Here is a 53,356-nt window from a genome sequence, read left to right as displayed (position 1 = left end):
GCGGGGCGGCGCGGCCGGCGTAGGCCCTTCCTCGGCGTCCCTGACTTAGGCTCTGCCGGTTTCAAAGATTGCGCACAGTGTGTTGGACGACAATCATGAAGTCTGCAAAGTCCCGCAAGCCCTCACGGTCCCCGGCCCTGGGGGCTTTTCTTTGCCTGTGCGCCGCGGCCCTGCTGTCCGGCTGCACCGTGGTGGCCGTAACGGCCACGGCGGTCAGCGTCACGGCCTCGGCCGTGGGGCTGGCCGCGGATGCGGCCGTGGGCACGGTAAAAATCGTCGGCAAGGGAGTGGGCAAGGCCGTCGATGCGATGAGCGATGACGGGGCAGCCGCAGACAACAGCGGCATCACGGTCCGCTACCGCACGCCCGATGGGCAGCCTTTGACGCCCTGAGGCTACTGCCCGGCGTAGCGCCCGGGCCGGTGGCTCACGGCCAGGAACACGCCCATGATCACGGCCGCCAGCACCGACCAGGCCACGCGCTCGAAGGGCACGACCCACAGCGCCAGCAGCACCACGCAACAGTCGATGGCCATCTGCACCTTGCCGGCGCGGATGCCGTAGCGGTCCTGCAGGTAGAGCGAGGCAATGGTGGCGCCGCCCAGGCTGGAACGGTGGCGCGCCAGGAACAGCAGGCCCGAGCCCATGAGCAGGCCGCCCGCAATGGCGGCAAAGGCCGGGTGCAGGTAGTCGATGTGGATGAGGCGCGGCCCCATTTCGGTGATCAGCGACAACGCGCCCACGCAGATGAAGGTCTTGACCGTGAAGGTGCGGCCCACGCGCGTCCAGGCAAACCAGTAGAACGGGATGTTGATCGCGAAGAAGATGAGGCCGAACGGCCAGCCCGTGGCGTAGTGCAGCACGAAGGCCAGGCCCGCCGTGCTTCCCGTCAAAAGCCCCGCCTGGGCGAACATCATCATGGCGATGCCCACGAACAGGGTTCCGGTGAAGAGGGCCTGGACATCCTCGAAGAGGCCATGGCGCAGCGAAGCGGTGGCCGGGACAGGCGCAGCAGGCGCGGCAGCGGGTAGGGAAGGCGTGGACATTGTCGGGGTGATGACAGATCTATCGTCGCAAAGGCCCCGGTTCGGGGCCTTCACCGTACCCATGGGGTGTCATAGGTACAAACCCGGATTCTAGAGATTGTTGCCCCGGCGCGCTGTGGCGTGCAGGGTACAGCGCATCGCAGGATGCTTGCAGGAACTTGCAAGGGCCTGCTGTCAGGCGCCGCCGTGCAGTTTCTCGCGGCCCGCGCTGCGCAGCACGCGGCCGTCAGGCCCGAAGGTCACGGTGAACTCCATGTCGCGCGTGGGGGGATCGATGTAGTTCCAGTCCCAGTCGGTTTCCTGCTTGAGCTGGTAGGGCGTGATCTTGGCGGGCTTGCCCAGCATGCGGCGCACCTGCTCCTCGTCCATGCCGGGGCGGATCTTCTCGAAGTTGTGCGGCGCCAGCACCTGGCGCAGCGCGCTCATGCGGCCATCGGTGCCGATGGTGATCATGTAGTTGCGGCTGCCGGCGGGCTGGCGGTTGTACTCGAAGGTGCGCGAGCCGTCGGGCTCGGTCCAGATGCGTTCGGGCTCGCCAAAGCGGGCGCGGACGTCGGCCTCGGTGGACAGGCCTTCTTCGAGTTCCTTGATGTTTTGGGGATCGCAGCCGGGCAGCGAGAGCATGCCCATCACGGCCACGGCAACCCCCAGAAGACGGGAGACTAGGTTCATCGGCGGTGTCCCGGTAAAATCACGCGATTCAAGAGGTTATCAGACTATGTCATTCTTTCGCCGCCCCGACTATCGCTCCGACGCCACCAACTTCATCAACGACCTGAAGAAGCAAAAGCCCGAGCTGCCCAGCCAACAGCTGGCCGGCCGCTCGCTGCTGTGGGACAAGGACGTGAACCACGAAGTCTGGGAAGACCTGCGCGCCGGCCGCGTGGACCAGAAGCCCTACGTCTACCAGACGAACTCCTGATTGCCCATGCGATGAAAAATCAGCCTGTTCCCACCGTGCACCCTGCGCATGCGGCATTCGCCCAGGCAGCAAGGCATGGCCGAGGCTGAATCCGCGCTGGCGCCTGCGGGCGCCTCCGCCACATCCCCCCCTCCTGGCGACGGCACCCCGGTCGTGATCGACCAGGTGGCTTTGGCGCGCCTGTACGGCGAGCCGCTGTTCGCCCTGCCGCAGGACCTGTACATCCCGCCCGATGCGCTGGAGGTCTTCCTCGAAGCCTTCGAAGGGCCGCTGGACCTGTTGCTGTACCTGATCCGCAAGCAGAACTTCAACATCCTCGACATTCCCATGCTGGACGTGACGCGCCAGTACATGCGCTATGTCGACGAGATCCGCAGCCGCAACCTCGAGCTGGCGGCCGAGTACCTGCTGATGGCGGCCATGCTCATCGAGATCAAGTCGCGCATGCTGCTGCCGCCCAAGAAGCAGGAAGGCGGCGAAGAGGCCGAGGACCCGCGCGCCGAGCTGGTGCGCCGGCTGCTCGAGTACGAGCAGATCAAGCTCGCTGCCCACCAGCTCGGCCAGGTGCCGCACTACGGGCGTGACTTCCTCCGGGCCCAGATCCACATCGAGCAGAACCTGCAGCCGCGCTTTCCCGATGTGGATGTGGCCGAGCTGCAATCGGCCTGGCGCGACATTCTCAAGCGCGCCAAGCTCGTGCAAAGCCACAAGATCACGCGCGAGGAACTCTCGGTGCGCGAGTACATGAGCCAGGTGCTCAAGGCCCTGCAGGGCCGGCGCTTCGTCGAGTTCGAGACCCTGTTCCAGCCCGAGAAAGGCTCGACCGTGCTGGTCGTGACCTTCATCGCCCTGCTGGAGCTGGCCAAGGAAACGCTGATCGAGATCACCCAGGCCGAAGCCTTTGCGCCCATCTACGTGCGCCTGGCCTATACGCCCGTCTAGCGGGCACGGACACAGGCACGCGCACACCGACAGGCCGGCTCCACCGGCCTCCATGCACCATGACTTACAGCGTCAAAGAAATCTTCTACACCCTGCAGGGCGAGGGCGGCCAGGCCGGCACGCCGGCCATCTTCTGCCGCTTTGCGGGCTGCAACCTCTGGACCGGCCGCGAGCAGGACCGCGCCAGCGCCATCTGCCAGTTCTGCGACACCGACTTCGTGGGCACCGACGGCACGCTGGGCGGCAAGTTCGCCACGGCCGACGCCCTGGCCGAACGCATTCTGTCCCAATGGCCGGCCGGCGACAGCCAGCACCGCATGGTGGTGCTGACCGGGGGAGAGCCCCTGCTGCAGGTGGACGAGCCCCTGATCGCCGCCCTGCATGCGCGCGGCTTTCGCATTTCCGTGGAAAGCAATGGCACCGTGGCCGCGCCCGAGGGCATCGACTGGCTGTGCATCAGCCCCAAGGCGGGCGCCGACTGGGTGCAGCGCAGCGGCCAGGAGCTCAAGCTGGTCTGGCCGCAGCCCGGCTTCGATCTGCAGGCCATCGAGGCCGGCACCCGTTTCGACCGCTATTTCCTGCAGCCCATGGACAACGTCCTGCAGGCCGACAACACGGCCGCCTGCATAGCGCAATGCCTGCAGCGCCCGGCCTGGCGCCTGAGCCTGCAGACCCACAAGCTCACCGGCATCCGCTGATTTTTGCCATGCAGTTCACCGTACACCAGCGCTTTTTCTTCGATGCCGCCCACACGCTGGAGCGCGCCATCGAAACCGAGAGCAGCCGCCGCATCCACGGCCACACCTACTATGCCGAAGTCAGCGTCACCGGCCCGCGCAACCCGGACAACGGCATGGTGATCGACCTGGGCTACCTGCGCTCGCGCCTGAAGACCCTGGGCGACGCGCTGGACCACCGCTTTCTCGACGAAATCCCCGGCCTGGGCAAGCCCACGCTGGAAAACCTGTGCCTGTTCATTGCCGATTCCCTGGCCGACCTGCAGCCCGCTCCCAGCCGCATCCGCGTATGGCGCGACAGCATCGGCGATGGCTGCGTGCTCGACCTGAACTGAAGCCAGGCCCCACAGCGGCGCCGCTGCCGTTGAACAACTTCACGGCCTTCATGGGATTTCTCCTTCGCATATAGACTTGGTGGCTTTTTTTGCCAGCCCAGGCCCCATCAAGACCGCGCAAAGCGCCCCTCGAGAGACAAAACATGTTCCGCACCCTGCTCAAATCCAAGATCCACCGCGTCAAGACCACGCAATGCGAGCTGCACTATGAAGGCTCCTGCGCCATCGACGAGGATCTGCTGGACGCCGCCAACATCGTCGAGAACGAGCAGGTGCACATCTGGAACATCGACAACGGCGAGCGCTTCGTCACCTATGCCATCAAGGGCCAGCGCGGCAGCGGCATGATCTCGGTCAACGGCTCGGCCGCGCGCCGCGCTGCCGTGGGCGACCTGCTGATCATTGCGTCCTTCGCCCAGGTGCATGAGACCGACGTGGCCACGCACCAGCCGCAGCTGGTCTTCGTGGACGATGCCAACCGCCAGGTCGAACTGCGCCACCACGTTCCCACGCAGCAGCTGTGAGCTGCGCTGCGGTGTGACAATCGCGCGATGACTCAATCGCTTGCCGCCCGCAGCCTTGCGGCTGTGTGGCACCCCTGCACCCAGATGAAGCGGCACGAGGCCGCGCCCCCCATCGCCATCGCGCGCGCCCAGGGGCCCTGGCTCCACGACACCGAAGGACGCCGCTACCTGGATGGCGTCAGCTCCTGGTGGGTCAACCTCTTCGGCCACAGCCATCCGCACATCCAGGCCGCGCTCACCGACCAGCTCGCCCGACTTGACCATGTGATGCTGGCCGGCTTCACGCACGCGCCCGTGGTCGAGCTGTCCGAACGGCTGGCCACGCTCACCGGCCTGGGCCACGCCTTCTACGGCAGCGACGGCGCATCGGCCACCGAGATCGCCCTCAAGATGAGCGCCCATTACTGGCGCAACCTGGGCCGCCCCGCCAAGAGCCGCTTTGCCGGCCTGGCCGGCGGCTACCACGGCGAAACCGTGGGCGCGCTGGCCGTGACCGATATTCCCATCTTCCGCGAAGCCTATGCCCCCCTGGTGCGCCTGGCCGACACCGTGCCCAGCCCCGATGCACGCGGCGCGCAAGGCGGCGAAAGCCCGGCCGATGTGGCACGGCGCGCCGCCGAAGGCCTGCGCCAGTGGCTGGAGCAGCACCACGAGACCACGGCCGCCCTCATCGTCGAGCCGCTGGTGCAGTGCGCGGCCGGCATGGCCATGCACGACCCCGAATACCTGCGCCTGGCGCGCGCCCTGTGCGACCGCTACGAGGTGCACCTGGTGGTGGACGAGATCGCCGTGGGCTTCGGCCGCACGGGCAGCATGTTCGCTCACCAGCAGGCCGGCATACGGCCGGACTTCATCTGCCTGTCCAAGGGCCTGACGGGCGGCACGCTGGCCCTGTCGGCCGTGCTGACCACCGAGACCGTCTACGCCGCCTTCTACGACGATTCCGTGGCGCGCGGCTTTCTGCACTCGCACTCGTACACCGGCAACCCGCTGGCCTGCCGCGCGGCCCTGGCCACGCTGGAGCTGTTCGAGCAGACCGATGCCATCAACGCCAACCTCGCGCTGGCGCAAAGGCTTGACGGCGCCTTCACCCCTTTGAACCAGCACGCCCGCGTGCGCCACGCACGGCGCCAGGGAATGATCTGGGCCTGGGATGTGCAGACCTCCCTGCCCGATTTCTCGCGCCGCTACAGCGCAGCCGCACTGGAGCGCGGGCTGCTGCTGCGCCCTATCAGCAACACCCTCTACGCCATGCCTCCCTATTTGCTGGACGAAGAAGCCGTGCAGCACCTGGCGGCCAGCGCGCTGGCCGCCCTTGAAGACACCCTGGCCCAGGAGAACCATTCGTGAACGCCCACCGCACCATTGGCTGCTTTGTCACCGGCACCGACACGGGCGTGGGCAAGACCCTGGCCTCCTGCGGGCTGCTGCATGCGCTGGCCCGCCACCATGCCCGCGTGGTGGGCATGAAGGCCGTGGCCGCAGGCGCCGAGCCCGACGGCCACGGCGGCTGGGCCAATGAGGACACGCTGGCGTTGCGCGCCGCCTCCACCCTGGCCGTGCCGCCCGAACTGGACAACCCCGTGCTGCTGCCCGATCCCATGTCGCCGCACATCGCCGCGCAGCGCGCGGGCCGCTCCATAGAGATCGCACACATCGTGGACAGCTACCGGCGCCTGGCCGAACAGGCCGACGCCGTGGTGGTGGAAGGCGCGGGCGGCTTTCTCGTGCCGCTGTCCGACCAGCTCTCGGGCGCCGACCTGGCCTGCGCGCTGGACCTGCCCGTGGTCATGGTCGTGGGCCTGCGGCTGGGCTGCCTGAACCACGCTGCCCTCACGGCCGAGGCCATTCGCGCGCGCGGACTGCGCCTGGCCGGCTGGATTGCCAGCCGCGTGGACCCCGCCATGCTGGTGCCCGAGGAAAACATGGCCTGGCTGCGCCAGCACCTGGACCGGCAACTGCAGGCGCCGCTGCTGGCCGATATCCCCTTCCAGCAGCACCCCGACCCGCGCGCCACCACCTACACCCTGCCGGAGCAATGGCAATGAGCGGCTCCTGGCTGGACGACATCCCCGCGCGCATCGCCGAGCTCGACGCGGCCCACCTGCGCCGCCGCCGCCGCGCCACGGCGCCGCTGCAGGGCGCCGCCAGCGGCGCCCACATGGAGGTGGACGGCCACCCCATGCTGGCCTTTTGCAGCAACGACTACCTGGGCCTGGCCGGCCACCCCACCCTGGTGCGCGCCGCCTGCGCGGGCGCCCAGGCCTTTGGCGTGGGCTCGGGCGGCTCGCCCCTGGTCAGCGGCCACAGCACGGCCAACGCCGCGCTGGAGGAGCAGCTGGCGCACTTCGTGCAACTGCCGCGCGCGCTCTACTTCTATGCGGGCTACGCCACCAATGCCGGCATCGTGCCGGCCCTGGTGGGCGCGGGCGATGCCCTGTTCTCCGATGCGCTCAACCACGCCTGCCTGATCGACGGCGCCCGCCTGTCGCGCGCCCAGGTCCACCGCTATGCCCATGCCGACCTGGGCGATCTGGCCGCGCAACTGGCCGCCAGCACGGCCCGGCGCAAGCTGGTCATCAGCGATGCCGTGTTCAGCATGGACGGCAATGTGGCCGACATCCGCGGACTGCTGGCGCTGTGCGAGCAGTACGACGCACTGCTGCTGCTCGACGACGCGCATGGCTTCGGCGTGCTGGGCCCACAAGGCCGGGGCAGCCTGGCCGAGGCGGGACTGACGGGTGCAAACGCCTCGCCGCGCGTGCTCTACATGGCCACGCTGGGCAAGGCCGCTGGCGTGGCCGGTGCCTTTGTCGCGGGCAGCGACATGCTGGTCGAATGGCTGCTGCAAAAGACGCGCAGCTACATCTTCGCAACCGCCGCGCCGCCCATGCTGGCCAGCGCGCTGCAGGCCAGCGTGGCCCTGATCGAGGCCGAGGACGAGCGCCGCGAGGCCCTGGCCGAACGCATTGCCGAGCTGCGCGCCGGCCTCACGCCACTGCTGGCGCGCACGGGCTGGCAGCTGCTGCCTTCGCGCACCGCCGTGCAGGCCCTGGTCATAGGCTCCAACGCCACGGCCCTGGCCGTGATGGAAGGCCTGCGCGAGCGCGGCCTGTGGGTGCCCGCCATCCGCCCGCCCACCGTGCCCGAAGGCACGGCGCGGCTGCGCATCGCGCTGTCGGCCTCCCACACGCGCATCGACGTGCAGCTGCTGCTGACGGCGCTGGACGAGGTCTCGCGCCTGGCCCCACCCCTCCCCTGAATCCCTCTTCACCACCGGAACGGAGACATCCATGCCCCATCTCTACGTCGAATACACCGACAACCTCGCCGGCCTGCCCGGCCAGCAACTGCTGACCGAACTCAATGCCTTCGTCTGCGGCCACCCCAGCATCCTGGACGAGGCCGACGTCAAGGCCCGCCTGCTGCCGGTCAGCCAGTTCGAGATCGGCTCGGCACCGGCCAACCGCGGCTTCGTCCACGTGCAGCTGCGCCTGCTGGCGGGCCGTACCGACACGGCCAAGAAGGAACTGTCCGAAGGCATTGCCGCGGTGCTGCGCCGCCTCACGCCCCAGCCGGCCGGCATGATGGTCCAGCTCAGCGTGGAAATCGCCGACATGGACAAGCCCAGCTACTACAAGGGTCGCCTGTAAGGCAGGCGCCGGGCCTTGTCCGCCGTGAGCACCCGCGCACGCTGCGCACAATGCCTGCGCCCTGAGCGCACCTGCCTGTGCCCCCTGGTGCAGCCGGTGCCGCATGCGGTGCAGCTGCTGGTGCTCCAGCATCCCGAGGAAGAACTGCAGGCCAAGGGCACGGGCCGGCTGCTGCACCTGTGCCTGCCCGCCAGCCGCCTGGCGGTGGGCGAGGCCTTCGAGCCAGCGCAGTTGCAGGCACTGCTGCACGCGCCCTGGCAGGCCGGCGACGCCCCGCGGCAGGCTGTACTGCTCTATCCGGAAACGCCGCACGGCGATCAGCTGGGCCTGGCCAGGCAAGCGCCCTGGCCGCAGCCCGCGCCATGCCCCGAGGACCTGCGCCTGGTGGTGCTGGACGCCACCTGGCGCAAGAGCCGCAAGATGCTCTACCTCAACCCCGGCCTGCAGGCCCTGCCGCGCCTGGCACTGCAGGGCGACCTGCCCGCCTCGCGCTACGGCGCCCTGCGCAAGGCCCATGCGCCGGGCCAGCTGTCCACGCTGGAGGCAGCGGCCTGCGCGCTGCAACGGCTGGCGCCTGCCGGCCCGTCGCTGCAGCCGCTGCGCGATGCGTTCGAGGGGCTGCTGTCCCTGCATGCCCTGCACAGGCCCGAATGAAAAAACGCCTCGGGGAACGAGGCGTTTTTCATGGCGGCCGGCCCTGCTTCAGTTTTCCGGCGTGATCTTGGCGAACTTGACCAGTTCGGCGTACTTGCCCATGTCGGTACGGATGATCTGGGACAGGTTTTCGTCGCCCGTGGCTGCAATGATGCCCGCCCCTTCCAGGCGCGCGCGCATCGCCGGATCGGCCAGGCCCGCCTTCAAGGCCTTCTGCAGGCTGGCCACCACCTCGGCAGGCAGGTCCTTGGGCCCCACCAGCCCGAACCAGCCGCTCAGCGCATAGCCCTTGAGCGCCGCGTTCTCGCCCAGCGCGGGCACGTCCTTCATCATGGCGATGCGGTGGGCCGTGGTCACGCCCAGGGCCTTGATCTTGCCGCTCTGGATGAACGGAGCCGCCACCGAGGGAGAGACGATGGCGAAATCCAGGTTGCCGCCCGCCAGGTCGCTGGTCATCGCGGCCGATCCCTTGTAGGGCACATGGACGATGTCCACCCCGGCAATCTTCTTGATCAGCTCGCCCGAGAAATGCGGCGTGGACCCGATGCCCGGGCTGCCGTAGCTGTACTTGCCGGGATGGGCCTTGGCCAGGGCGATGAACTCGTCGATGGTCTTGGCCGGCATCTTGGTGCCGGCCACCCACAGGTTGGGCAGCACGCCGGTCAGCGCGATGCCGGTCAGGTCCGTGGCCGGGTCGTACTTCTGCGCGGCGTTGACGAACTTCGTGCCCGCCAATTCGTTGCTGGAGCCTGCGAGCAGGGTATAGCCGTCGGCCTTGGCACCGACCACGCGCTGCGCGCCCACCACGCCGGCGGCACCGGGCACGTTGTCGACCACGACGGTCGCATTGAGGTGCTTGGCCAGGATGTCACCCACCACGCGCCCCACCAGGTCGACCGAGCCGCCTGCCGCGTAGCCGACGACGACGCGAATGGGCTTGTTGGGATAGGTGGTCTGGGCGCACAGCGGGCCCGCCGCCAGGACAGCCGCGGCGCTGATCAGCGCGCGGCGGGAAAAACGGAATTCATGCATGGATCGATCTCAGGGGAGACAGGCATAAGCCAACAATCAAAATGATATTGCTCAACAATATTCACCGATTGTCTGACATTGCCTTGTGGAATCCATCCCTGAAAACCATGAGTTCCACCCCTGGCCTGCAGCTCAGCGCAGAACTGCCGGCAGCCAGCCGCGCAGGCTGTTGACGAAGGCCCAGCCCTGCACGCGCGGCAGATCGTCCAGCCGCACCGGGTGCTCCACCACGCGGCCCTCGTCCAGCGCCACCGCGCGGCCCACGCCGGGCAGCAGGCCGCTGGACAGCGGCGGGGTCACCCAGCGGCCCGCCAGCAGCACGGCGATGTTGCCGCGCGTGCCCTCGGTGATCTCGCCGTCCTCGTTGTGGAGCACGGTGTCGAACACCGAGGCATCGGTGGGCTGCAGGCTGTCGTAGTGCGCGCGGCGCGAGGTCTTGAAACGCACCCAGTCGCCATGCGCCACCGCATTGGCGATGGGCCGGTCGGCCAGCGCCAGCCGAACAGGCGTGGCGGAAGGCGGCAGCGGCGCCGCCTGGGTCTGTATCCGCCCCGTGGCATCCAGCGCCAGGCGCACGCGCCAGTGGCCGCTGGCATGCGCCTGGCGCAGCTGCTGCAGTGCCTGCTCCAGCACGTCATCCGTGCAGGGACGGCCGAAATGCCGCGCCGCGTCCTGCATGCGCGTCACATGGCGCTGCAGGTGGATGAAACCGCCATCCCGCAGGGCCAGGGTTTCCAGAATGTCGAAATCCAAGTCCGTATCCGCCATGGCTGCACGCCCTTTCACACCTTGTCCAGAAAAGCCCTCTTGTGGCGCCATTCCTGCCATTCGGCAGGCGCCTCGGCGCCCGAGGTGATGCCGCTGCCGATGCCGCAGCGCAGTTCCGTGCCACGCGCCACCACCGTGCGTATGGGCACATTGAAGGTGGCGTGCACGCGCCCCGCGGCGATGCCGGGCCGCACCACGCCCACGGCGCCGCAGTACACGCCGCGCGGACCCGATTCCAGCTCGTGGATGAGCCGCATGGCCTGGCGCTTGGGCGCACCCGTGATGGAGCCGCAGGGAAACAGTGCCGCAAACACGTCCGCCAGGCCCGTGCCGGGCCGCGTGCGCGCCTGCACGTCGGACGTCATCTGCCACACGGTGGGCAGGGGTTCGGCATGGAACAGGCGCGGCACCTGGACGCTGAAAGGCTCGGCAATGCGCGAGACATCGTTGCGCAGCAGGTCCACGATCATCACGTTCTCGGCCCGCTCCTTGGGCGAGGACCGCATGGCCTGGACGTTCGCCTCGTCTTGTGCAGGCGTGGCGCCACGGGGCGCCGTGCCCTTCATGGGGCGCGTGAGGATGCGCTCGCCATCCCAGTCGAAGAACAGCTCGGGCGAGACGGACAGCACCTGCTCGTCGCCGCTGTCCATGCAGGCCACGTAGCCGCCGGGCTGGGCACGGCGCAGCGCGGCGAACAGCGATGGAATGTCGCCCAGCAGCCGGCCCATGAACTGGGCCGTGTAATTGATCTGATAGCAGTCACCGGCCGCAATCGCCTCGTGGATGCGCGCGATGGCGGCATCGAAATCGGCACGCTCCAGGCCGGGCTGCCATTGCACCTGAGATTGCGCCTGAGCTTGCACCTGAGGGCCGGCATCGACTGCATCCGCGTCTTCAGGCCAGGGCCGGGGGCCGTCGAAGACGGCAAACCAGGCCAGCGGCTCGCCTGGCGGCGTGGCATGCAAGGCGCCCGCGTAGGCCGCGTCAAAGGCCGCCGCCGCCTCGTAGCGTACCCAGCCCAGGCACCACAGGCCGGCCTGGGCGGCCTGCTGCACGGCGTCAAGCACACCGCGCACCTGCTCGGGCGCATGGGCGGCCAGGCTGCGCAGCGGCGGCCCGAAGCCATGGCGCAGCCGGGCGGCCGAACCGTCATGGGGGTTGGGAAAATCGATCAGAAACTTCACAAAACGGCCGTCAACGCATGCTGTACTTGCATCAGCAGCTTCGCTATCGATAGCAGCCACTGACACGGGGCCGCCCAGTGTAGAGCGAGGGAAACAAAAAAGCGCCCCGAAGGGCGCCAAACCAAGCGTCCCGAAAGGACGCTTTCCACCAACAGGCCCGGCACCATGCCGGACCCATATCCATTCACATCACTTCTGCGTGACGGTGTGCTGGCCTTCCAGGCGGGCCACGGCCTCACGGTAGGCAGGGCCGCTGCGCAGTTGCTGGTAACGGGCCAGGCCGCGCTGGTATTCGGCCGAGTTGTAGCTGATGTCGCGGTCTGCCGAAGGCGAGGGCAGGTAGGTCATGCCCGCCTGGTGCCACATTTCGAGGTCGGCCAGCACTTCGGCGCGGCTCAGGCCTGCGGTGGCGGAGGACGAGGGGGAAACGGCTTCTTGGGCCATTGCAGTGCCGGCGAGGCCCAGGGTCAGGGCGGCCAGTGCAGCGGAGAGGGTACGCATGTCAGATCCTTTCAAAAGGCCGCTCGGCATTCATTTCCTCACGGCATGGACGTACTATGCGGCGCTGCAGCATTCTTCGTCTGTGCGTTTTCTCACGTGTTTTCGCATCCGGCCCGGGCGGCCCGCTGCCTTTTCACCCGTGCTCCCCTCGACAGAAGGCGAATTCACGCGTTCCTGAAACAGTGTTTTTCGCGGCTTGAAACAGCCGCGGCAGACAAGGCTCAGCGCGCTTCCTCGAGCAGCACGCGCAGGCCTTCGACATGGCAGATGCGCAGGTTGCGGCCTTCGCGCCGCAGCAGGCCCAGGCGCACCAGGCGCGACATCTCGCGCGCCACTTCCTCGCGGCTGGAGCCCAGCATCAGGGCCAGGTCGGTCTGCCGGGGTGCGGGCGCCAGCAGGGCCTGCCCCTGGTCGATGCCCGCGCGCTCGGCACGTTCCAGCAACTGGGTATGCAGGCGGCTGCGCACCGACAGCGTTCCCAGATCCACCATGCGGCGCGCCAGCGCCACGGCCAGATCGCTGAGCCGGCCGATGAAGGCGCGCAGGACCTGGGGCTCGTTCATGAGCAGGGCTTCCACATCCTCATGGGCCAGCGAGGCAATCAGGCTGGGCACTCCCGCCTCCACCACCAGGGGCATGGCCGTGCAGCCCACCTGCTGCTGCGGCAGACCGCCGAAGAACACGCCCTGGGCAATCTCGCCCAGCGTGAGCCCGCGCCCGTTGGGGGCATAGCTGCTGACGCGCAAGCCGCCCTGCACGAGCATGTAGAGACGCTGATCGGTGTACGCGCCCTCCAGCGTCTGGTGCAGCGCCAGATGCTGCCAGCGGCACTGCGCGGCCAGTTCGGCCAGGCGCTCGTCGGTCAGGCTTTGCAGCACATGGACCTGGCGCAGGCCCTGCCAGGCCACGGCGGGAAGGAGCGGAGATGTCTGTAGGGAACCGGACATGGTGCAACACCGTTGAAGCGCATCCGCAGGGCCTGTGCGGGCCCTGTCGTCCGTCGCGGGAAGTACAGCATAGCGGGATCGCATAGACTCGTCGCGCGCCGGGAATCGCACTGTCCGGCTCCCCGGATGGCCGCACCGCGCAGCACAGAAAAAAGGGAGGGCTTCATGGAATCGAGCATCGAATCGGCACGACTACCCGCGCGCCCGCAGGCCACCGTGGCGGCCTGGGCGCAATCCGTGGAACAGGCGATCGCCAGCCAGCAATGGCATGGCGCGTGGCGTGCACTCATAGACGCCGCCCTGCCGGCCGAAACCGCCGTGCAGCAGAGCCTGCTGACTGCGCTGGATGCCTGGGATGGCCTTGCGGCCGATTCCGGCGCAGAGCCACGCCGCGCGCTGGTGCAGCAGGCATTCGATGCCCTGCATGCCGCCCATGCCCCGGGCCAGGCGCTGCAGGCCAACTCCGCACCTCCCCGCGCGCACCGCGCGCACCGCGCGTACCGTGTACAGGGTCGGCAACTGGTCAAGCGCTACCGGCGCGGCGGCTTTGCGCTGGGGCCGGTGGATGTGGCCGTGGAGCCCGGCACCATCCTGGGACTGGTGGGCGAGAACGGCAACGGCAAGACCACTTTGCTGCGCCTGCTGGCCGCCGATCTGGCGCCCGACGCAGGGCAGCTGGACTGGGGTGTTCCCGCCACTGATGCCTACCTGCTGCGCACCCAGCTCGCCTATATCCCCCAGCGCCCGGCCGTCTGGGGCGGGCGCCTGATGGACCATCTGCAATTCGCCGCGCGCAGCCATGGCGCCGTGGGCCCACGCAACATCTGCCTGGTACAGCTGGTCATCGCGCAGCTGGGGCTGCGCGCCTTCCGGGGCCACCAGTGGAAACAGCTGTCCTCGGGCTACAAGATGCGCTTCGAGCTGGCGCGCGCCCTGCTGTGCCGGACGCGCGTGCTGCTGCTGGACGAGCCCCTGGCCAACCTGGACATCAACGCCCAGCAGACCCTGCTGACCGATCTGCAGTCGCTGGCGCGCTCGCCCTGGCAACCCATGGCCCTGGTGCTGAGTTCACAGCAGCTGTACGAGGTGGAAAAGGTGGCCGACCAGGTGCTGTTCCTGGAACAAGGCCAGCCGCGCAGCGTCCAGCAGAGCTTTGCCGCCATGGAAGGCTGCGCCATCGAATTCGAGACCGGCTGGGCCATGGCGCAACTGAAACCCTGGCTGGACCGGCTGCCATCCCATACGCACCAGCTCAGCGGCCAGACCCACATCGTGAGCTTTCACGTGCCGTTCACGGCAGCGCAGTTCCTGGCACAGGCCGTGCAGGCACAGATGCCCGTGCGCTATTTCCGCGACATCACCGCATCCACCCGCCGCCTGTTCGTGAGGGACTGAGCCATGCCACGTTTTTCCGATATGACGAACCGCTGGGACCAATGGGCGCTGATGCGCTGCCCCCTGCTGTGGCAGCTGCGCCTGCACTGGTATCTGCCGCTGGCGCTGCTGTGGTGCGTGCTGGTGCTGGGCGTTTGGATGCAATGGATGGCCGAACCCGCGCGCTGGATGGGCTCCCTGCCCGGCGTTGCGTCCACGGCCCGGCAAACGCCCGAGCAATTGGCACTGGACATCGGCTTCGTCGTGGCCTGGATCGTGGCGATCGGCCTGGCGCTGTGGTGGTTGCTGCGCGTGCGCATCCACAACCGCTGGCGTGAACACGCCCCCGTGGGCCGCTGGGGCCTGTGGTGGGAGTACCTGTGGGGAGCCTTCTTCCTATCGCTATTGTTCGCACCTGCGATCGCCTTTTCGCCCATCTATGAAATGCGGATTCAGCGCCAATGGTCGGACACGGATGTCAGTGCACAGATCCAGACTGTCGAGCAAGTCGCCGCCCTGGAGGCGCTTGTCGCGCCACGCCAGGCGGCCATGCTCGTGGAATGGATACGTGTGCTGCGCGAGGAAGAGGTCGATCCGGCGAAGTACCCGAGCATCCAGGCCCTGGTCTGGTTGATGCGCGGAGACCAGGCCGCGATTGCCGCGACGCTGGAGCGCTACGGCCAGCCATTGCAGGCCAGAGGCTATGTGCGCCAGTCTGCCAGCTCCGCCCGGGACGAGGCGGAGCACCTGCTGGCCAGCTACCGCAGCGCGCTGCAATCCCCCCTGGCCGAGGAATGGCGCGCCTACCTGGCCGCCAGCCCACCATCAGAGACTGGCGAGAAGGTATCCAGAGCGCAGAACTCCAACTGCAAACCAGCCCTGGGTCGCAGCAGGCCTTTGGATCTGGAGCCGGATCCGCGCAAATGCTTCGGTACCTATCTGGCCCAGAGCAACCGTGAGTGGCTCATGCTGCTGGAGATGTTCGGCAGCCGGTGGAGCCCGCTGCAGCATGTGCAATGGAAGCACGCGCGCTACGGCCTCGCCCTGCCGGCCTACCAGGAAAGCCATCTGCGGCGCGCTGACAGGTCCCGCGACGACGAATGGCCAAGGATGTCCCAGTTGCTGGCGACCGCCAGCGCTGGCTTTTTCCTCGCCTTGGCCCTGGTGCTGGTGCGCCTGATGCCTGCCATGCAGCTGGTGGCCTGGGGCGCATGCCTGGTCCTGACCTTGCTTGGCAGCGTTCTGGCCGGGATGCTGGGAATCACCAACCTCTATGTGCTGGGGCTGTTTCCAGCCGCGCTGATATCGGTCGCCTGGCTGCGCATCAGTGTGCTCAAGCGCCCCTGGGCCGGCGCGGTGCTGCTGGCCCTGGGCATGTCGCTGGCCCTGATATGGCTCGCCGCCGCCTGGTCCAAGTGGTCCGCACTGCTGTTGCCCCAACCCGCCGGCAGCGCAGACCCTTGGACGGATACCCAGCACTGGCTGGACCTGCTGATGGGCGCGCCTGCCGTGGCAGCCAGCACGGCCATGCTCGTGGCCCTGCTGTCTCCGCTGTGGCGCCGATGGCGTGGCCTGCCCGAAAGGTGACGGAAAAGCAAAGGACAGCTCAGGGACAGGTGCCCCCCGCGCGCATCGCATAGACTCGCGGCAATTCCATCCCCCTCCGAGCGCCCCATGACCCAAGCACCCGTCACCGCCGGCACGCCCTACGGCACCATCCCTCCCGCCTCGCCGCTGCCCCAGCGCCGCCCCGTGAGCCTTCCGCGCCTGGCGCAGATGCGCGAGGCCGGCGAGAAGATCACCATGGTCACAGCCTATGACGCCACCTTCGCGGCCGTGGCCGATGCGGCCGGCGTGGAGTGCATTTTGGTGGGCGATTCACTGGGCATGGTCTGCCAGGGCCTGCACAGCACCGTGGGCGTGTCGCTGCAGGACATGTGCTATCACACCGCCAGCGTGGCGCGCGGCCTGCACCGCGTGCAGGGCACGGCCTGGCTGATCGCCGACATGCCCTATGGCAGCTACGCCGAAAGCCGCGAGCAGGCCATGCGCAGCGCCTGCGAGCTGATGCAGGCCGGCGCCCATATGGTCAAGCTCGAAGGCGGCGGCTGGACCGCGCCCACCGTGCAGTTCCTGGTCGAGCGCGGCGTGCCCGTCTGCGCCCACCTGGGCCTGACGCCGCAGACCGTGCATGCGCTGGGCGGCTACCGCGTCCAGGGCAAGAGCGACGAGGGCGCGGCCACGCTGCGCCGCCATGCGCTGGAGCTGCAGGATGCAGGCGCCTCCATGCTGGTGCTGGAGATGGTGCCGGCACAGCTGTCGCGCGAACTCACGGCCGAGCTGCCGCACTGCCACACCATCGGCATCGGCGCGGGCAGCGGCACGGCCGGCCAGGTCCTCGTGCTGCACGACATGCTGGGCGTGAACCTGGGCAAGATGGCCCGCTTCGTGCACAACTTCATGGCCGATGCGGGCAGCGTCAAGGGCGCATTCGAGGCCTATGTGCATGCCGTGAAGAACGGCAGCTTCCCCGACGACAGCAAGCACGCCTGGTAGTCCGGCAGGCTGCACGATCCGTTTTTCCGCTTCCCGCTTCCCGCTTCCCGTTCCCCCGTTTTCCCGTTTTCCCATGCAAATCGTCCACTCCATCGCCGACCTGCGCGCCATCCTGTCGAGCAAGGGCCGCCCCGCCTTCGTGCCCACCATGGGCAATCTGCACGACGGCCACCTGTCCCTGGTGCGCGCCGCGCGCCAGCACGGCGACATTGCCGTGGCCAGCATCTTCGTGAACCGCCTGCAGTTCCTGCCGCACGAGGATTTCGACAGCTATCCGCGCACCTGGGAGGCCGACTGCGCCAAGCTGGAGGCCGAAGGCTGCGACCTGCTGTTCGCCCCGCGCGAAGCCGATCTCTACCCCGAGCCGCAGACCTTCAAGATCCAGCCCGACGCGCAGCTGGCCGACATCCTCGAAGGCCATTTCCGCCCCGGCTTCTTCACGGGCGTGTGCACCGTGGTGATGAAGCTGTTCTCGGCCGTATTCTTCGCCAGCGGCGGCGGAACGGCCGTGTTCGGCAAAAAGGACTACCAGCAGTTGATGGTGATCCGCCGCATGGTCGAGCAGTTCGCCCTGCCCGTGAACATCGTGGCCGGAGACACTGCGCGCGCCGACGACGGCCTGGCGCTGAGTTCGCGCAACGGCTACCTGAGCGACGACGAGCGGCAGCAGGCCATGGCGCTGTCGCTGGCGCTCAAGCAACTGGCCGATGCCGCGCGTGCGGGCCAGGCGCCGCTGGCCGAACTGGAAGCCTGGGCCATGCAATCCCTGGCCGCCCAGGGTTGGGAGCCCGACTACCTGACCGTGCGCCTGCGCCGTGACCTGCAGCCCCCCGCCGAGGGCGCGCAACTGGCCGGTGCACCACTGGTGGCCCTGGGCGCTGCGCGCCTGGGCAAGACGCGCCTGATCGACAACCTGGAGTTCTGATCCAGCGCAAAACCCTGGCGGCCATGGCGGTCCAAGCTGGATGCCATGGCCAAGAAATTCCCCATCCACCCCGCCCATCCCGAGCGCACCTGCTGGGGTTGTGACCGCTACTGCGCCCGCGACGAGCTGGCCTGCGGCAACGGATCGGACCGCACACAGCACCCGGTGGAGATCTTTGGCGACGACTGGATGGAGTGGGGCCCGGGCCCGTGCCTGGCCCCCGAGCCCGCCGCCGAACCCCGGCCTCAGTCCACCAGATAGCGCTCCACCAGCAGGCTCCAGTACGCGGCACCGGTCAGCAGGTTGTCGTCGTTGAAGTCGTAGCGCGGGTGGTGTACGGGGTGGCAGTGCTCGCTGAACAGGCCATTGCCCAGGCGCAGGTAGCAGCCCGGCCGGCGCTCCAGCATGAAGGCGAAATCCTCGCCCGGCGTGATCGGGCCGAAGTCCGGGTCCACGCGCTGCGGCCCCACCAGCTCGCGCGCGACCTCCACGGCGAAATCCACCTCGCGCCCGGTGTTCACCAGCACCGGATAGCCCTGCTGGTGCTCGATCTGCACGCTGGCGCCATAGCTTTGCGCCTGCCCCTGGGCAATGGCCTCGATGCGCTCGCGCAGTTGCACCCTCACGCCGGGATCGAAGCAGCGCACGCTCAGCTCGATGCGCGCCTCGTCGGGAATGACGCCGTAGAAGCCCCCCGATTGCAGCGAGCACACGGACAGCACCGCTGTCTGCATGGGATCGACATTGCGCGAGACGATGCTTTGCAGCGCCATCACGATGCTGGCCGAGACCACGGACGGGTCCACCGTGAGATGGGGGCGCGCCACATGCCCGCCCTTGCCGATGACGCGGATGGCGATCTTGTCCGTCGCCGGCTGAAAGGCACCCTTGCGCATCATGAAGTGCCCCTGCTCCGCGCCCGGATGGTTGTGCATGCCGAACACAGCATCGCAGGGAAAGCGCTCGAACAGGCCGTCGGCGATCATGCGCTCGGCCCCGCTGTCATGGCCGCGCTCCTCGGCCGGCTGGAAGTACAGGTGCAGCGTGCCCGAGAAATTGCGCGTCCTGGCCAGGTACCGGGCAGCGCCCAGCAGCATGGCGGTGTGGCCATCGTGGCCGCAGGCGTGCATCTTGCCCTCGATGCGGCTCGCATAGGGCAGGCCGGTCTTTTCCTGCATGGACAGGGCGTCCATGTCGGCGCGCAGGCCGATGCGGCGGCCGCCCGTGCCCGCGCTCAGCGTGCCGACCACGCCCGTGGTACCCACGCCGGTGGCCACCTCAAAGCCCCATTCGGCCAGCTTTTCGGCGACCAGCGCAGCCGTGCTGCGCTCCTCGAATGCGATCTCGGGATGGCTGTGGATGCGGTGGCGGATGGCCCGGATCTCGGGCATGTCCCCGGCCAGCTCGGCCAGTTTCTGGTGTCTTGCGGTCTGGTTCATGTTTGGGCTCACTCGGGGCGCAGGTCCAGCTGCCTGACGGCATCGTTCCATTTGCGGTGCTCGGCCGCCAGGAAGGCCTGGAAATCGGCGGGCGTTCCCGGCATGACTTCGTTGCCGGTGGCCGCCAGCGTGGTCTGGATGTCCGGCTGCGCCAGCACTTTTTGCAGGGCAGCATTGAGTTTGTGGATGACGGCCTCGGGCGTTCCCTGGGGCGCGACCAGTCCGTACCAGGAAGTGACGTCGAAGCCCGGGTAGCCGGATTCGGCGATCGTCGGGATCTGGGGCAGGTTCTTGAGCCGCGTGGCCCCCGAGACGGCCAGGCCGCGCATCTTGCCGGCCTGGATCATGGGGCCCGAGGACGAGGCGATGTCGAAGGCCACATCCACATCCCCGGCCAGGATGCCCGTGAGCATGGGGGCCGTGCCCTTGTACGGCACATGGGTCATGCGCATGCCTGCGCGGGCACTGAGCATCTCCATGGCGATCTGCGGGCTCACGCCGGCGCCCGTGGACCCGTAGTTGACCCCGCCGGGCCGGGACTTGGCCTGCGCCACGAGCTGGCGGACATCGCGCAGCGGCGAATCCTGCCGAACGACCAGGATGTTGGGCACCTTGACCAGGCCGCCCACGGGCGCGAAGTCCCTGGCCAGATTGGCCTTCATCGAGGGGTACAGCAAGCCCGGGCTGTAGACCAGCGAGGTCCCGCCGAACAGCAGCGTATGGCCATCGGCAGGCGCCTTGGCGACGAACTGCGCCGCGATGTTGGTGCCGGCCCCCGGCTTGTTCACCACGATGACGGCCTGGCCCAGCTCGCGGCCCAGCCCGTCGCCGACCAGGCGGGCCGTGGTGTCGGCCGAGCCGCCCGGCGTGAAGCCGACGATGATCTGTATGGGCTGCATGGTAAAGCGCGGCTCCTGCGCGCCTGCGGCGGTGGCCAGCGCGCAGCCCAGGGCCGGCAGGATGAGGCGGGGGTGTATCACGATCATGTTTCCTCGTATGGCTCTTGAATGGCGTCTTTCCGGACCGGGCCGCCCTGTGCCTGACTGGCCGCGTGAAATTGAAATTCAGTGTAGGTTTCGGGTCTTGATTCAACAAATCGATATGAATGATGTCTCGCATCGATCATTTCAATCTGCGCTCCTTCGACCTGAACCTGCTGCTGGCTTTCGACGCGCTGATGCAGGAGCGCAGCGTGACGCGCGCCGCCGCCTGCCTGCGCATCAAGCAACCGGCCATGAGCCATGCGCTGTCCACGCTGCGCCTGCTGATGGACGACGAACTGTTCGTGCGCGTGGGCTACCACATGGAGCCCACGCTGATGGCCCGCGAACTGCACGCCCCGGTGCGCGAGCTGCTGGAGGCCTCGCAGAGGCTGCTGCTGTCGCGTCGCAGCTTCGATCCGGCCACCGATGAACACACCTTCCGCATCGGCATCTCCATCCAGTCCGAATCGCTGCTGGTCTCCGAGCTGTTTGCCGACCTGGCCGTGTCCGCACCGCGCGTGAAGCTGCTGCTCAGCCCCACCAGCCGCGAGCGGGCCTTCGACGCGCTGGATGCCGAGCAGATCGACCTGGCCATCGGCTACCTGCCCGGCGGCAGCGGCTGGCACCGCCGGCAGATGCTGTTCGACCTGGGTGTGGTCTGCTGCTACCACCCGGCCCTGCTGCCGTTTGCCACGCCGCTGAGCCTGGCGCAGTACCAGGCCGGCCGCCACGCCATGATCTCGGCCAAGGACAGCCTGTACGGCTACCTGGAAGATGCGCTGGAGGCGGCAGGTGTGGCCATCAACCCGGTGCTTGCGGCATCCAACTTCCTCACGCTGTTTGCCACCGTGGCACGCGCACCGTTGCTGACCACGGTGCCGGCCATCGTGGCACTCCACTATGCGCCGCTGTTCGGCCTGGCCATCAGCCCGCTGCCGTTTGCCTTTCCGTCCTTCCCCGTGGAGCTGGTCTGGCATGCGCGCAGCCATGAGGACAGCGCCCACCGGTGGCTGCGCCAGCGCCTGGAGCGCAGCGCCCAGGCCATCGTTCCCGCCGACATGGTGCGCACCCCTTCGGCCTAGGCACTGCCGCCTTCAGCCGACCGCGGCCACCTCGGCGGCGAGCGCGTCCACCAGCCACTGCACCTCGGCCACGGCTGGCCGGTGCAGCGGCAGCAGCGCATGGACCTGGAAGGGAATGGAGAACGCCAGCGGCCGCACCACCAGCTGCGGCCCGGCGCAGGCACGCGCCGTCAGCGGATTGACGATGGCCACGCCCAGACCGTGCTGGACCATGGCGCAGACCGCCACGGCGCTGTGGGTCTCCAGGTGCAGCTGGCGCTGCACGCCGGCCTGCTCGAACACGGCATCGATCTGCTGGCGATAGGGATCGTCGCGCGCCAGGCTGACAAAGCTTTCCCCGGCAAAGTCAGCCACCTCCAGCACCGGCCTTGCGGCCAGCGCATGGCCTGCGGGCAGCACGGCCACCTCGTCCATGGCGGGCAGCGCAAGGGCACGCGTGCCCGGAGGCGCCTCGGCCAGCTCGGCCAGGCCCAGGTCGTAGCGCTGGGCGGCCATCCACTCCTGCAGCAGCGGCGCCTCCTGCGTGGCCACGCTGACGGCCACGGGGCCATGCTCCGCATGCAGCCGCGCCAGCGCTGCGGGCAGCAGCGCATGGCTGAGCGCGGGCAGGCACAGCACGTTGATGCGCGCCTGGTGCGGCCGCGCCAGGGCCAGCGCATGCTCCACCACCCGATCCAGCCCCTGCCAGCTGCGCTGCACTTCGGCCCACAGCGAGAGGGCGCGTGCCGTGGGCCGCAGCCGGCCCTGGGCGCGCTCGAACAGCGCATAGCCCAGCAGGCTCTCCATCCGCGCCAATTCGCGGCTGACGGTGGGCTGGGAGCTGAACAGCATCTGCGCCGCCGCCGTGGCGCTGCCACTGAGCATGAGCGCGCGAAACACCTCCAGGTGGCGGTGGGAGATGCGGGGTTCGGGAGACGTGTGCGGCAGCGCGGGGTCTTGCATGGCCAAAGCATATCCAAATCAAATAGACACCATAAGAACAAGCATTGGACTGAATGACTCCCATCCGCCATCATGCGCGGCAGTTCCCCTGAAAGAGACACCATGTCCAATCCCTTCTCGCCCGCCCAGCTCTGGGCTCTGGCCGACCAGCACGGCACGCCGCTGTGGGTCTATGACGCCGCCACCATCCGCTCGCGCATCGCCCAGCTCAAGGCCTTCGACACCATCCGCTTTGCGCAGAAGGCCTGCTCCAACATCCACATCCTGCGGCTGATGCGCGAGCAGGGCGTGAAGGTGGATGCGGTATCGCGCGGCGAAATCTTGCGCGCGCTGGCCGCCGGCTACGCGGCCGGCCATGGCGACGACCTGCACAGCGACATCGTGTTCACCGCCGACGTGATGGACGAGGCCACGCTGGCCTGCGTGGCCGAGCACAAGGTGCCCGTGAACGCCGGCTCCATCGACATGCTGCACCAGCTGGCCCAGGCCTCGCCCGGCCATCCCGTGTGGCTGCGCATCAACCCCGGCTTCGGCCACGGCCACAGCAACAAGACCAACACGGGTGGCGAGCACAGCAAGCACGGCATCTGGCACAGCGACCTGCTGGCGGCGCTGCAGGCCATCCGCGACGGCGGCCTGAAGCTGGCCGGCCTGCACATGCACATCGGCTCGGGCGTGGACTACGGCCACCTGCAGCAGGTCTGCGGCGCCATGGTCGAGCTGGTGCGCGCCACCCGCCAGGCAGGCCATGACCTGCAGGCCATCTCGGCCGGCGGCGGCCTGTCCATTCCCTACCGCGATGGCGACGCCACCATCGACACCGCCCACTACCACGGCCTGTGGGATGCGGCACGCAAGGACGCCGAGGCCATCGTGGGCCACGCGCTGGGCCTGGAGATCGAACCCGGCCGCTTCCTGGTGGCCGAGTCGGGCGTGCTGCTGGGCCAGGTGCGCGCCACCAAGAACGCGGGCAGCAACCATTTCGTGCTGGTCGATACGGGCTTCAACGAGCTGATGCGCCCCTCCATGTACGGCAGCTGGCACGGCATGGAAGTGCTGCGCCGCGACGGCCAGGCCATGCCCCTGCGCGATGCCGTGGTCGCCGGCCCGCTGTGCGAATCGGGCGACGTGTTCACCCAGGGCGACGGCGGCGTGGTGCTGCCGCGCGCGCTGGCAGGCGCCTCGGTGGGCGACCTGCTGGTCATCCATGACACGGGCGCCTATGGCAGCTCCATGTCCAGCAACTACAACACGCGCCCGCTGGCCGCCGAGGTGCTGGTCGATGGCGGCAGCGCGCGCCTCATCCGCCGCCGCCAGACGGTGGAGGAACTGCTGGGTCTGGAGCTGGGCCTGTAACTGGGCATGTAGCGCGCCAGGCGCCAGGATTTCTGACGCAAAAAAGCCCCGGGGCCTTCCAGCTCCGGGGCTTTTTCATCGCCGGGCCGCCCCAAGATGAAAAGCGGCCCCCTCGGGGGGCAGTAGACCTTGCGCAGCAAGGGGAGCGTGTGGGCCATTTTTCATGGACACCGAAGAATCACTCGCCGCGCGGATCGCGCGCCATCAGGTGCTGCACGGCCTCGGCCGCCTGCAGCCGGCCGTCCAACAGCTCGACCACGGTTTCGGTGATGGGCATCTCCACATTCAGCAGCCGCGCGCGCGCCAGCACGGTGCGTGCGCTGTACACGCCCTCGGCCACATGGCCCAGCGAGGCCACGGCCTGCTCCAGCGTGCGGCCCTGGGCCAGCAGCAGGCCCACCTTGCGGTTGCGCGACAGGTCGCCCGTGGCCGTCAGCACCAGATCGCCCAGGCCCGACAGGCCCATGAAGGTCTCGGTGCGCGCGCCCAGGGCCAGGCCCAAACGCGTCATCTCGGCCAGGCCGCGCGTGATCAGCGCGGCGCGGGCGTTCAGGCCCAGCTGCAGGCCGTCGCACAGGCCGGTGGCAATGGCCAGCACGTTCTTCACGGCGCCGCCCACCTCCACGCCCACGATGTCGGCATTGGCATAGACGCGCATGGCGCCGCCGTGGAAGGCGGCCACCAGGGCGTCATTGACCTGGGCATGGCGGCTGGCCGCCACCAGGGCCGTGGGCTGGTGGCGTGCCACCTCGGCCGCGAAGCTGGGGCCGCTGAGCACGCCGCACAGCAGATCGGGCGCCACCTCGGCGCAGACCTCGTGGGCCATCAGTCCATGGGCCGCAGCCGAAGCGCCTGCGGGCACGGCCTCGAAGCCCTTGCACAGCCAGGCCACGGGTGCGGGCACATGCTGCAGCCGGCCCAGCCATTCGCGCAGGGCAGCCATGGGCGTGCCGATCACGATCAGGTCGGCGGCCGCCAGATGGCCGTCGATCTCGCCATGCACCACCTGCAGCGCGGCAGGCAGTGCCACGCCAGGCAGGTAGCGTGCGTTCTCGCCGCTGCCGTGCATGGCCTGCGCCTGGGCGGCGTCGCGCGCCCAAAGGGTCACGACACGCCCGTCACCGCGCGAGGCCGCGCTCATCGCCAGCGCCGTGCCCCAGGCGCCTGCGCCAATCACCACTATGTTCATATCTGCTCGACGTTGAAGAAGCGACGTTGATGAAAAAAAGAGGCCCTCGGGCCTCTTTTCTTGTACCACAGCGATGAGACGCGCCTGGGCGCAAATCACATCGTCCGGGAATGGACCGGCTTACTGCGGCAGCGAGTTGCCGTCCGCCTGGGCGGCTGCCTGCTGCTGCTCGTACATGGCCTGGAAGTTGATCTCGGCCAGGTGCACGGGCGGGAAGCCGGCGCGGGTGACCACGTCAGCCACGTTGCCGCGCAGGTAGGGATAGATGATCTGGGGGCAGGCAATGCCGATCACGCCACCCATCTGGTCTTCGGGCACGTTGCGGATCTCGAAGATGCCGGCCTGCTTGGCCTCGACCAGGAACACGGTCTTGTCCTGGATCTTGGTCTGCACGGTGGCGGTCACGGCCACTTCGTAGATGCCTTCGGCCACGGGAGTCGCCTCGACGCCAAGCTGGATGTCCACGCTGGGCTGCTCCTGCTCCAGCAGGATGGCGGGCGAATTGGGCTGCTCCAGCGACAGGTCCTTGAGGTAGACGCGCTGGATCTGGAAGACGGGAGTGTCCTGTTCGGCCATGGAATCAGTCTTTCTGGGCAAAAAACCCTGGTGCGGTGACCAGGGCATCAAAAAAATCACCAACAAAATGCCCGCTGCCAAGAGCTTGCGCAGCGGGCACCTGGGCCAGCATTATGCAGTGCCCGTGTTTCAGCTTTGCAGCAGAGGCACCAGACCGCCGTCGGCATCCAGCGCCATCAGGTCGTCGCAGCCGCCCACATGGTGGTCGCCGATGAAGATCTGGGGCACCGTGCGGCGGCCCGTGCTCTGCATCATCACGTCGCGCGCGGCCGGATCGGTGTCGATGCGGATCTCTTCGATCTGCTCCACGCCCTTGGACTTGAGGATCTGCTTGGCCCGGATGCAATAGGGGCAGACAGCGGTGGTGTACATCTTCACGGCTTGCATGTGCGTCTTTCTTCGAGTTTGCGGCGTGCCGCCGGCTGGCGCCCGGGGCGCGGAGCAGCGGCTTCCATCGCCGTCAAATGGGGGCGTCTCAGGCCTTTTCAACCGGCATGCCGGCATCGCGCCAGGCCTTCAGGCCACCGGCCAGGGCCTGGGCCTTTTCGTAGCCCAGCTTCTTCGCAATGCCTTCGGCACGGGAGGCGCGGTTGCCCTTGGTGCAGATCAGCACCAGCGGCAGCGCCTTGTTCTTCACGGTGGTGGGCAGCTTTTCCTCGAACTGGCTCAGCGGCACATTCTTGGCGCCGTTGGCATGGGCGGCCGCGTACTCTTCGGGCTCGCAGACATCGATGACCACGGCCTTTTGGCGGTTGATCAGTTGCACGGCCTGCGCCGCCGTCAGCGAGCCGCCGCCTGCGCCGCGCACCAGGGGCAGCAGCAGCATCACGCCGGAAGCCAGCGCGATCAGGATCAAATACCAGTTATCGATGATGAATTTCACGTCATTCCTTGGGTTGGCAAACCTGTCAATTCTAGAATGCTGGCTTTTGCCCCCGCGACAGCCCAGCTTTGTCGCATCGAGAGACTTAGAAAGCCGCCATGTACAAGCTCGTGCTGATCCGCCACGGTGAATCCACCTGGAACCTCGAAAACCGCTTCACCGGCTGGACCGATGTGGACCTGACCGCCACCGGCGTCGAACAGGCCAAGAACGCCGGCCGCCTGCTCAAGGCCGAGGGCTATGACTTCGACCTGGCCTACACCAGCGTGCTCAAGCGCGCCACGCGCACGCTGTGGCACACGCTGGACGAAATGGACCGCACCTGGCTGCCCGTGCAGCACAGCTGGCGCCTGAACGAGCGCCACTACGGTGGCCTGCAGGGCCTGAACAAGGCGGACATGGCCAAGCAATACGGCGACGCCCAGGTGCTGGTGTGGCGCCGCAGCTACGACACGCCGCCGCCGGCCCTGGAGCCGCAAGACCCGCGCAGCGAGCGCAGCGACGTGCGCTACGCCCAGCTGGACCCCAGCCAGGTGCCGCTGACCGAATGCCTGAAGGACACGGTGGCCCGCGTGCTGCCGTTCTGGAACGAGTCCATCGCGCCCGCCATCCTGTCCGGCAAGCGCGTCGTGGTCGCGGCCCACGGCAACTCCATCCGCGCGCTGATCAAGTACCTGGACGGCATCTCGGATGACGCCATCGTCGGCGTCAACGTGCCCAATGGCATTCCGCTGGTCTATGAGCTGGATGCCAATCTCAAGCCCATTCGCCACTATTACCTGGGCGATGCGGAAGCTGCCGCCAAGGCTGCAGCCGCCGTGGCCGCACAGGGCAAGGCCTGAGCCGGGCCCGCTTGAGGTGAGCGCCTGCTGCGGAAATTGCGCTTGCTGCGCCGTTTTTAGGGAACCACGCGGGCGCTTGCCTTTCCAAGCGGGTGTATATTGACGCGGTTAAAGGGGTGATATGGGCCAGAAAATCAAAATTGCCGGCTGGGTTTCCGTAGGCGTAATCGCCGGAGCACTGACCACGGTTTCCTTGCAGACCGTGGCCCGCGGTGCCATGACCCCGCTGCCGCTGGAGGAAATCCAGCAGCTGTCCGCCGTCTTCGGCCTGATCAAGACCGACTATGTCGAGTCGGTCGATGACAAGAAGCTGATCACCGATGCCATCTCCGGCATGGTGTCCAGCCTCGATCCGCATTCTCAGTACTTCGACAAGAAGTCCTACAAGGAATTCCGCGAGGGCACCTCGGGCCGCTTCGTCGGCGTGGGCATCGAGATCACGCAGGAAGACGGCCTGATCAAGGTCGTCTCGCCCATCGAAGGCTCCCCCGCCTTCCGCGCCGGCCTCAAGACCGGCGACCTGATCACCAAGATCGACGACACGGCCGTCAAGGGCCTGTCGCTCAACGACGCCGTCAAGCGCATGCGTGGCGAGCCCAACACCAAGGTGCAGCTGACCATCCTGCGCAAGGATGAAAGCCGCAGCTTCCCCGTGACCATCACGCGCGAAGAAATCAAGACGCAGTCCGTCAAGGGCAAGGTGATCGAGCCCGGCTACGGCTGGATCCGCCTGAGCCAGTTCCAGGAACGCACGGTGGACGATTTCGTGCGCAAGGTCGAGGAACTGTACAAGCAGGACCCCAACATGAAGGGCCTGGTGCTGGACCTGCGCAACGACCCGGGTGGCCTGCTGGACGCTGCCGTCGCCATTTCGGCCGCCTTCCTGCCGCCGGATGTGACCGTGGTCTCCACCAACGGCCAACTGGCCGAGAGCAAGGAAACCTACAAGGCATCGCCCAGCTTCTATGCCCGCCGCGGCATGGGAGACCCGCTGCAGCGCCTGCCGGCCTCGCTCAAGAAGCTGCCGCTGGTGGTCCTGGTCAACGAAGGCTCGGCCTCGGCCAGCGAGATCGTGGCCGGCGCACTGCAGGACCACAAGCGCGCCATCATCATGGGCAGCCAGACCTTCGGCAAGGGCTCCGTGCAGACCGTGCGCCCCCTGGGCCCCGATACGGGCCTGAAGCTGACCACGGCGCGCTACTACACGCCCAGCGGCAAGTCCATCCAGGCCAAGGGCATCGTGCCCGACGTGATGGTGGATGAGACGCCCGAAGGTGACCTGTTCGCCGCCCTGCGCATGCGCGAGGCCGACCTGGAAAAGCACCTGTCCAGCGGACAGGGTGCCGAGGTCAAGGACGAGGTGCGCGAGAAGGCCCGCGAGGAAGCCCGCAAGCGCCTGGAAGAGGAAGCCAAGAAGCCGCCGGCCGAGCGCCGCCTGCCCGAGTTCGGCACCGAAAAGGACTTCCAGCTGCAGCAGGCGCTCAACCGCCTCAAGGGCCAGCCCGTCATGGTCAGCAAGACCCTGACCGAGCGCGAGCCCGAGAAGAAGGAAAACTGACAGCGCGGCGCGGAGCGGGTCCGCGCCTGCACCAAGCCGGGCCTTGCGCCCGGCTTTTTCACGTCTGGAGACGCGAATGAACGACGATCAACTGCTGCGCTACTCGCGCCACATCCTTCTCGACGAAATCGGCATCGAGGGCCAGGAGCGCATCCTGGCAGCGCATGTGCTCATCATCGGCGCAGGCGGCCTGGGCGCGCCCGCCGCGCTGTACCTGGGCTCGGCCGGCATAGGCCGCATCACCCTGGTGGACGACGATGCGGTGGACATGACCAACCTGCAGCGCCAGATCGCCCACACCACGGACCGCGTGGGCCAGCCCAAGGTGGAATCCATACGCACGGCCGTGCACGCCATCAACCCCGGCATCCGCATCGACTGCCGCCAGCAGCGCGCCGACGACGCGCTGCTCGACGAGCTCGTGCCCCAGGCCAGCCTGGTGCTGGACTGCACGGACAATTACCGCACGCGCCACATGATCAACGCGGCCTGCGTGCGACACAAGGTGCCCCTGGTGGCGGGGGCGGCCATCCGGCTGGACGGCCAGCTCATGGTCATGGACCCGCGCGACGAGAACTGCGCCTGCTATGCCTGCGTGTTCCCGCCCGATGCGCAGTTCGAGGAAGTGCAGTGCTCGACCATGGGCGTCTTCGCGCCCGTGGTGGGCGTCATGGGCACGCTGCAGGCGGCGGAAGCCCTCAAGCTGATCGCGGGATTTGGCACGCCTGCAACAAACCGCCTGACCATGTTCGACAGCCGCAGCCTGGATTGGAGTAGCATGCAAACCACTCGTGTACCGGAATGTCCCGTTTGCGGTAACAAGGCGTAGGAATCGGCTGACCCCCACGCCGATCCCTCACTGGCACAATCGCCCGCTGTCGCGCAGGACAATGGAGGCCGGGCTCCACCGGACTCCGATTGCCATCCGCGTCCCTATTGGATACAGCCGTGAAATTGCGCACCTATCTTGTTGAAGACAACCCTACGATCCGCGAGAACCTGATCGCCACGCTCGAAGAACTGGCCGATGTCGAGGCCGTGGGCATCGCGGAGACGGAGAGCGCGGGGACGGACTGGCTTCAGCAGAACCCCGACGCATGGGATCTCGCCATCGTCGACCTGTTCCTGCGCCAGGGCAGCGGCCTGGGTGTGCTTACTGCCTGCCGCGAGCGCCAGCCGCACCAGAAGATCGTGGTGCTCAGCAACTACGCCACCCCCGACATCCGCAGCCGCTGCGCCCAGCTCGGCGTGGATGCTGTCTTCGACAAGTCCAATGAAATCGACGCACTCATGGACTATTGCATGAATATCGATGCGGCGTCACTCAACCAACTCAAAACAGCCTGAACCCAAAGCACTGCATTTGATTTTTCATCAAAGAAAAAGGCTGCACGACTTGATAATCGTGCAGCCCGTATTTTCTATTGACTGAAAATCAATCGATCAGCCTGTTCTTCAGTGCGTAATACGTCAGATCGCTGTTGGACGACAATCCCATTTTCTCCATGAGTCGCGTGCGATAGGTGCTGACCGTCTTTACGCTCAGTGAAAGCGACTTTGCAATATCACCTGCGGTTTCACCACGCGCGAGCTTGAGGAAGACCTGGAACTCACGCTCTGACAGCTGTTCATGGGCTGGCGCGTCATCCTTGCGGTTGAGCTGCTGGGCAAGCAGGTCGGCCACGGCGGGCGTCAGGTAGCGGCGGCCCAGGGCCACGGTGCGGATCGCTTCGGCAATCTCCTGGGGATCGCATTCCTTGTTCAGGTAGCCGCTGGCGCCTTGGCGGATCAGGTTGATCGCGTAGTGCTCCTCGGGATAGCCGCTCAGGATCAGGATGCCCATGTCCGGCGCCTTGGCGCGCAGCATGGCCAGCGCGTCGATACCGCTTTGGCCCGGCATGGACAGGTCCATCAACAGCACGTCGATCTCGTGGGCACGCACCAGATCGATGGCCTCGCGGCCATTGGCGGCCTCACCGACTACACGCAGGTCCACGTGTTCCGAGAGAAACTGACGCAGGCCCGAGCGCACAATTGCATGGTCGTCCACAATGCCAATTCTGATCATGAATACCTCTTTTTCGGGGGACCAGCGGGATCGCTGGTCGTGCAAACAATATATGGTAACGGCCGGCGCAGGAACTGCCCCGGCAGCCGATAACACGAATTATGCAGAATATCGGCGAAGATCTTGTAGGTGAGAGGATGCTTATGCGTTGGATAAATTTCCGAAGAATTGCGATCAGCCTGGCATTCGCCATCGTCGCGGCCGTGCTGCTGGTGAGCATTAACGAGGCCAGCTACAAGCGCTCCACCAAGGCGCTGGAGGCCATGACCCAGACCCAGAACACTCGCTCGGAGATCAGCCAGCTGCTGCGGCTGATGCTGGATGCGGAGACCGGCCTGCGCGGCTACCTGCTCACGGGCGAGGAGCGCTACCTGGAGCCCTACAGCAAGGCGATCACGGCCATCAACTACAACATGGACGAGCTGCGCCAGATCTTCATCTACGACCCGCAGGAGCTGGCGATCTTCACGCCGCTGGCGCGCCAGGTCGAACGCAAGATGAGCGAGATGGAACTCAGCCTGCGCCTGTACCGCCAGGGCAACGAGGAGGCCTGGCGCTTCGTCATGTTCACCGACGTGGGCATGGAGAACATGGACGCCATCCGCGACTACACGGGCAAGCTGCTGTCAGGCATAGACCAGCGCTCGGCCAAGAACCTGCAGGACATCGAGCACACGCTGTCGCTGTCGCGCATAGGCATCGCCACGGTCACGGCCCTGGGCGTGCTGGGCTTCTTCATGTACCTGCGCCAGGCCCACGCGCTGCAGCAGGCCCACCAGCGCGAGCAGGAGATCCAGCGCGACGAGCGCAACCGCCTCGAAGCCCTGGTGCGCGAGCGCACGGCCACGCTGACGGAGCTGGCCAACCACTTGCAGCAGGTGCGCGAGGACGAGCGCGGACACCTGGCGCGCGAACTGCACGACGAGCTGGGCTCGCTGCTGACGGCGGCCAAGCTCGACGTGGCGCGCCTCAAATCCAAGATCGACCTCAGCGCGCCGGACGTGGGCGAACGCGTCAGCCATCTGGTGGAGACGCTCAACAGCGGCATCGCCCTCAAGCGCCGCATCATCGAGGACCTGCGCCCCTCTTCCCTGTCCAACCTGGGCCTGACGACGGCGCTGGAAATCCTGGCGCGCGAGTTCGGCGAGCGCAGCGGCATCGAAGTCACGGCCAACCTGGAGCAGGTGGAGCTGCCGGAATCCACCCAACTCACGGTCTACCGCATCGTCCAGGAGTCGCTGACCAACATCGGCAAATATGCCAAGGCCAGCCATGTCCTGGTCTCCGTGCACAACTATCCGACCTATGTGACGGTGCAGATCCAGGACGACGGCGAAGGCTTCGAGACCTCGGCCATGCGCCCCAACTCCCACGGGCTGGCCGGCATGCGCCACCGCGTGGAGGCCGCAGGCGGCCGTCTGACCGTCTCGTCCGAACTGGGCAAGGGCACGGCAATCTCCGCCGTCATCCCGCTGGCGCCGATCTCCACGGACAAAAGCGGCGGTACGGTCGCCACCGCCTGAAGCGGCAGCACCCGCCATGCAAAAGCCCCTGCGCGCCCACGCGCCAGGGGCTTTTTTTCATGTGCACTCCTGGATGGTTGCAGCCAGCGGCGGCTGCAAGCCCTGTGCAGCCGGAGCATTCCTACACCACCCCCCCGCCTAACCCTGACGCCATGCCACGCCGGCCACCGTCAGATACACCTTTGGCGGCTCAGTACAGTCGAACCCATGCAAACAGCACTTGGCCCATCCGCCCCGTGCCGTTTCTTGGAAACGAACAACCCAAGGAGTTTTACATGCTGCACTACGCCATCGTGTTCTTCGTCATCGCCCTGGTAGCCGCCATATTCGGTTTTGGTGGTATTGCGGCAGGTGCTGTAGGCATCGCCAAGATCCTGTTCTATATTTTCGTGATCATGGCTGTCGTCACCTTTGTGATGAGCCTGATCAAGAAGTAGCGGCGGCGCCGCCTTCATCCCCCTGCCAGCCCAAGCCCGCTTCCTGCGGGCAGCCAGCCCGGCAGCCCGACCGCCTTTCGTATTCATGCCAGTTTTGAGGAGATAGAACCAATGAGCCAAGCCGAGAAAGCCGTGAACAAAGCCGCCGATACCGCCAAGGACGTTGCCCAGGATGTCGCGGATGCCGCCAAGGAAGCCGTCAACACCACACGCCGCACTGCAGCGAATGCGCTGGACAAGGCCGAGGAAGGTGTGCAGTCCATCGAGCGTGAACTGAACCCCGTCATCGATGACCTCGCAGCACGTGCCCAGGAACTGGCCACACGCGGCATCAACTTCTGCGCCGACAGCTCCGACCGCGCCCGCCGCCAGCTGCAATCGGCCACGGAAGCCACCACGCGCTACGTCATCGAACAGCCTGGCCGCTCCATCCTGCTGGCTGCAGCTACGGGCGCTGCCCTGGCCACCGCGTTCTTCATGAGTTCCCGCTCGCGCAAGTGAGCTGCCGCCGAGTCCCCTGAGTTCCCTCGAGTACCGTTACTCTCAATCTTCTTGTCCAGGAAAGAACTGATCATGCAAAAGTACACCCGTGCCATCGCTTTCGCTCTCGTCGCCGGTGCCACCGTGCTCGGTACCACCGCCTGCTCCGTGGCCCGCGACCAGCAGTCCGTGGGTTCGTATGTGGATGACGCCGGCATCACCACTGCGGTGAAGGCCAAGATGGCAGAGGACAAGAGCGTCTCGGCCACTTCCATCAGCGTCGAGACCCTGAACGGCACGGTGCAGCTGTCGGGCTTTGCCAAGTCCGAATCGGAAAAGGCCCGCGCCGCCGAGATCGCCCGCACCACCAAGAACGTGCGTGAAGTGCGCAACAGCATCGTGGTTCGTCCCTGATGCAGGCCCCTGCGGGGGCTGATCCAAGTACAAGGCCGGAGACTTCCGGCCTTTTTTCATCCAGGGCTCCAACTGCCGCACGGTCCGCCGCGAGGATTGCCGACCATTGCAGCCGACGGCAGGTACGACCCCTTTCCACCGTGCGCCGGACATACGGCGTAAAGTGACCGACATGCGAGTCTTCAACTGCGATGCCTGTGGCCACCCGGTCTTCTTCGACAGCGTTCAATGCGTGCACTGCGGCGCCACCCTGGCCTTCCTGCCCGAGCGACTGCATGTGGCCTGCCTGCGCCCGGTTTCCGGCACGCGGGACAGCGTGCTGTGGGAGAGCCTGTCCTCGCTGACGAGCGGCAAGCCGCCAGGCCGGCTCTACAAGATGTGCAGCCACCGGGGTCCCGTGGGACAGTGCAACTTCGCCCTGCCCGCAGACGATCCCCATGCGCTGTGCGAGTCCTGCCGCCAGACACGCTGGCTGCCCGATCTGTCAGACCCGTCCAATGCGCTGCGCTGGACCCGGATCGAGGCCGCCAAGCGCCAGCTGTTCTACACGCTGGCCCGCCTGGGCCTGGGTCCCCGGCCTGGAGAGGACGGGCCGCGCTTCGAGCTGCTGGCCGACCTGCCGGGGCAGGCGCCCGTGATGACCGGCCATGCCAACGGCACCATCACGCTGAACGTGGTGGAGGCCGACGATGCCGAGCGTGCCCGGCGCCGCCAGGCACTGCACGAGCCCTACAGGACGCTGGTGGGCCATCTGCGCCATGAATCCGGCCACTTCTTCTGGGACAGGCTGGTGGTGGGCGCGGGCCGTATCGAGGAATTCCGCCGCCTGTTCGGCGACGAGCGCCAGGACTATGGCCAGGCCCTGCAGAACTACTATGCGCGCGACCCGATGGATGAGCAGTGGCGCGACAACTTCGTCAGCGCCTATGCCACCTCCCACCCGTGGGAAGACTGGGCCGAAAGCTGGGCCCATTACCTGCACATGGTGGATCTGCTGGAGACTGCGGCCAGCTATGGCACCTGCATCACCATGCCTGGAGGCTCAGGGACAAGTACAGGCTCGGTCACGCAGCCCGCGCTGTGCGTGCAGGACCCTTTCGCGGTCCATGCACGGCCGGACTTCGGCACCATGCTGGACCAGTGGGTGCCGCTGACGCTGCTGACCAACAGCCTCAACCGCAGCCTGGGCCATGGCGATGCCTATCCGTTCGCCCTTTCGGCCGGGGCCAGGCGCAAGCTGGAATTCGTGCACGCCGCCGTGAATGCGAGCGCCACGCGGCAGGCTGCCTTCTAAGAAGAAACTTCGAGAGGGTCCTGGCCGCCCTTGCCGGGCCTCAGGACAGCCAGGGGGTCAGGGCATCAGGAAGCGGGATCAAGGCGTGCGACCAGGTCGTGCGATCAGGCGGTGCGATCACGACCCACGATTGGCCTGCACCTTCTGCAGAAGGCGGGTACGCACGCTGGGAGAGACGAACTTGTCGATCTCGCCATCCAGCGTGGCGATCTCGCGCACGAAGGTGCTGCTGATGAACTGGTAGCGGTCGCTGGGCGTGAGGAAGACGGTCTCCACCTCGGGCATCAGCGTGCGGTTCATGCCGGCAAGCTGGAACTCGTAGTCGAAGTCGGTGACCGCACGCAGGCCGCGCACCATGGCCTTGCCGCCGCGCTCGACCACGAAGTCGCGCAGCAGGCCATGAAAGCTCTCGACCTGGACATGGGGATAGATGGACACGGCCTCGCGCACCATCTGCATGCGCTCCTCAAGATTGAACATGGTCTTCTTGTGGTGGCCCGCCGCCACGGCGACGATGACGTGGCTGAACAGCTGGGTCGCGCGGCGCACCACGTCTTCATGACCCAGCGTGATCGGATCGAAAGTTCCGGGATAGACGGCAATCACGTCGTGGCTCATGGCGGTCGCTTTCATTGGCTGCGCGTGCCCTGTCCGGCACGGATGGCGCATTATGCATTGCGCTGCAGCATGGCCGGTCGGCTGTGCGACAGCCGCGCTCCTGCCAGGGAACGCGGCCGCCGCAGCGCCCTTTACTCGTCCTGCGGCGCCTTGCGCAGCAGATGGGCGTGGACGGCGCCGGCCTTCAGATGGCGGAACAGCTGCAGGCCACCGGCCTCGGCCAGTTGCTCCTCGGTCCAGGCCTGGGGCGCCTCCAGATAGACATAGCCCGTGGCGGACACCGCCTGTGCGGCGGCCTTCAGCGCAGGCTCGAACAGATCGGCATGGTCGAACGGCGGATCGATCAGCACCAGGTCCAGCGTGCCCGGCGCCACCTGGCGCAGGCAGCCGATGCCATCGCCGCGCAGCACGCGCACGGACTGGGCGTCCAGGCGCTCGCGCAGGCGCTGCAACTGCTGGACCAGGGTGGCGTCCTGCTCGTTCATCAGCACATTGGTCGCGCCGCGCGATGCGGCCTCGAAGCCCAGCGCGCCCGTGCCCGCGAAGGCATCCAGGCAGTGCCAGCCCGTCAGGTCCTGGCCCAGCCAGTTGAACAGGGTCTCGCGCACGCGATCCGGCGTGGGCCGCAGGCCCGGGTGCTGCGCCACGGGCAGCCGCGTGCGGCGCCATTGGCCGCCGATGATGCGGACCTCGCCCGCGCCCACCGGCGCCGGCCGTCCGGCTTTCGCCTTGGCGGCAGCCGGTGCTGCGGCAGCTGCCTTGGGTGCTGCGGCCTCGGCGGTGGCCTTTTCCAGCCAGCGCTTGCCGGCAGGGGTATGAATTTTGATGCTGTTGCGGCTCATTGTTTGCCTCCCACGACGACGGTCACCATGCGCTCGGGCTGCAGCATGCGCTGCATGGCCTCGCGCACATCACGCACGGTGAGCGCCTGCACGCGCTCGGTCCAGTGCTCCAGGTAGTCCAGCGGCAAGCCGTTCCAGGCGATGTTGGACACATTGCCCAGCAGCTTGCGGTTGCTGTCGATGCGCAGCGCAAAGCCGCCGATCAGATTGTCCTTTGCGGCCTTGAGCTCCTTCTCGGTCGGGCCTTCGGCCACGAAGCGGCGCAGCGTGTCCTGCGACACCTTCAGGGCCTCGGCTGCCTGGTCAGGACGCGTCTGCAGGGCGATCGTGAAGGCGCCTGCGTCCAGACCCGGCGAGAAGTCGCTGTAGACGCTGTAGCTCAGGCCGCGCTTTTCGCGCACTTCCTCGGTCAGCCGCGAGGTGAAGCCGCCGCCGCCCAGGATGTGGTTGCCCACCAGCACGGCCATGAAGTCCGGGCTGTTGCGTGCAATGCCGGGCTGGGCGATCAGCACCTGCGCCTGGGCCGAGGCGAAGGGGATGTTCTCGTTGACCGGCGCCTTGAGCGCCTGCACCTTGGGCACGTCGGGCAGAGGCGCGCAGGCACTGGCGTCCTGGCCCTGCGCCGCCTGCAGCGGAGCCAGCAGTTGCTGCACCAGCTGGTCGGCCTGTTCACGGCTGACCGCACCGACGATGCTGACCTTGGCGCGGCAGGCCGCGATCAGGCGGCGGTGGAAGGACTGCATGTCGGACAGGTCGATGTGCGCGAGGCTCTCGCCCGTGGCGCGCGCGCCGTAGGGATGGGTGCCGAACACGCCCTGGCTCAGGGCCTTGCCGGCCACCGTGCCGGGGCGCGTGTCCGATTCCTTGATGGCCGCAGTCCAGCGCTCACGCTCGCGCAGCCACACGTCCTGCGGCCAGCTGGGGTTGGCGATCTGGCGCGCCGCCAGCGCCACGGCGCGCTGCAGCAGCGCAGGCTCGGTCAGGGAGCGCAGCCCGTAGCTGAAGCTGTCGCGGCCCGCCTGGGCGCCAAAGCTGGCACCCAGATCGGCCCAGGCCTGGCCCAGGCCGTTCTCGTCCAGCGCAGGCGCATCGCCCTGGGCGGTCACGCCCTTGGAGGCCATCAGCGCCACGGCGCTGGCCAGGCCGACCTGGTTGGCGGGATCGCGCCGGCTGCCGGCATCGAAGTCCATCTGCACATCGACCATGGGAATGCCCGGGCTGTCCACCAGCCAGACCTGCGCCCCGCTGGGCTGGGTCCAGTGCTGGATGGGCAGCAGGGCCCATGCGGACGTGGCACCAAAGCCCAGGCCCACGCCTGCCAGCACCGTGCTGGCCACCATTTTTTTCATGTTCTTCATCTTCACTCCAGCGTGCTTCGGGGGCATCAATGCAGGGGTCCGCCGATGCCGGCACCCGCATCGGGGCGACGGGGCTTGCCGCCTTCGGGCAGGGGTTGCGGCACCAGGGTGCCCACCGTGAGCTGGTCATCGCCAAAGTACTTGGCAGCCACACGCTTGACGTCATCGGGCGTGATGGTGCGCAGCTGGGTCAGCAGCTGGTCTTCCGCATCCAGCGGCATGCCCTGTATCCAGTAATTGCCCAGGCTCTGGGCCTGGCCCATGACCGAATCGCGCTCGTAGACATTGGAGGCCATCCACTGCGTCTTCACGCGCTCCAGCTCGGCGGGCTCCACACCATCCTTGGCGACCTTGGCCACTTCGGCGCGCAACGCCGCCTCGACCTCGGCGGCGGTCTTGCCCGTGGCGGGCACGCCCGTCAGCATGAACAGGCCGGGGCCACGGCCCATGAGGGACATGGAGCTGCCCGCGCCGTCGGCCACGCGGCCTTCGCCCTGCACCAGGGCGCGCTCCAGGCGGGCGCCGTCATAGCCGTCCAGCACGGCCGACAGAACCAGCAGCGCCAGCGCATCCCGGTCATCGGCCTGCAGGTCGCTGACGCGCGTCAGCGAGGGCGCGCGGAAGGCCAGGGCCACCAGGGCCTGCTCGGCCGGCTGCTTGACCTCGATGCGGCGGATGCCGATCTGCGCGGGCTCGGTGCGCGGCTTGCGCACCGGCAGGGCGCGTGCGGGAATGCTGCCGTAGTACTTCTCGGCCCAGGCGCGGACCTTGGCCACGTCCACATCGCCGGCAATGACGATGGTGGCATTGCCGGGCACATACCAGCGGCCGTGGAAGTCGCGCACGTCGCCGGGCGTCAGCGCGTCCAGGTCGCTCATCCAGCCGATCACGGGGCGGTGGTAGGGCGAGGCCACGAAGGTCGCCGCCATCAACTGCTCCATGAGCACGGCGCGCGGCTGGTCCTCGGTGCGCATGCGGCGCTCTTCCTTGATGACCTCGATCTCTTTCTTGAACTCGCTGTCGGGCCAGTGGTTGTTGGCGAAGCGGTCGGATTCGAGCTTCATCACGTCTTCCAGGCGGCTGGACGGAATCTGCTGGTAGTAGCCCGTGTAGTCGCGGCTGGTGAAGGCGTTCTCCTGGCCGCCCAGCGCGGCCACGCGGCGCGAGAACTCGCCGGGAGCCACCTTGCGCGAGCCCTTGAACATCATGTGTTCGAGCGCGTGGGCCACGCCCGAGGTGCCATCGACCTCGTCCACGGAGCCCACGCGCACCCAGACCATGTGCACGGCCGTGGGCGCGCGCCGGTCGGGCTGCACGATGAGCTGCATGCCGTTCTTCAAGGTGAATTGCTGTGCCGAAGTGGCGGTGCGCGTGCCGCCGGCGGCCTGGCTGGCCACCGTCTGCAGCAGCGATGAAGGGATGGAAGAGGATGCATCCGGGGCTGCCAAAGCAGCCCCGGTGCCCATGCAGGCCATTAAGCCCAGGAGGGTGAGTGCATGTTTCATAGAATGCTGTGATTCTAAGAACCTGCCGATGTTCAGTTTTTTCAAGAAAAAGCCCACCCCCTCCGCCGCCGAGATTTCCCCGGCGGACAGCAGCGCCGCGCCTGAAAAGGCCGGCATTCCCGCAACCCCACCGCAGGACAGCCCCCCTGCCCTGCCACCGGCCGCGCCAGCAGCGCCGGCCGCCGACACCGGCAGTGCCTGGTGGCGCAAGCCCTTTGGCGGCGGCAAGGGCGATGCCGCGCCCCCCGAAAACCCGCCTGCCCCAGCTGCTGCACCCGCGTCCACCATCGCGCCTGCGGACTTCATTGCCGCGCCCGAGCCCACGGCCAAGCCCGAGGCCGAAGGTGCCAGCCGCCAGAACTGGATGCAGCGCCTCAAGACCGGCCTGCGCAAGACCGGCAGCAGCATTGCCACGGTCTTCACGGGCACGCAGATCAACGATGCGCTGTACGAGGAACTGGAAGACGCCCTGCTGATGGCCGACACCGGCGTCAAGGCCACCGAGCACCTGCTCGCCGACCTGCGCCGCCGCGTCAAGGAGGCCAAGGCCACCGACCCCGCCGCCGTCAAGGCGCTGCTGGCCGATGCCCTGGCCGACCTGCTGCGCCCGCTGGAAAAGCCGCTGGTCATCGGTGAGCACCAGCCCACCGTGATCATGGTGGCTGGCGTCAACGGCGCGGGCAAGACCACCTCCATCGGCAAGCTGACCCGCCACCTGGCCGATGAAGGCCAGAGCGTGCTGCTGGCCGCCGCCGACACCTTCCGCGCCGCCGCGCGCGAGCAGCTTGGCGTCTGGGCCAACCGCAACACGGTGGAGATCGTCAGCCAGGAAGGGGGCGATCCTGCGGCCGTGAGCTTTGACGCCGTCACCGCCGGCCGCGCGCGCAAGAAGGATGTGGTGCTGGTGGACACGGCAGGACGCCTGCCCACCCAGCTGCACCTGATGGAAGAGCTGCGCAAGATCCGCCGCGTGGTCAGCAAGGCCGACGCCACGGCGCCCCATGAGGTGCTGCTGGTCATCGACGGCAACACCGGCCAGAACGCGCTGGCCCAGGTGCGCGCCTTCGACGATGCGCTGCAGCTCACGGGCCTGATCGTCACCAAGCTCGACGGCACGGCCAAAGGCGGCGTGCTGGCTGCCATTGCCCAGGAACGGCCGATCCCCGTGTACTTCATCGGCGTGGGCGAAAAGGTCGAGGACCTGGAAACCTTCAACGCCCGGGAATTCGCGCAGGCGCTGCTGTCCTGAGGCCACCCGGCACACCACCACCCGAAGGAGCGCGCTGCGCTCCTTTTTTCATGGGCATGCGAGCGCAGCGAAGGCCCAGGCATGCAGGCAAGGGTTTTCCCTTGATTCGAATCAAGCCGCAGGTTTTATGCTTGCATTGATTTATAAGAAGAACGTTGTTTTATATAAGAAACAATCGATAGCCCTCAGGCATTTCTTTTGCTTGTACCTGCCTTGCCTTGTTCCCCGGAGTTCCCCATGAAAGCCCCCACCTTGCTCGGCGCTGCCGCCCTGCTGGCAGCAGCCGCATGCCAGAGCGCCCTGGCCCAGGATGCCGCCGCGCAGCAGCAGCTGGCCGCCAAGCCTTTCACCATCGTCGCGCCCTTTCCGCCCGGCGGCCCGGTCGATGCGCTGGCCCGCCTGCTGTCCACGGGATTGGCCGAGCGCTACAAGCAGACCTCGGTGGTGGAGAACAAGCCCGGGGCCAACGGCAATATCGGCATCGACATGGTCAAGCGTGCCGCGGCGGACGGCCATACGCTGCTGGTCGTGCCCCAGGGCAACCTGACCATCAATCCCACGCTGCTGGCCAGGCCCGGCTACAGCGTGGAGGCGGACTTCGCGCCCGTGGCCTCGCTGGCCAAGGCGGCCAATGTGATCGCCGTGCACCCTGGCGTGCCCGCCAAAACGGTGCAGGAGCTGGTGGCCCTGTCCAAGGCCAGGCCGGCCACCATCAGCTATGCCTCGCCCGGCGTGGGCTCCAGCCTGCATCTGGCCGGTGAGCTGTTCAAGCAGCAGACCGGCGCCGACATCCTGCACGTGGCCTACAAGGGCACGGCGCCCGGCCTCAACGATGTGCTGGGCGGCACGGTGCCGATGATCGTGGGCAATGTGCCCGCGCTGCTGCCGCATGTGCAGTCGGGCAAGCTGCGTGCGCTGGCCGTGACCGACCCGGCCCGCAGCAAGTACCTGCCTGATGTGCCCACGCTGGCCCAGGCGGGCGTGCCGGGCATCGCCATCTCGTCCTGGTACGGCGTGATGGCGCCAAAGAAGACGCCGCCGGCCGTGCTCAGGCAGCTGGAAAAGGATATTCAGGAGATCTTCAACACGCCGGCCGTGGTCAGGCAGCTGGACCTGCAGGGGATCGAGCCGTGGGTGGTCACGGGCAGCGCCTTCGGCGAGCTGATCCGCAAGGAGACAGCGACCTGGGTGCCCGTGATCAAGGCCGCCAACGTCACGCCGCAGTGATGCGGGGCGCGGCGGCCCTTTCTGCAGTGTCCGCCACGTCCCGGGTCGAGACCTGGGAGCGCAGCCACTGCGCATAGTCGGCCATGCAGCGCTCGGTGCGCATGGTGATCTGCGGCACGCTGTAGCTGTGGCCGGCGCGCAGCAGCCGGGCCAGGCGCTCCAGCACGTCGGGCAGGGTCTTGCAGACCAGCCGCCACTCGGGCGTGGCGTGCATCTCGCCCTCCCACACATAGTGCGAGGTGATGGGCTCCACCTGCACGCAGGCCGCGGCCTGCTGCTGCACCAGGCTGCGCGCCAGATGGGCGGCCTCCTCGGCGCTGGGGACGGTGGTGGCCACCACGCACAGCGTGGACCAGGGCGAGGCGGGGTTCTTGGCGGAAGTCATGGAGGCGTAGTCTACGGTTGCGCGCTGCAGGCCGGTACTGGCCTTTGCGGCGTCAGGCCATCAGCCCCTTTTGCCGTGCCTGCAACCGCGCCAGGCCCAGCAGCGCATCGGTGAAGGGCGTGTCCACGCCGCACAGCTGGCCCATTTCGCGCACCGCGCCCACGAGGGCGTCGAGCTCCACAGGCTTGCCCGCTTCCACGTCCTGCAGCATGGAGGTCTTGAAGGCGCCCAGCTTGAGCGTGACCGCATGGCGGTCTTCGGGCGATTCGTTGATGGGCAGGCCGATGCGCGCGCCGATTTCCTTGGCCTCCAGCATCACGCGCGTGATCAGGCCGCGCACCAGGTCGTCGCCCAGGATGCGGTCCGAGGTGGCACCCGTCAGCGCGCTGACGGGGTTGACGGTCATGTTGCCCCAGAGCTTGTACCAGGCGTCGCGCTGGATGTTGTCGGAGACCTTGGCCTCGATGCCGCCACGCTGCAGCAGTTGGGCCAGTGCCGCCAGGCGCGGCGTGGGCGGCTGGCCGGGCCCTGTGGCCAGAGGCTCGCCCAGGATCAGGCTGTTGCCGAAGTGCCGGCGCACCACGCCGGGCGCATCGTTGGAGCAGCTGGCATGGACCACGGAGCCCAGCACCTGACCCAGCGGGATGGCTTGCGCAATGCGGCCTTCAGGGTCCACGGCTTTCAGCTGCTTGCCGCGCACGCTGGCATCGACACCGCCGTGCAGGAACCACCAGGGCACGCCGTTCATGGCCGTGAGCACCACGGTCTGCGGACCGATCAGCGGGGCGATGCGCTCGGCCACATCGGGCATGCCCGGCGCCTTGACGGAGATGATGACCAGGTCCTGCACGCCCAGGGCGGCCGGGTCCTGTTCGGCACGCAGCGCAAAGTGCTCGCGCTGCTCGCCGTGCACCAGGGTCAGGCCCTGGGTGCGCAGGGCCTGCAGCGCGGCGCCGCGCGCCACGGCGCTGAGCTGGCAGCCGGCGCGGGCCAGGGCCGCGCCCATCCAGCCGCCGATGGCGCCGGCGCCGAAGATGCAGGCCTTGTCGAATGAAATGCTTGTCTGTTCCATGGTCATGCGCGGGAAGCTCCGGGTTCAAAGATCGAGATAGCTGCTGTCGCGCCGGTTCACGCGGCGCACCAGGTGGTCGAACACATCGCGGGCACCGCCGTGGCTGTCGTTGAAGGTCAGCGAGTCCTCGTTGCAGCGCTGGGCCATGGCGTCGGAGACCATGCGCGGCGCGCCCATGGACAGGGTGGCCATCTGCACGTCGCAGGCGCGCTGCAGCGTCCACAGCACCACGAAGGCCTGGGGAAGGTCGCTGCCCCAGCTGAGCAGGCCATGGTTGCGCAGGATCACGGCCTTGCGGTGGCCGATGCTGGCCAGCAGGCGCGGCCCTTCGTCGGCATGGATGGTGATGCCCTCGAAGTCATGGTAGGCCACCATGCCGTGCAGCTGGGCGCTGTAGAAGTTGCTTTGCGACAGGCCCTGCTCCAGGCAGGCCACGCCCATGCCCGAGGTGGTGTGCGTGTGCATCACGCAGTGCGCGCCCGGCAGTCCGTCGTGGATGGCCGCATGCACGACGAAGCCGGCCGGGTTGACCGGATGCCGCGAGCCGTCCAGCACCTCGCCGCGCACATTGATGCGCACCAGGTTGCTGGCCGTGACCTCTTCGTAGTGCAGGCCGAAGGGGTTGATCAGGAACTGCTTTTCACCGCCCGTCACGCTGTCGGGCAGGCGCACCGTGATGTGGTTGTAGATCAGTTCGTCCCAGCCCAGCATGGCGAAGACGCGGTAGCAGGCGGCCAGTTCGATGCGGGCGGCCCGCTCATCAGGGTGCATGGAGCAATTCATGGTGTGGGTTCTGAGGTGGGTCGTGGGGAAATCAGGCATCCAGCCCCTGGTCCAGCCCCTGGTCCAGCGCTTGGGAGGCACGGCCCAGCTTGTCCAGGATGCGGTCCAGCATGGCGCGCTCCTCGGCCGTCAGGGCATTGAGCAGGGCCGCCTGGTAGGGGCGTGCGCGGGACAGCACCTCGTCGAAGAGCGCCTGCCCTGCTTCGCTCAGCTGCAGCAGGTGGCGGCGCGCGTGCTGCGGATCGGCGCGGCGCAGCACCCAGCCCCGGTCGATCAGCGGCTGCAGCGCGCGGCTGATCTGGGCCTTGTCCATCAGGCTCAGGCGCGACAGCGCGCTGGCATGCAGCTCGCCGTGGCGCTGGATCTGGCCCATGAGCCGCCACTCGGTCAGCCCCACGGGCGATGCCGGCGCGATGTAGTGGCGCGTCACCTGGGTCTGCAGCGCATTGGACAGCGCGCCCAGGCGGAAGGTGATGAAGTCCTCCAGCGCCAGCGTCTGGCTGCAGACCTGCGTGTCCGGTGCAGGGCCGGTGGCGGCATCGGCGGCAGGGATCGTGGATGTGCGTGGGCGGGGCATTGGGCGGAGGGAACCGGGCGGCGACGGCGATTGCGATTGCGATTGCGATGGCCGCATGATCCACCAATGTTGACATATCAACATTGGTGGCAACCCTGAGAGCCCTGACGGCCTGCAGGCCGCCAGCGGGCGCAGGGTGAAACCCATGCGCCCGCGCCGCGCTCAGCGCTTGAGCAGTTCGTTGGAGGGCAGTGTCTCGTCCAGCAGCTTGCGCGCCGTCTCCACGCCCGCCACGGGCAGCAGCGCCGGGTCCAGCAGGCCCACCTGCACCAGCACGCTGGCCTGGTCCCAGTAGATGTGCTCGTGGTAGAGCTTGTCGCCACGGAACTTGACCACGGCCAGCAGCGGGATCTCCACGCGCCGCCCCGTGGGACGCACGCCGGGCAGCATCCACGGGATCTCGGTGGTGTGCGTGAAGCAGAACAGCATCTCGTCCACCACCTGCGAGGCCCCCACCGTGCGTGAAATCGGCGTCAGCGATGTGTCGGGCGGATTGCTGTTGACGAAGTGGTTCGTATAGAAGGCGTGCAGGTTGCTGAAGCCCACGCCGCCGGTCATGGTCGGGATGTGGTTCACATAGGGCTCGGCCACCATGGTGGCCATGGTGTCGTCCACGTTGCGCGTGGCGAACTCGTACTCGCAGTGCTTGTCCCACAGCGCGGCCAGGTCGAAGTGCGGGCCGATGGCGGACTTGAGCGTGGCAATGCTGCGTTCGTGCGCCATCAGGGCCGAGGCGCGGTGGAAATGGTCGCCGCCCTTGCGCGCGAAGGCATGGTCCACGCCCGGATAGACATGCACGGCCACGCCGGGACGCCCGCCCAGCGCCTGGACGATGCGCTGGCGCGCCTCGGGCGGGCAGAAGGCGTCGAGCTCGGCCACATGCAGGGTGAGCGGGCAGCGGATGCGCTCGGCCTCGTCCAGCGCCGCCTCGATGCCCACGCCGTAGTAGCCGACCACCGCATCGGCATCGGTGCGGCAGGCGGCCAGGTAGGCCAGCTTGCCGCCCAGGCAAAAGCCCAGCACGCCGGCCTTGCCGTCCGTGACCTCAGGGCGCTGGCGCAAGGCGTTCAGGCAGGCCTGGATGTCCTGCACGCCCAGGGCCTCGTCGAATCCCTTGTAGAAGCCGAAGGCGCGCTCCCAGTCCGCCGGCGTGTAGCCCAGTTCCACATCGGGCTGCTGGCGCCAGAACAGGTCGGGCACCAGCACCACGTAGCCTTCTTCGGCGTAGTAGTCGGCCACCTCGCGCATGGTGGCGTTGACGCCGAAGATCTCCTGCGCCAGCACCAGGCCGGGGCCGCTGCCCGAGGCCGGCACGGCCAGGTAGGCGTTGAAGCTGCCGCTGCCGTCCAGCGCGTTGATGCGCACATGGCGGCTTGCCGGGGGTTCTTTCTGCTGCATGGGTCTGTCTCCGTTTCAAAGGGTGGGGAAAGCTGCGGTGCCGCTTTTTTCATGACCCGTCATACGCATTCGGGGTGCCGCACCGTCACCTGATAGTAGCCCGCGTGAAAGGCCAGGGGCTCGCCATCGAAGCGTTCGCAGCGCTCGACCTGGCCGATGAAGATGAGGTGGTCGCCGCCATCGTATTGCCGGACGTTGCGGCAAACGAAGCGGGCCAGCACGCCATCGATCAGGGGCACGCCGGCCGGGCCTTCCGCGCAGTCCAGGCCGCCGAACTTGTCTTGCTGCGGCGTGGAAAAGCGCCGCGACAGAAGGTGCTGGCCCGCAGCCAGCACGTGGATGGCGAAGTGGCTGGCGCCCTGGAAATCGCAGACGCTGGGCGCCTGGCGCGCCAGGCTCCACAGCACCAGCGGCGGGTCCAGCGAGACCGAGGAGAACGAGTTGGCCGTCATGCCCACGCGCCGCCCGTCCGGCGCGCGCGTGGTGATGACGGTCACGCCCGTGGTGAACTGGCCGAAGGCCTTGCGCAGCTCGCGCGGATCGAAGGAGCAGGCCGGGGCGGCGGCCGGGGTGTCGCATGTGCTCATGGCGGCCTCTGCGGCTAGGCGGGGACGGCTGCCATGGCGGCGATGGCCGCGCAGCTGTCGATGTAGTGGTCCGCCTCGCCCGCGTCCGCGAACCAGGGGAAGAAGGTGCGCGGGTCATCGAAGCCGTTGGCAAAGGCGCTGGCCAGCGGTGCCAGCGTGCCCGCGCTGGCCAGCAGCTTGAGCACATGGGGTGGCGGTGGCGCCAGCAGCATGTTGGTCCACTGCGTGACCCATTGCGCATAGCCGAACCAGTAGCGGTCGAAGGTCTGCTGCATCCAGGCGGCGTCGAATGCGCCATTTCCGTCACCATGGCCGTCACCATTGCTGCGCGCCAGGATGCTGCGCAGATAGGTGTCGGCGCACTTGGCCGCGTTGTTGGAGCCCTGGCCCGTGATGGGGTCGTTGAGCACCACCACGTCGCCCATGCCCAGCACCTTGCGTCCTGACGGCAGCGTGGCCACGGGCTTGCGCACCGTGGGGGCGAAGCGGCCCGCGAGGATGCCGTTGTCATCGGTCAGCGCAATGTCGCGGCAGCGCTCGGCCTCCCAGGGCACGAAGGTGTCGAGGATCCAGCGGCTGCGCTCCAGGTGCTGCTCCGGTGTCTTCACATCGCCCCAGCAGTCCATGGGGCCGCCGGGCACGCCCTCGAACACCATGATCTCGCAGGGCCCCGTGGTCGTCAGCGCCGGGAACACGAAGTACTCGCCCACGCCCGGCAGCAGGTTGAAGGACACGGCGGAGAACGGCTCGCGCGGCTTCATGCCCGTCACATAGGTCAGCGCCAGCGCGCGCTGGGGCTGGTCGAAGCGCGAGCGGTGGGCATCGCGCTCGAACAGCCTCGATATCTCGCCCTTGCCGCTGGCGACCAGGGTCAGGTCATGGCTGCGCGTGCATTCCTCCAGCTCGGCGATGCCCGCGTCCTTGAGCACCAGCTCGCCGCCCTGGCGGCGGAAGTCGTCCATCCATGCGGGGATCTTCAGGCGCTGGTCCACGGACTGCGCGCCCGCGTTCAGACGCGCCGCCCAGTCGATGGCCTTGTCGACCGATTTCCCGCCCTGCTGCGCCGGCTGTGGCACGCACAGGCTGATGCCCTCGACCACCGGGCATTCGCGCGACCAGCGGTCCAGGCCCAGGCCGCGCTCTATCTGCAGCGCGCTGTCGAACATGCACTGGCTGGACATGACCCGGCCCTGGGCGATGTCCTGCGCCGTGCGGTTGCTCAGTATCGTGACCTGATGGCCCGCGGCCAGCAGGCCCAGGCCCAGTTGCAGGCCCGACTGGCCGGCTCCGACGATGGCGATTTTCTTCATGGCTGTCTCCTTGCGGCTCCGTGTCCGTACTGCGTACTAGTCCATCAATTGGGGAATGGCGGCCACGGCGCGCTCAGGCCCCATGGCGCCGTAGCCGCCGTCCACCGCGTAGTCGGCGCCGGTCACGAAGCTGGCATGGTCCGAGCACAGGAACAGCACCACCTGCGCCACCTCGTGCGGATCACCCACGCGGCCCAGCAGGTGAAAGGGCGCGGCCACGCGGTCGGTCTTGGCGCGGTCGCCGCCACTGAGCCGGTCCATCACCGCCGACCAGGTCCAGCCCGGACAGACGCTGTTGACGCGGATGCCATCGGCCGCCAGGTCCATGGCCATGCTGCGCGTGAGCTGCTTCATGGCCGCCTTGCTGGCCGGGTAGAGCCAGCGCCCCGTCTGCGCGGCCTCGGAGGAGATGCTGGTGAAGTTCACCACGGCCCCGCCACCGGCAGCCACCATGTGCGGGTGCACGGCCTGCAGCATGGCCACGGCGCTGGCCACGTTCACGTTGAACGAGGCCAGCCAGTCGGCACGCGGCGACTGCATGCCCTCATCCACATAGGAGCAGGCCAGGTTGACCAGGATGTGCACGCCGCCGTGCCGGCTGCATGCCTGCTGAACGCAGGCGGCGACCTGCGCGTCGTCGGTGATGTCGGTGCGCACGAAAAGCGCGCCCTCGCCCAGCGCATCGGCCAGCACCTGGCCGTTGTCGGCATCGATGTCGGCAATGACCACCTTCACGCCGGCCGCGTGCAGCGCACGCACCACGCCGGCGCCTATCAGGGTGGAGCCGCCGGTGACGATGGCGCTTTTGCCTTCGAGTCCCTTGAACATGACGCTTGTTCTCCCGTGTGGATGCCAGGCCGGGCTGGCCTGTGCAGCACACGTTACGGGGGGCCGGGCCGCGCAGGCATCCGGCAAGCGCAGGCGCTGTCCCTGGCGCGCAGAAATTGGCTCCCGGGGAATGGTCCGAATTGTGGGAGCGGGTGGTTTTTGCTACGTTCTGCCCAGCCTATGGAACACGCCATGCACACACCGCTGCCGCTGCAGCGCTACCGGCTTTTCGAGAGCCACGACATGGACGAGGCCCGCGAAAGCGTGGCGCGCGTCTTCTGTCCGCATGGCCTGGGCATGCTGCGCCCGCGCGCCGAGCTGGACGCCTGCCACCACAGCGCGCCGCTTTCCCGCAACGTCAGCCTGAACTATGTGCAGTACGGTCCCGGCGTGCACATCGAGCCCGGCTACCTGCGGGACTTCTTCCTGCTGCAGATTCCCCTGCGCGGCAGTGCCGAGATCCGCTGCGGCGCGCAGCAGGTGGATGCCACGCCGCGCCTGGCCTCCCTGCCCTCGCCGACCGAGCCGCTGTCCATGCGCTGGGCCGACGACAGCCCGCACCTGATCGTGCGCATGGCCCGCCCGGCCCTGGTGGCGCGGCTGGAGGCGCTGCTGCAGGCGCCCGCAGGCCGGCCCCTGGTGTTCGATCTGGGCGTGCCGCTGGACCAGCCGGCGCTGGCACCGCTGGTGCATTTCATCGACTGCCTGCGGCACACGCTGGATGCGGGCAACGCCCTGCAGGCCACGCAGGCACTGGCCCAGCATGCGGAGGAATACCTGCTGACCAGCCTGCTGATGTCGGCCACGCACAGCCACAGCCGCGCACTGGCCGGGGACAGCCGACGCAGTTTGCTGCCGCGCGGCGTGCGCAAGGCCCAGGAGTACATGCAGGCCCATGCCGACCAGCCCCTGTCGCTGGCCGATGTCTGCCGCGAGGCCGGCTGCAGCGCGCGCACGCTGCAGGCCGCCTTCCGCCAGCACGCGGGCATGGGGCCCATGGATTTCCTGCGCCAGCTGCGGCTGGACCGGGTGCGCGCCGAACTCCAGGCAGCCAAGGGCCCGGGCGTCGCAGCCGGATCCGGCGTGCGCGACGTGGCGCAGAAATACGGCTTCCTGCACCTGGGCCACTTCGCGGCCCAGTACCGCAGCCGCTTCGGCGAGCTCCCGTCCGAGACGGCGAGCCGCCGCGTGCAGGCCTGAGGGCCTGCCTTTGCCGTTTCAGCCCCGGCCCACGAAGGGCATCTTGGTGGCCATCACCGTGTGGAACAGCACATTGGCCTCCAGCGGCAGGCTGGCCATGTAGAGCACGGACTGGCCCACCACATCCGCGTCGATCAGCGGCTCCACCGCGATCTCGCCATTGGCCTGGGGCACGCCCTTGGCCATGCGCGATGCCAGCTCGGTCATGGCATTGCCAATGTCGATCTGGCCCACGGCGATGTCGTAGGCACGGCCGTCAAGCGCAGCGGTCTTGGTCAGGCCCATGACGGCATGCTTGGTGGCCGTGTAGGCGCTGGAATTGGGGCGCGGCGCATGCGCGGAGATGGAGCCGTTGTTGATGATGCGGCCGCCGCGCGGCGACTGGTCGCGCATGGTGCGAAACGCCTGCTGCAGGCAATAGAACATGCCGTTGAGGTTGACATCGACCACCTCGCGCCACTGCTCGGGCGTCCAGTCCAGGAAGGAGCCAGGCGGATTGCCCCGGCCCGCGTTGTTGAACAGCAGGTCCACGCGACCGAAGCGCTGCACCGTGCGCGCGAACAGCTGCTCCACGGCAGCCGGGTCGCTGACATCGGTGGCAATGCCCAGCATGCGCTCTCCTGCGCCGTACTTTGCCTGGGCCTCGGCGCAGGTCTCATCCAGCGGCGCCTGGCGGCGGCCTGCCACCACCACCTGGTAGCCGGCGCCCGCCAGGGCCAGCGCCACGGCCTTGCCCACGCCGGTTCCTCCGCCCGTGACCACGGCCGTCTTTGCGTTCTTCATCTCCATTGCTTGTCCATCCTGTAGTGCATGTGTTGCAGCCGCCGCCCGCGCACCGGTGGCGGGCGGCGCCGCTGCATTGTCGGCGACGCGCCGGGCCTGCGGACTGTGCCGCAGGCGACACCATCGCCACACTGCGGACGAAGCTCAGGCAAAGCGCCAGGCAATGGAGCCCAGCGGCCCGTAGTCCACATGGAAGCTGTCGCCGGCCTGGGCCGTGACGGGCCGCGTGAACGAGCCGGCCAGCACCACCTGGCCTGCGTCCAGCTGCTCATCCCATTGCGCGAGCCGGTTGGCCAGCCAGGCCACGCCCGTGGCCGGATGGTTGAGCACGGCGGCCGCCACGCCGGACTCCTCGATCACGCCGTTGCGCTGCAGCAGCGCCGACACCCAGCGCAGGTCCACCGCGTCGGGGCGCACGGGCCGCCCGCCCATGACGATGCCGGCATTGGCCGCGTTGTCGGCTATGGTGTCGCGCACCGTGCGCATGGCCTGGTTATCGCGGTCCTTTTGCTCGATGCGGGCGTCGATGATTTCCACGGCGGGCACCACCCAGTCGGTGGCGGCCAGCACATCGCACAGGGTGACGCCCGGCCCCTTGAGCATGCGGCCCAGCACGAAGGCCAGCTCCACCTCCACGCGCGGAGCGATGAAGCGCGCAAAGGGAATGTCGCCGCCGGGCTCGAAGAACATGTCGTCCAGCAGGGTGCCGTAGTCGGGCTCGGTGATCTGCACGGCCTGCTGCATGGCACGCGAGGTCAGGCCGATCTTGTGGCCCCTGACCGTGCGGCCCTCGGCGCGCTTGAGCCGCATCCAGGCGCGCGAGATGGCGTAGCCGTCCTGCACCGTCATGTCCGGATGGCGGCGGGAAAAGTGCCGGACCTGCACGCGGCTTTTTTCGCTGGCGTGCAGCTCGGCCGCCAGGCTGTCTATGGTGTGTTGCGCAAGCATGGGCGGCCCTTCAGCGCGCGGCGGCGCCATCGTCGGCCCAGGCCAGGTAGCTGTCGGACACGCCCTGGCGCTGCATGGCATCCCACTGCGCCACCGAAGGCGTGGGCATCTGGAAGGCATCGCCCACGCGGCCATACCAGCCGGGGTTCTGCAGCCGCGCGATCAGCTCCATGGGCGCGGGGTCGAAGTACATGAGCTCGCCATCGACCACGGCCGCATCCATGACATGGGCGGCCAGCACGTCGGCCAGCACCAGGCTGCGCACGCCGTCGATATCGATGATCTGGCGCACGCGGCACTCGAAGGACGCAGGGCTGTCCACGATGCGCGGCGCCTTCACCCGCCGTGCATCACCCAGGACCAGGCCGGCCTGCGCCGACTCGTCCACCTGCGCGCCGAACTCTATGGCCGTCACCGCCATGCGGCGCGCCAGCGGCTCGGACACCAGGTTCACCACGAACTCGCCCGTGGCCGCGATGTTGCGCGCCGTGTCCTTGAGCACGCCCTGGCGCGAGCCTATGCACACGCACAGCAGCGGCGGATCGCCCGACATGGCGTTGAAGAAGGAAAACGGCGCGACGTTGACCGTGCCGTCCCCGTCCACCGAGCTGATCCAGGCGATGGGACGGGGCAGAACCAGGGAGTGCAGGATGTTGCTGCGCTGCTCGCTGTTGAGCGATTGCATTTCAAAGTACATGGGATTCCGGAGGGGAGGGGAAGGGAAAAAGGGAGGGCGTCGCGTCACTCGTTGCCGGCGCGCGCCGCGTCCTGCTCGGCCTGGGCGATGCCGGGGGCGCGCGCATTGGACTGGTGCAGTTCCACCAGGTTGCCGGCCGGGTCGCGCAGGAACAGTTGCTTGAGGCTGGGCGATGCCACGTTGTCCAGCGTGAAGTAATCGACGCCGCGCGCCAGCAGCTCCTGCTCGGCGCCGAGGATGTCGTCCACGGCCAGCGCGATGTGGTTGGACACGGGGTCCTTGCCCGGGCCCTGCGCATAGCGCGACGGCCCCTCGCTGCCGAGGATGTGCAACTGGCTGCCGTTGGGCAGGTTGATCCAGGAGCCGTAGATGCCGGGGATCTTCCAGCGCGCGGCGTCCTGGGGCAGGTTCAGCACTTCGCGGTAGAAGTCGAGCATGGCGTCGGCCTGGGCGTGGTTGACGCCGAATCCGACATGGTGGAGTTCCAGAACTTTGATGGGCATGGGATGTCCTTGCATATTTGTGTGCCGCCAAATAATACGCTTAACGTACTATACACAAAGCGTAATATATGAAAGCCGTAAAATCAACCGCCCTTTCTTCTCCCGCCTTCAACCCGGTTTCACCCGCCTTCACCCGCTTCCATCCACTCCCATGAGTCCGCGCAAGACCGCTGCCGCACCGGCCCCCGAATCCACCCCCCTCGCCAACGCCCCCGAAGCGCTGCGCCCGCACCTGGCCCTGATGGCCGAGACCGCGCGGCCCGGCACCGACACGCCGGCCGCCGGCCTGGGCCTGCTGCTGCTGTGGCTGGCCGATGATGT

62 protein-coding genes (1 of these 62 cut by a window edge) are annotated in these 53,356 nt (G+C 67.7%); 31 read left to right on the top strand and 31 right to left on the bottom strand.

Features of this window, described 5'->3' with window-relative positions; all coding sequences use genetic code 11:
• The first annotated feature begins 95 nt into the window (after positions 1 to 95).
• Positions 96 to 392, top strand: a complete 297-nt coding sequence (locus BW39_RS23300; RefSeq protein ID WP_043824581.1) for a hypothetical protein — start codon at positions 96 to 98, stop codon at positions 390 to 392.
• 2 nt (positions 393 to 394) lie between these two features.
• Here BW39_RS23300 and BW39_RS23305 read toward each other — a convergent pair whose 3' ends face one another.
• Both BW39_RS23305 and bamE read right to left on the bottom strand, forming a co-directional pair.
• Positions 395 to 1,045, bottom strand: a complete 651-nt coding sequence (locus BW39_RS23305; RefSeq protein WP_043824582.1) for a YitT family protein — start codon at positions 1,043 to 1,045, stop codon at positions 395 to 397.
• Between the two features lie 174 nt (positions 1,046 to 1,219).
• The gene (gene bamE, locus BW39_RS23310; protein ID WP_012203765.1) at positions 1,220 to 1,717 is read right to left on the bottom strand and encodes an outer membrane protein assembly factor BamE domain-containing protein; all 498 of its coding nucleotides are present in this window, start codon (positions 1,715 to 1,717) and stop codon (positions 1,220 to 1,222) included.
• Between the two features lie 46 nt (positions 1,718 to 1,763).
• Here bamE and BW39_RS23315 point away from each other — a divergent pair, with 46 nt between their 5' ends.
• The 10 genes from BW39_RS23315 to BW39_RS23360 all read left to right on the top strand — a co-directional run bounded on the left by BW39_RS23315 (position 1,764) and on the right by BW39_RS23360 (position 8,812).
• Positions 1,764 to 1,967: a DUF3460 family protein gene (locus BW39_RS23315; RefSeq protein ID WP_012203764.1), complete on the top strand. Its 204-nt coding sequence runs from the start codon at positions 1,764 to 1,766 to the stop codon at positions 1,965 to 1,967.
• Between the two features lie 75 nt (positions 1,968 to 2,042).
• Positions 2,043 to 2,909 carry a segregation and condensation protein A gene (locus tag BW39_RS23320; protein ID WP_013803906.1) on the top strand — a complete coding sequence of 289 codons (867 nt, stop codon included), beginning with the start codon at positions 2,043 to 2,045 and terminating at the stop codon, positions 2,907 to 2,909.
• A gap of 59 nt (positions 2,910 to 2,968) precedes the next feature.
• Positions 2,969 to 3,607 (top strand): 7-carboxy-7-deazaguanine synthase, encoded by a 639-nt coding sequence (queE, locus tag BW39_RS23325; protein WP_034390787.1) that lies wholly within the window; start codon positions 2,969 to 2,971, stop codon positions 3,605 to 3,607.
• 8 nt (positions 3,608 to 3,615) lie between these two features.
• Positions 3,616 to 3,981, top strand: a complete 366-nt coding sequence (locus tag BW39_RS23330; RefSeq protein ID WP_012203761.1) for a 6-pyruvoyl trahydropterin synthase family protein — start codon at positions 3,616 to 3,618, stop codon at positions 3,979 to 3,981.
• A 143-nt stretch (positions 3,982 to 4,124) separates the two neighbouring features.
• Complete coding sequence (gene panD, locus BW39_RS23335; RefSeq protein ID WP_012203760.1) at positions 4,125 to 4,505, top strand: aspartate 1-decarboxylase; 381 nt, start codon at positions 4,125 to 4,127, stop codon at positions 4,503 to 4,505.
• Between the two features lie 27 nt (positions 4,506 to 4,532).
• The gene (bioA, locus tag BW39_RS23340; RefSeq protein ID WP_043824584.1) at positions 4,533 to 5,855 is read left to right on the top strand and encodes an adenosylmethionine--8-amino-7-oxononanoate transaminase; all 1,323 of its coding nucleotides are present in this window, start codon (positions 4,533 to 4,535) and stop codon (positions 5,853 to 5,855) included.
• Entirely contained in the window at positions 5,852 to 6,553 is a 702-nt protein-coding gene (bioD, locus tag BW39_RS23345) for a dethiobiotin synthase (protein ID WP_043790591.1), read from the top strand. The genes bioA and bioD overlap by 4 nt, the downstream gene beginning before the upstream one ends.
• Complete coding sequence (gene bioF / locus BW39_RS23350; protein WP_043824586.1) at positions 6,550 to 7,767, top strand: 8-amino-7-oxononanoate synthase; 1,218 nt, start codon at positions 6,550 to 6,552, stop codon at positions 7,765 to 7,767. Before bioD ends, bioF begins: the two co-directional genes overlap by 4 nt.
• A gap of 31 nt (positions 7,768 to 7,798) precedes the next feature.
• The gene (locus tag BW39_RS23355) at positions 7,799 to 8,158 is read left to right on the top strand and encodes a 5-carboxymethyl-2-hydroxymuconate Delta-isomerase (protein ID WP_012203756.1); all 360 of its coding nucleotides are present in this window, start codon (positions 7,799 to 7,801) and stop codon (positions 8,156 to 8,158) included.
• Between the two features lie 15 nt (positions 8,159 to 8,173).
• Positions 8,174 to 8,812 (top strand): tRNA-uridine aminocarboxypropyltransferase, encoded by a 639-nt coding sequence (locus BW39_RS23360; RefSeq protein WP_043824588.1) that lies wholly within the window; start codon positions 8,174 to 8,176, stop codon positions 8,810 to 8,812.
• Positions 8,813 to 8,860: 48 nt separating this feature from the next.
• Here BW39_RS23360 and BW39_RS23365 read toward each other — a convergent pair whose 3' ends face one another.
• The 5 genes from BW39_RS23365 to BW39_RS23385 form a co-directional block, all read right to left on the bottom strand.
• Positions 8,861 to 9,844, bottom strand: a complete 984-nt coding sequence (locus BW39_RS23365; protein WP_043824590.1) for a Bug family tripartite tricarboxylate transporter substrate binding protein — start codon at positions 9,842 to 9,844, stop codon at positions 8,861 to 8,863.
• Between the two features lie 132 nt (positions 9,845 to 9,976).
• The gene (locus BW39_RS23370; protein ID WP_235264273.1) at positions 9,977 to 10,597 is read right to left on the bottom strand and encodes an aminotransferase class IV; all 621 of its coding nucleotides are present in this window, start codon (positions 10,595 to 10,597) and stop codon (positions 9,977 to 9,979) included.
• A 29-nt stretch (positions 10,598 to 10,626) separates the two neighbouring features.
• The gene (gene pabB / locus BW39_RS23375; protein ID WP_043824593.1) at positions 10,627 to 11,796 is read right to left on the bottom strand and encodes an aminodeoxychorismate synthase component I; all 1,170 of its coding nucleotides are present in this window, start codon (positions 11,794 to 11,796) and stop codon (positions 10,627 to 10,629) included.
• Positions 11,797 to 11,985: 189 nt separating this feature from the next.
• Positions 11,986 to 12,297 carry a DUF4148 domain-containing protein gene (locus tag BW39_RS23380; RefSeq protein WP_013803916.1) on the bottom strand — a complete coding sequence of 104 codons (312 nt, stop codon included), beginning with the start codon at positions 12,295 to 12,297 and terminating at the stop codon, positions 11,986 to 11,988.
• 221 nt (positions 12,298 to 12,518) lie between these two features.
• A complete protein-coding gene (locus tag BW39_RS23385) occupies positions 12,519 to 13,244 on the bottom strand; it encodes a Crp/Fnr family transcriptional regulator (RefSeq protein ID WP_043781030.1) in 726 nt (241 codons plus the stop codon).
• A gap of 165 nt (positions 13,245 to 13,409) precedes the next feature.
• Here BW39_RS23385 and BW39_RS23390 point away from each other — a divergent pair, with 165 nt between their 5' ends.
• From BW39_RS23390 to BW39_RS30615, 5 genes are all read left to right on the top strand, one after another.
• The gene (locus tag BW39_RS23390) at positions 13,410 to 14,639 is read left to right on the top strand and encodes an ATP-binding cassette domain-containing protein (protein WP_043824675.1); all 1,230 of its coding nucleotides are present in this window, start codon (positions 13,410 to 13,412) and stop codon (positions 14,637 to 14,639) included.
• A gap of 3 nt (positions 14,640 to 14,642) precedes the next feature.
• Entirely contained in the window at positions 14,643 to 16,205 is a 1,563-nt protein-coding gene (locus BW39_RS23395) for a hypothetical protein (RefSeq protein WP_043824595.1), read from the top strand.
• Between the two features lie 87 nt (positions 16,206 to 16,292).
• On the top strand, positions 16,293 to 17,174 hold the full coding sequence (panB, locus tag BW39_RS23400) for a 3-methyl-2-oxobutanoate hydroxymethyltransferase (RefSeq protein WP_012203749.1): 882 nt from the start codon (positions 16,293 to 16,295) through the stop codon (positions 17,172 to 17,174).
• A gap of 73 nt (positions 17,175 to 17,247) precedes the next feature.
• Positions 17,248 to 18,099 (top strand): pantoate--beta-alanine ligase, encoded by an 852-nt coding sequence (panC, locus tag BW39_RS23405; protein WP_012203748.1) that lies wholly within the window; start codon positions 17,248 to 17,250, stop codon positions 18,097 to 18,099.
• A 45-nt stretch (positions 18,100 to 18,144) separates the two neighbouring features.
• On the top strand, positions 18,145 to 18,360 hold the full coding sequence (locus tag BW39_RS30615; protein ID WP_034390767.1) for a DUF3079 domain-containing protein: 216 nt from the start codon (positions 18,145 to 18,147) through the stop codon (positions 18,358 to 18,360).
• Here BW39_RS30615 and BW39_RS23415 read toward each other — a convergent pair.
• Complete coding sequence (locus BW39_RS23415) at positions 18,345 to 19,538, bottom strand: M20 aminoacylase family protein (RefSeq protein WP_043824597.1); 1,194 nt, start codon at positions 19,536 to 19,538, stop codon at positions 18,345 to 18,347. The genes BW39_RS30615 and BW39_RS23415 overlap by 16 nt on opposite strands.
• Positions 19,539 to 19,546: 8 nt before the next feature.
• Positions 19,547 to 20,518 carry a Bug family tripartite tricarboxylate transporter substrate binding protein gene (locus tag BW39_RS23420; protein ID WP_235264274.1) on the bottom strand — a complete coding sequence of 324 codons (972 nt, stop codon included), beginning with the start codon at positions 20,516 to 20,518 and terminating at the stop codon, positions 19,547 to 19,549.
• Between the two features lie 128 nt (positions 20,519 to 20,646).
• On the opposite strand from BW39_RS23420, the gene BW39_RS23425 reads away from it, so the two are divergent.
• Positions 20,647 to 21,603, top strand: coding sequence for a LysR family transcriptional regulator (locus BW39_RS23425; protein WP_081816288.1), 957 nt, complete (start codon positions 20,647 to 20,649; stop codon positions 21,601 to 21,603).
• Between the two features lie 12 nt (positions 21,604 to 21,615).
• Here the strand turns inward: BW39_RS23425 and BW39_RS23430 are convergent, their stop codons facing one another.
• A complete protein-coding gene (locus BW39_RS23430; RefSeq protein WP_043824598.1) occupies positions 21,616 to 22,545 on the bottom strand; it encodes a LysR family transcriptional regulator in 930 nt (309 codons plus the stop codon).
• A 102-nt stretch (positions 22,546 to 22,647) separates the two neighbouring features.
• Between BW39_RS23430 and lysA the strand changes: the two genes are divergently transcribed.
• Positions 22,648 to 23,901 (top strand): diaminopimelate decarboxylase, encoded by a 1,254-nt coding sequence (gene lysA / locus BW39_RS23435; protein WP_043824600.1) that lies wholly within the window; start codon positions 22,648 to 22,650, stop codon positions 23,899 to 23,901.
• 178 nt (positions 23,902 to 24,079) lie between these two features.
• On the opposite strand, the gene BW39_RS23440 is transcribed toward lysA, so the two are convergent.
• From BW39_RS23440 to BW39_RS23455, 4 genes are all read right to left on the bottom strand, one after another.
• Positions 24,080 to 25,090, bottom strand: coding sequence for an NAD(P)H-dependent glycerol-3-phosphate dehydrogenase (locus BW39_RS23440; RefSeq protein ID WP_013803923.1), 1,011 nt, complete (start codon positions 25,088 to 25,090; stop codon positions 24,080 to 24,082).
• Positions 25,091 to 25,210: 120 nt separating this feature from the next.
• Complete coding sequence (gene secB, locus BW39_RS23445; RefSeq protein WP_013803924.1) at positions 25,211 to 25,666, bottom strand: protein-export chaperone SecB; 456 nt, start codon at positions 25,664 to 25,666, stop codon at positions 25,211 to 25,213.
• A 129-nt stretch (positions 25,667 to 25,795) separates the two neighbouring features.
• Positions 25,796 to 26,053, bottom strand: coding sequence for a glutaredoxin 3 (gene grxC / locus BW39_RS23450; RefSeq protein ID WP_034390758.1), 258 nt, complete (start codon positions 26,051 to 26,053; stop codon positions 25,796 to 25,798).
• A gap of 88 nt (positions 26,054 to 26,141) precedes the next feature.
• A complete protein-coding gene (locus BW39_RS23455; RefSeq protein WP_013803926.1) occupies positions 26,142 to 26,549 on the bottom strand; it encodes a rhodanese-like domain-containing protein in 408 nt (135 codons plus the stop codon).
• Between the two features lie 98 nt (positions 26,550 to 26,647).
• Here BW39_RS23455 and gpmA point away from each other — a divergent pair, with 98 nt between their 5' ends.
• The 4 genes from gpmA (at position 26,648) to BW39_RS23475 (ending at position 30,296) form a co-directional block, all read left to right on the top strand.
• A complete protein-coding gene (gene gpmA / locus BW39_RS23460) occupies positions 26,648 to 27,391 on the top strand; it encodes a 2,3-diphosphoglycerate-dependent phosphoglycerate mutase (RefSeq protein ID WP_012203740.1) in 744 nt (247 codons plus the stop codon).
• 121 nt (positions 27,392 to 27,512) lie between these two features.
• Positions 27,513 to 28,949 carry a S41 family peptidase gene (locus BW39_RS23465; RefSeq protein ID WP_013803927.1) on the top strand — a complete coding sequence of 479 codons (1,437 nt, stop codon included), beginning with the start codon at positions 27,513 to 27,515 and terminating at the stop codon, positions 28,947 to 28,949.
• 76 nt (positions 28,950 to 29,025) lie between these two features.
• Positions 29,026 to 29,778, top strand: a complete 753-nt coding sequence (locus BW39_RS23470; RefSeq protein ID WP_012203738.1) for a HesA/MoeB/ThiF family protein — start codon at positions 29,026 to 29,028, stop codon at positions 29,776 to 29,778.
• A 119-nt stretch (positions 29,779 to 29,897) separates the two neighbouring features.
• Entirely contained in the window at positions 29,898 to 30,296 is a 399-nt protein-coding gene (locus BW39_RS23475) for a response regulator (RefSeq protein WP_013803928.1), read from the top strand.
• A gap of 88 nt (positions 30,297 to 30,384) precedes the next feature.
• Here the strand turns inward: BW39_RS23475 and BW39_RS23480 are convergent, their stop codons facing one another.
• Complete coding sequence (locus BW39_RS23480; protein ID WP_012203736.1) at positions 30,385 to 31,017, bottom strand: response regulator; 633 nt, start codon at positions 31,015 to 31,017, stop codon at positions 30,385 to 30,387.
• A gap of 143 nt (positions 31,018 to 31,160) precedes the next feature.
• Here BW39_RS23480 and BW39_RS23485 point away from each other — a divergent pair, with 143 nt between their 5' ends.
• The 5 genes from BW39_RS23485 (at position 31,161) to BW39_RS23505 (ending at position 35,165) form a co-directional block, all read left to right on the top strand.
• Positions 31,161 to 32,540, top strand: coding sequence for a sensor histidine kinase (locus BW39_RS23485; protein ID WP_043824604.1), 1,380 nt, complete (start codon positions 31,161 to 31,163; stop codon positions 32,538 to 32,540).
• Positions 32,541 to 32,815: 275 nt separating this feature from the next.
• Entirely contained in the window at positions 32,816 to 32,977 is a 162-nt protein-coding gene (locus tag BW39_RS30620) for a DUF1328 domain-containing protein (RefSeq protein WP_013803930.1), read from the top strand.
• Between the two features lie 111 nt (positions 32,978 to 33,088).
• A complete protein-coding gene (locus BW39_RS23495; protein ID WP_013803931.1) occupies positions 33,089 to 33,478 on the top strand; it encodes a hypothetical protein in 390 nt (129 codons plus the stop codon).
• 72 nt (positions 33,479 to 33,550) lie between these two features.
• Positions 33,551 to 33,871, top strand: a complete 321-nt coding sequence (locus BW39_RS23500; RefSeq protein ID WP_013803932.1) for a BON domain-containing protein — start codon at positions 33,551 to 33,553, stop codon at positions 33,869 to 33,871.
• 172 nt (positions 33,872 to 34,043) lie between these two features.
• Positions 34,044 to 35,165 (top strand): zinc-binding metallopeptidase family protein, encoded by a 1,122-nt coding sequence (locus tag BW39_RS23505; protein WP_043824679.1) that lies wholly within the window; start codon positions 34,044 to 34,046, stop codon positions 35,163 to 35,165.
• Positions 35,166 to 35,282: 117 nt separating this feature from the next.
• Here the strand turns inward: BW39_RS23505 and coaD are convergent, their stop codons facing one another.
• The 4 genes from coaD to BW39_RS23525 form a co-directional block, all read right to left on the bottom strand.
• Entirely contained in the window at positions 35,283 to 35,783 is a 501-nt protein-coding gene (coaD, locus tag BW39_RS23510) for a pantetheine-phosphate adenylyltransferase (RefSeq protein ID WP_013803934.1), read from the bottom strand.
• 131 nt (positions 35,784 to 35,914) lie between these two features.
• A complete protein-coding gene (rsmD, locus tag BW39_RS23515; RefSeq protein ID WP_012203729.1) occupies positions 35,915 to 36,625 on the bottom strand; it encodes a 16S rRNA (guanine(966)-N(2))-methyltransferase RsmD in 711 nt (236 codons plus the stop codon).
• Positions 36,622 to 37,983 carry a M16 family metallopeptidase gene (locus BW39_RS23520; protein ID WP_043824606.1) on the bottom strand — a complete coding sequence of 454 codons (1,362 nt, stop codon included), beginning with the start codon at positions 37,981 to 37,983 and terminating at the stop codon, positions 36,622 to 36,624. The genes rsmD and BW39_RS23520 overlap by 4 nt, the downstream gene beginning before the upstream one ends.
• A gap of 26 nt (positions 37,984 to 38,009) precedes the next feature.
• A complete protein-coding gene (locus BW39_RS23525; RefSeq protein ID WP_013803936.1) occupies positions 38,010 to 39,488 on the bottom strand; it encodes a M16 family metallopeptidase in 1,479 nt (492 codons plus the stop codon).
• Between the two features lie 28 nt (positions 39,489 to 39,516).
• Here BW39_RS23525 and ftsY point away from each other — a divergent pair, with 28 nt between their 5' ends.
• Together ftsY and BW39_RS23535 are read left to right on the top strand one after the other, a co-directional pair.
• Positions 39,517 to 40,737 (top strand): signal recognition particle-docking protein FtsY, encoded by a 1,221-nt coding sequence (gene ftsY, locus BW39_RS23530; RefSeq protein WP_043824670.1) that lies wholly within the window; start codon positions 39,517 to 39,519, stop codon positions 40,735 to 40,737.
• Between the two features lie 237 nt (positions 40,738 to 40,974).
• Positions 40,975 to 41,964 carry a Bug family tripartite tricarboxylate transporter substrate binding protein gene (locus BW39_RS23535; RefSeq protein ID WP_043824609.1) on the top strand — a complete coding sequence of 330 codons (990 nt, stop codon included), beginning with the start codon at positions 40,975 to 40,977 and terminating at the stop codon, positions 41,962 to 41,964.
• Here BW39_RS23535 and cutA read toward each other — a convergent pair.
• The 8 genes from cutA to BW39_RS23575 all read right to left on the bottom strand — a co-directional run bounded on the left by cutA (position 41,951) and on the right by BW39_RS23575 (position 48,904).
• The gene (gene cutA, locus BW39_RS23540) at positions 41,951 to 42,349 is read right to left on the bottom strand and encodes a divalent-cation tolerance protein CutA (RefSeq protein ID WP_043824611.1); all 399 of its coding nucleotides are present in this window, start codon (positions 42,347 to 42,349) and stop codon (positions 41,951 to 41,953) included. The two genes, BW39_RS23535 and cutA, sit on opposite strands and share 14 nt — an antisense overlap.
• A 52-nt stretch (positions 42,350 to 42,401) precedes the next feature.
• Complete coding sequence (locus tag BW39_RS23545; RefSeq protein WP_017404218.1) at positions 42,402 to 43,427, bottom strand: 2-dehydropantoate 2-reductase; 1,026 nt, start codon at positions 43,425 to 43,427, stop codon at positions 42,402 to 42,404.
• An 18-nt stretch (positions 43,428 to 43,445) separates the two neighbouring features.
• Positions 43,446 to 44,204 (bottom strand): class II aldolase/adducin family protein, encoded by a 759-nt coding sequence (locus BW39_RS23550; protein ID WP_016454137.1) that lies wholly within the window; start codon positions 44,202 to 44,204, stop codon positions 43,446 to 43,448.
• A gap of 31 nt (positions 44,205 to 44,235) precedes the next feature.
• The gene (locus BW39_RS23555) at positions 44,236 to 44,781 is read right to left on the bottom strand and encodes a MarR family winged helix-turn-helix transcriptional regulator (RefSeq protein WP_043824612.1); all 546 of its coding nucleotides are present in this window, start codon (positions 44,779 to 44,781) and stop codon (positions 44,236 to 44,238) included.
• A gap of 162 nt (positions 44,782 to 44,943) precedes the next feature.
• Complete coding sequence (locus BW39_RS23560) at positions 44,944 to 46,179, bottom strand: dienelactone hydrolase family protein (protein WP_016449084.1); 1,236 nt, start codon at positions 46,177 to 46,179, stop codon at positions 44,944 to 44,946.
• Positions 46,180 to 46,238: 59 nt separating this feature from the next.
• The gene (locus BW39_RS23565; RefSeq protein WP_043824614.1) at positions 46,239 to 46,766 is read right to left on the bottom strand and encodes a flavin reductase family protein; all 528 of its coding nucleotides are present in this window, start codon (positions 46,764 to 46,766) and stop codon (positions 46,239 to 46,241) included.
• Between the two features lie 14 nt (positions 46,767 to 46,780).
• Entirely contained in the window at positions 46,781 to 48,076 is a 1,296-nt protein-coding gene (locus BW39_RS23570; protein ID WP_043824616.1) for a styrene monooxygenase/indole monooxygenase family protein, read from the bottom strand.
• Between the two features lie 36 nt (positions 48,077 to 48,112).
• The gene (locus BW39_RS23575; protein ID WP_043824618.1) at positions 48,113 to 48,904 is read right to left on the bottom strand and encodes an SDR family oxidoreductase; all 792 of its coding nucleotides are present in this window, start codon (positions 48,902 to 48,904) and stop codon (positions 48,113 to 48,115) included.
• 192 nt (positions 48,905 to 49,096) lie between these two features.
• Here BW39_RS23575 and BW39_RS23580 point away from each other — a divergent pair, with 192 nt between their 5' ends.
• On the top strand, positions 49,097 to 50,104 hold the full coding sequence (locus tag BW39_RS23580) for an AraC family transcriptional regulator (RefSeq protein WP_016454133.1): 1,008 nt from the start codon (positions 49,097 to 49,099) through the stop codon (positions 50,102 to 50,104).
• 18 nt (positions 50,105 to 50,122) lie between these two features.
• On the opposite strand, the gene BW39_RS23585 is transcribed toward BW39_RS23580, so the two are convergent.
• From BW39_RS23585 to BW39_RS23600, 4 genes are all read right to left on the bottom strand, one after another.
• Positions 50,123 to 50,893 carry an SDR family oxidoreductase gene (locus BW39_RS23585; RefSeq protein WP_013803947.1) on the bottom strand — a complete coding sequence of 257 codons (771 nt, stop codon included), beginning with the start codon at positions 50,891 to 50,893 and terminating at the stop codon, positions 50,123 to 50,125.
• 138 nt (positions 50,894 to 51,031) lie between these two features.
• Positions 51,032 to 51,835: a 2-oxo-hept-4-ene-1,7-dioate hydratase gene (hpaH, locus tag BW39_RS23590; protein WP_043824680.1), complete on the bottom strand. Its 804-nt coding sequence runs from the start codon at positions 51,833 to 51,835 to the stop codon at positions 51,032 to 51,034.
• Positions 51,836 to 51,845: 10 nt separating this feature from the next.
• Positions 51,846 to 52,532: a flavin reductase family protein gene (locus BW39_RS23595; RefSeq protein ID WP_012203713.1), complete on the bottom strand. Its 687-nt coding sequence runs from the start codon at positions 52,530 to 52,532 to the stop codon at positions 51,846 to 51,848.
• A 44-nt stretch (positions 52,533 to 52,576) separates the two neighbouring features.
• Positions 52,577 to 53,035 (bottom strand): VOC family protein, encoded by a 459-nt coding sequence (locus BW39_RS23600; protein ID WP_017404212.1) that lies wholly within the window; start codon positions 53,033 to 53,035, stop codon positions 52,577 to 52,579.
• Positions 53,036 to 53,186: 151 nt separating this feature from the next.
• Here BW39_RS23600 and BW39_RS23605 point away from each other — a divergent pair, with 151 nt between their 5' ends.
• Positions 53,187 to 53,356, top strand: the 5' end (the start) of a protein-coding gene (locus tag BW39_RS23605; protein WP_043824620.1) for a MarR family winged helix-turn-helix transcriptional regulator. 403 nt of this gene lie beyond the right edge of the window; 170 of the gene's 573 nt are visible here — the first part of the coding sequence; the start codon lies at positions 53,187 to 53,189; its stop codon lies beyond the right edge, outside the window.

Origin of the sequence: Delftia sp. RIT313, from assembly GCF_000632165.1 — a bacterium.
Classification (GTDB): domain Bacteria; phylum Pseudomonadota; class Gammaproteobacteria; order Burkholderiales; family Burkholderiaceae_C; genus Comamonas; species Comamonas acidovorans.
The sequence above is the reverse complement of the archived record's forward strand: the minus strand, read 5'-3'. Positions and strand labels throughout refer to the sequence as shown.

Excerpts from the sequence above, each read along its gene's own strand:
- BW39_RS23300 (WP_043824581.1), top strand. The coding sequence starts at position 96 with ATGAAGTCTGCAAAGTCCCGCAAGCCCTCACGGTCCCCGGCCCTGGGG.
- BW39_RS23305 (WP_043824582.1), bottom strand. The coding sequence starts at position 1,045 with ATGTCCACGCCTTCCCTACCCGCTGCCGCGCCTGCTGCGCCTGTCCCG.
- bamE (WP_012203765.1), bottom strand. The coding sequence starts at position 1,717 with ATGAACCTAGTCTCCCGTCTTCTGGGGGTTGCCGTGGCCGTGATGGGC.
- BW39_RS23315 (WP_012203764.1), top strand. The coding sequence starts at position 1,764 with ATGTCATTCTTTCGCCGCCCCGACTATCGCTCCGACGCCACCAACTTC.
- BW39_RS23320 (WP_013803906.1), top strand. The coding sequence starts at position 2,043 with ATGGCCGAGGCTGAATCCGCGCTGGCGCCTGCGGGCGCCTCCGCCACA.
- queE (WP_034390787.1), top strand. The coding sequence starts at position 2,969 with ATGACTTACAGCGTCAAAGAAATCTTCTACACCCTGCAGGGCGAGGGC.
- BW39_RS23330 (WP_012203761.1), top strand. The coding sequence starts at position 3,616 with ATGCAGTTCACCGTACACCAGCGCTTTTTCTTCGATGCCGCCCACACG.
- panD (WP_012203760.1), top strand. The coding sequence starts at position 4,125 with ATGTTCCGCACCCTGCTCAAATCCAAGATCCACCGCGTCAAGACCACG.
- bioA (WP_043824584.1), top strand. The coding sequence starts at position 4,533 with ATGACTCAATCGCTTGCCGCCCGCAGCCTTGCGGCTGTGTGGCACCCC.
- bioF (WP_043824586.1), top strand. The coding sequence starts at position 6,550 with ATGAGCGGCTCCTGGCTGGACGACATCCCCGCGCGCATCGCCGAGCTC.
- BW39_RS23355 (WP_012203756.1), top strand. The coding sequence starts at position 7,799 with ATGCCCCATCTCTACGTCGAATACACCGACAACCTCGCCGGCCTGCCC.
- BW39_RS23365 (WP_043824590.1), bottom strand. The coding sequence starts at position 9,844 with ATGCATGAATTCCGTTTTTCCCGCCGCGCGCTGATCAGCGCCGCGGCT.
- BW39_RS23380 (WP_013803916.1), bottom strand. The coding sequence starts at position 12,297 with ATGCGTACCCTCTCCGCTGCACTGGCCGCCCTGACCCTGGGCCTCGCC.
- BW39_RS23385 (WP_043781030.1), bottom strand. The coding sequence starts at position 13,244 with ATGTCCGGTTCCCTACAGACATCTCCGCTCCTTCCCGCCGTGGCCTGG.
- BW39_RS23390 (WP_043824675.1), top strand. The coding sequence starts at position 13,410 with ATGGAATCGAGCATCGAATCGGCACGACTACCCGCGCGCCCGCAGGCC.
- BW39_RS23395 (WP_043824595.1), top strand. The coding sequence starts at position 14,643 with ATGCCACGTTTTTCCGATATGACGAACCGCTGGGACCAATGGGCGCTG.
- panB (WP_012203749.1), top strand. The coding sequence starts at position 16,293 with ATGACCCAAGCACCCGTCACCGCCGGCACGCCCTACGGCACCATCCCT.
- panC (WP_012203748.1), top strand. The coding sequence starts at position 17,248 with ATGCAAATCGTCCACTCCATCGCCGACCTGCGCGCCATCCTGTCGAGC.
- BW39_RS30615 (WP_034390767.1), top strand. The coding sequence starts at position 18,145 with ATGGCCAAGAAATTCCCCATCCACCCCGCCCATCCCGAGCGCACCTGC.
- BW39_RS23415 (WP_043824597.1), bottom strand. The coding sequence starts at position 19,538 with ATGAACCAGACCGCAAGACACCAGAAACTGGCCGAGCTGGCCGGGGAC.
- BW39_RS23425 (WP_081816288.1), top strand. The coding sequence starts at position 20,647 with ATGTCTCGCATCGATCATTTCAATCTGCGCTCCTTCGACCTGAACCTG.
- BW39_RS23430 (WP_043824598.1), bottom strand. The coding sequence starts at position 22,545 with ATGCAAGACCCCGCGCTGCCGCACACGTCTCCCGAACCCCGCATCTCC.
- lysA (WP_043824600.1), top strand. The coding sequence starts at position 22,648 with ATGTCCAATCCCTTCTCGCCCGCCCAGCTCTGGGCTCTGGCCGACCAG.
- BW39_RS23440 (WP_013803923.1), bottom strand. The coding sequence starts at position 25,090 with ATGAACATAGTGGTGATTGGCGCAGGCGCCTGGGGCACGGCGCTGGCG.
- secB (WP_013803924.1), bottom strand. The coding sequence starts at position 25,666 with ATGGCCGAACAGGACACTCCCGTCTTCCAGATCCAGCGCGTCTACCTC.
- grxC (WP_034390758.1), bottom strand. The coding sequence starts at position 26,053 with ATGCAAGCCGTGAAGATGTACACCACCGCTGTCTGCCCCTATTGCATC.
- gpmA (WP_012203740.1), top strand. The coding sequence starts at position 26,648 with ATGTACAAGCTCGTGCTGATCCGCCACGGTGAATCCACCTGGAACCTC.
- BW39_RS23465 (WP_013803927.1), top strand. The coding sequence starts at position 27,513 with ATGGGCCAGAAAATCAAAATTGCCGGCTGGGTTTCCGTAGGCGTAATC.
- BW39_RS23470 (WP_012203738.1), top strand. The coding sequence starts at position 29,026 with ATGAACGACGATCAACTGCTGCGCTACTCGCGCCACATCCTTCTCGAC.
- BW39_RS23480 (WP_012203736.1), bottom strand. The coding sequence starts at position 31,017 with ATGATCAGAATTGGCATTGTGGACGACCATGCAATTGTGCGCTCGGGC.
- BW39_RS23485 (WP_043824604.1), top strand. The coding sequence starts at position 31,161 with ATGCGTTGGATAAATTTCCGAAGAATTGCGATCAGCCTGGCATTCGCC.
- BW39_RS30620 (WP_013803930.1), top strand. The coding sequence starts at position 32,816 with ATGCTGCACTACGCCATCGTGTTCTTCGTCATCGCCCTGGTAGCCGCC.
- BW39_RS23495 (WP_013803931.1), top strand. The coding sequence starts at position 33,089 with ATGAGCCAAGCCGAGAAAGCCGTGAACAAAGCCGCCGATACCGCCAAG.
- BW39_RS23500 (WP_013803932.1), top strand. The coding sequence starts at position 33,551 with ATGCAAAAGTACACCCGTGCCATCGCTTTCGCTCTCGTCGCCGGTGCC.
- BW39_RS23505 (WP_043824679.1), top strand. The coding sequence starts at position 34,044 with ATGCGAGTCTTCAACTGCGATGCCTGTGGCCACCCGGTCTTCTTCGAC.
- coaD (WP_013803934.1), bottom strand. The coding sequence starts at position 35,783 with ATGAGCCACGACGTGATTGCCGTCTATCCCGGAACTTTCGATCCGATC.
- rsmD (WP_012203729.1), bottom strand. The coding sequence starts at position 36,625 with ATGAGCCGCAACAGCATCAAAATTCATACCCCTGCCGGCAAGCGCTGG.
- BW39_RS23520 (WP_043824606.1), bottom strand. The coding sequence starts at position 37,983 with ATGAAGAACATGAAAAAAATGGTGGCCAGCACGGTGCTGGCAGGCGTG.
- BW39_RS23525 (WP_013803936.1), bottom strand. The coding sequence starts at position 39,488 with ATGAAACATGCACTCACCCTCCTGGGCTTAATGGCCTGCATGGGCACC.
- ftsY (WP_043824670.1), top strand. The coding sequence starts at position 39,517 with ATGTTCAGTTTTTTCAAGAAAAAGCCCACCCCCTCCGCCGCCGAGATT.
- BW39_RS23535 (WP_043824609.1), top strand. The coding sequence starts at position 40,975 with ATGAAAGCCCCCACCTTGCTCGGCGCTGCCGCCCTGCTGGCAGCAGCC.
- cutA (WP_043824611.1), bottom strand. The coding sequence starts at position 42,349 with ATGACTTCCGCCAAGAACCCCGCCTCGCCCTGGTCCACGCTGTGCGTG.
- BW39_RS23545 (WP_017404218.1), bottom strand. The coding sequence starts at position 43,427 with ATGACCATGGAACAGACAAGCATTTCATTCGACAAGGCCTGCATCTTC.
- BW39_RS23550 (WP_016454137.1), bottom strand. The coding sequence starts at position 44,204 with ATGAATTGCTCCATGCACCCTGATGAGCGGGCCGCCCGCATCGAACTG.
- BW39_RS23555 (WP_043824612.1), bottom strand. The coding sequence starts at position 44,781 with ATGCCCCGCCCACGCACATCCACGATCCCTGCCGCCGATGCCGCCACC.
- BW39_RS23560 (WP_016449084.1), bottom strand. The coding sequence starts at position 46,179 with ATGCAGCAGAAAGAACCCCCGGCAAGCCGCCATGTGCGCATCAACGCG.
- BW39_RS23565 (WP_043824614.1), bottom strand. The coding sequence starts at position 46,766 with ATGAGCACATGCGACACCCCGGCCGCCGCCCCGGCCTGCTCCTTCGAT.
- BW39_RS23570 (WP_043824616.1), bottom strand. The coding sequence starts at position 48,076 with ATGAAGAAAATCGCCATCGTCGGAGCCGGCCAGTCGGGCCTGCAACTG.
- BW39_RS23575 (WP_043824618.1), bottom strand. The coding sequence starts at position 48,904 with ATGTTCAAGGGACTCGAAGGCAAAAGCGCCATCGTCACCGGCGGCTCC.
- BW39_RS23580 (WP_016454133.1), top strand. The coding sequence starts at position 49,097 with ATGCACACACCGCTGCCGCTGCAGCGCTACCGGCTTTTCGAGAGCCAC.
- BW39_RS23585 (WP_013803947.1), bottom strand. The coding sequence starts at position 50,893 with ATGGAGATGAAGAACGCAAAGACGGCCGTGGTCACGGGCGGAGGAACC.
- hpaH (WP_043824680.1), bottom strand. The coding sequence starts at position 51,835 with ATGCTTGCGCAACACACCATAGACAGCCTGGCGGCCGAGCTGCACGCC.
- BW39_RS23595 (WP_012203713.1), bottom strand. The coding sequence starts at position 52,532 with ATGTACTTTGAAATGCAATCGCTCAACAGCGAGCAGCGCAGCAACATC.
- BW39_RS23600 (WP_017404212.1), bottom strand. The coding sequence starts at position 53,035 with ATGCCCATCAAAGTTCTGGAACTCCACCATGTCGGATTCGGCGTCAAC.